43 protein-coding genes and 1 riboswitch (1 of these 44 running past the window's edge) are annotated in these 57,671 nt (G+C 33.5%); of the genes, 10 read left to right on the forward strand and 33 right to left on the reverse strand.

Going from position 1 to position 57,671, the window contains the following annotated elements; genetic code table 11:
- From ACYVEC_RS26890 to ACYVEC_RS26915, 6 genes are all read right to left on the reverse strand, one after another.
- On the reverse strand, positions 1-6,810 hold a 6,810-nt coding region (locus tag ACYVEC_RS26890), incomplete at its 3' end, for an amino acid adenylation domain-containing protein (protein ID WP_460509191.1).
- 31 nt (positions 6,811-6,841) lie between these two features.
- The gene (locus ACYVEC_RS26895; protein ID WP_460509194.1) at positions 6,842-7,552 is read right to left on the reverse strand and encodes a thioesterase II family protein; all 711 of its coding nucleotides are present in this window, start codon (positions 7,550-7,552) and stop codon (positions 6,842-6,844) included.
- Between the two features lie 22 nt (positions 7,553-7,574).
- Positions 7,575-8,252, reverse strand: coding sequence for a DUF4097 family beta strand repeat-containing protein (locus ACYVEC_RS26900; protein WP_000371059.1), 678 nt, complete (start codon positions 8,250-8,252; stop codon positions 7,575-7,577).
- 16 nt (positions 8,253-8,268) lie between these two features.
- Positions 8,269-8,967 carry an ABC transporter permease gene (locus tag ACYVEC_RS26905; RefSeq protein WP_063224243.1) on the reverse strand — a complete coding sequence of 233 codons (699 nt, stop codon included), beginning with the start codon at positions 8,965-8,967 and terminating at the stop codon, positions 8,269-8,271.
- Complete coding sequence (locus tag ACYVEC_RS26910) at positions 8,960-9,691, reverse strand: ATP-binding cassette domain-containing protein (RefSeq protein ID WP_063224244.1); 732 nt, start codon at positions 9,689-9,691, stop codon at positions 8,960-8,962. The genes ACYVEC_RS26905 and ACYVEC_RS26910 overlap by 8 nt, the downstream gene beginning before the upstream one ends.
- Entirely contained in the window at positions 9,684-10,340 is a 657-nt protein-coding gene (locus tag ACYVEC_RS26915; RefSeq protein ID WP_063224245.1) for a TetR/AcrR family transcriptional regulator, read from the reverse strand. Before ACYVEC_RS26915 ends, ACYVEC_RS26910 begins: the two co-directional genes overlap by 8 nt.
- A 172-nt stretch (positions 10,341-10,512) precedes the next feature.
- Between ACYVEC_RS26915 and ACYVEC_RS26920 the strand changes: the two genes are divergently transcribed.
- A complete protein-coding gene (locus tag ACYVEC_RS26920) occupies positions 10,513-11,010 on the forward strand; it encodes a hypothetical protein (protein WP_460509201.1) in 498 nt (165 codons plus the stop codon).
- 177 nt (positions 11,011-11,187) lie between these two features.
- Here the strand turns inward: ACYVEC_RS26920 and topB are convergent, their stop codons facing one another.
- A complete protein-coding gene (gene topB, locus ACYVEC_RS26925) occupies positions 11,188-13,332 on the reverse strand; it encodes a DNA topoisomerase III (protein WP_063224247.1) in 2,145 nt (714 codons plus the stop codon).
- Between the two features lie 333 nt (positions 13,333-13,665).
- Here topB and ACYVEC_RS26930 point away from each other — a divergent pair, with 333 nt between their 5' ends.
- Complete coding sequence (locus ACYVEC_RS26930) at positions 13,666-14,211, forward strand: hypothetical protein (RefSeq protein WP_063224248.1); 546 nt, start codon at positions 13,666-13,668, stop codon at positions 14,209-14,211.
- A gap of 181 nt (positions 14,212-14,392) precedes the next feature.
- Here the strand turns inward: ACYVEC_RS26930 and ACYVEC_RS26935 are convergent, their stop codons facing one another.
- The 3 genes from ACYVEC_RS26935 to ACYVEC_RS26945 all read right to left on the reverse strand — a co-directional run bounded on the left by ACYVEC_RS26935 (position 14,393) and on the right by ACYVEC_RS26945 (position 19,783).
- The gene (locus ACYVEC_RS26935) at positions 14,393-16,087 is read right to left on the reverse strand and encodes an SH3 domain-containing protein (protein WP_460509204.1); all 1,695 of its coding nucleotides are present in this window, start codon (positions 16,085-16,087) and stop codon (positions 14,393-14,395) included.
- Positions 16,088-16,726: 639 nt separating this feature from the next.
- Complete coding sequence (locus tag ACYVEC_RS26940) at positions 16,727-18,382, reverse strand: multicopper oxidase family protein (RefSeq protein WP_460509207.1); 1,656 nt, start codon at positions 18,380-18,382, stop codon at positions 16,727-16,729.
- 117 nt (positions 18,383-18,499) lie between these two features.
- Positions 18,500-19,783: an aminopeptidase P family protein gene (locus ACYVEC_RS26945; protein ID WP_063224251.1), complete on the reverse strand. Its 1,284-nt coding sequence runs from the start codon at positions 19,781-19,783 to the stop codon at positions 18,500-18,502.
- 222 nt (positions 19,784-20,005) lie between these two features.
- Between ACYVEC_RS26945 and ACYVEC_RS26950 the strand changes: the two genes are divergently transcribed.
- Together ACYVEC_RS26950 and ACYVEC_RS26955 are read left to right on the forward strand one after the other, a co-directional pair.
- On the forward strand, positions 20,006-20,998 hold the full coding sequence (locus tag ACYVEC_RS26950) for a F510_1955 family glycosylhydrolase (protein WP_063224252.1): 993 nt from the start codon (positions 20,006-20,008) through the stop codon (positions 20,996-20,998).
- Between the two features lie 15 nt (positions 20,999-21,013).
- Positions 21,014-21,724: an urease accessory protein UreH domain-containing protein gene (locus tag ACYVEC_RS26955; RefSeq protein ID WP_460509212.1), complete on the forward strand. Its 711-nt coding sequence runs from the start codon at positions 21,014-21,016 to the stop codon at positions 21,722-21,724.
- A gap of 85 nt (positions 21,725-21,809) precedes the next feature.
- On the opposite strand, the gene ACYVEC_RS26960 is transcribed toward ACYVEC_RS26955, so the two are convergent.
- On the reverse strand, positions 21,810-22,694 hold the full coding sequence (locus ACYVEC_RS26960; RefSeq protein ID WP_063224253.1) for a hypothetical protein: 885 nt from the start codon (positions 22,692-22,694) through the stop codon (positions 21,810-21,812).
- A gap of 245 nt (positions 22,695-22,939) precedes the next feature.
- Between ACYVEC_RS26960 and ACYVEC_RS26965 the strand changes: the two genes are divergently transcribed.
- Entirely contained in the window at positions 22,940-23,170 is a 231-nt protein-coding gene (locus tag ACYVEC_RS26965) for a DUF896 domain-containing protein (protein WP_063224254.1), read from the forward strand.
- A 47-nt stretch (positions 23,171-23,217) separates the two neighbouring features.
- Here the strand turns inward: ACYVEC_RS26965 and ACYVEC_RS26970 are convergent, their stop codons facing one another.
- The 10 genes from ACYVEC_RS26970 to ACYVEC_RS27015 all read right to left on the reverse strand — a co-directional run bounded on the left by ACYVEC_RS26970 (position 23,218) and on the right by ACYVEC_RS27015 (position 35,746).
- The gene (locus ACYVEC_RS26970; RefSeq protein ID WP_460509217.1) at positions 23,218-23,700 is read right to left on the reverse strand and encodes a CcdC family protein; all 483 of its coding nucleotides are present in this window, start codon (positions 23,698-23,700) and stop codon (positions 23,218-23,220) included.
- A 234-nt stretch (positions 23,701-23,934) separates the two neighbouring features.
- Complete coding sequence (locus ACYVEC_RS26975) at positions 23,935-24,330, reverse strand: cytidine deaminase (RefSeq protein WP_000358520.1); 396 nt, start codon at positions 24,328-24,330, stop codon at positions 23,935-23,937.
- Between the two features lie 33 nt (positions 24,331-24,363).
- Positions 24,364-25,665: a pyrimidine-nucleoside phosphorylase gene (locus tag ACYVEC_RS26980; RefSeq protein WP_063224256.1), complete on the reverse strand. Its 1,302-nt coding sequence runs from the start codon at positions 25,663-25,665 to the stop codon at positions 24,364-24,366.
- 36 nt (positions 25,666-25,701) lie between these two features.
- The gene (locus ACYVEC_RS26985; protein ID WP_063224257.1) at positions 25,702-26,883 is read right to left on the reverse strand and encodes a NupC/NupG family nucleoside CNT transporter; all 1,182 of its coding nucleotides are present in this window, start codon (positions 26,881-26,883) and stop codon (positions 25,702-25,704) included.
- A gap of 102 nt (positions 26,884-26,985) precedes the next feature.
- Positions 26,986-27,657 carry a deoxyribose-phosphate aldolase gene (gene deoC / locus ACYVEC_RS26990; protein ID WP_001017434.1) on the reverse strand — a complete coding sequence of 224 codons (672 nt, stop codon included), beginning with the start codon at positions 27,655-27,657 and terminating at the stop codon, positions 26,986-26,988.
- A gap of 303 nt (positions 27,658-27,960) precedes the next feature.
- Complete coding sequence (locus ACYVEC_RS26995) at positions 27,961-28,908, reverse strand: sugar-binding transcriptional regulator (RefSeq protein ID WP_063224258.1); 948 nt, start codon at positions 28,906-28,908, stop codon at positions 27,961-27,963.
- Positions 28,909-29,747: 839 nt separating this feature from the next.
- Positions 29,748-30,785 (reverse strand): serine hydrolase domain-containing protein, encoded by a 1,038-nt coding sequence (locus ACYVEC_RS27000; RefSeq protein WP_063224285.1) that lies wholly within the window; start codon positions 30,783-30,785, stop codon positions 29,748-29,750.
- Positions 30,786-31,432: 647 nt separating this feature from the next.
- Positions 31,433-33,223, reverse strand: a complete 1,791-nt coding sequence (locus tag ACYVEC_RS27005) for a helix-turn-helix transcriptional regulator (protein WP_063224259.1) — start codon at positions 33,221-33,223, stop codon at positions 31,433-31,435.
- 4 nt (positions 33,224-33,227) lie between these two features.
- Positions 33,228-33,818 (reverse strand): sensor domain-containing protein, encoded by a 591-nt coding sequence (locus tag ACYVEC_RS27010; RefSeq protein WP_063224260.1) that lies wholly within the window; start codon positions 33,816-33,818, stop codon positions 33,228-33,230.
- 767 nt (positions 33,819-34,585) lie between these two features.
- Positions 34,586-35,746: a serine hydrolase domain-containing protein gene (locus ACYVEC_RS27015; protein ID WP_098556137.1), complete on the reverse strand. Its 1,161-nt coding sequence runs from the start codon at positions 35,744-35,746 to the stop codon at positions 34,586-34,588.
- Between the two features lie 568 nt (positions 35,747-36,314).
- Here ACYVEC_RS27015 and ACYVEC_RS27020 point away from each other — a divergent pair.
- Positions 36,315-38,345 (forward strand): serine hydrolase, encoded by a 2,031-nt coding sequence (locus ACYVEC_RS27020; RefSeq protein WP_098556139.1) that lies wholly within the window; start codon positions 36,315-36,317, stop codon positions 38,343-38,345.
- Between the two features lie 355 nt (positions 38,346-38,700).
- Here ACYVEC_RS27020 and ACYVEC_RS27025 read toward each other — a convergent pair whose 3' ends face one another.
- The 5 genes from ACYVEC_RS27025 to ACYVEC_RS27045 all read right to left on the reverse strand — a co-directional run bounded on the left by ACYVEC_RS27025 (position 38,701) and on the right by ACYVEC_RS27045 (position 45,582).
- On the reverse strand, positions 38,701-39,327 hold the full coding sequence (locus ACYVEC_RS27025) for a LysE family translocator (protein ID WP_063224263.1): 627 nt from the start codon (positions 39,325-39,327) through the stop codon (positions 38,701-38,703).
- Between the two features lie 235 nt (positions 39,328-39,562).
- Positions 39,563-40,642: a non-hemolytic enterotoxin NHE subunit C gene (gene nheC / locus ACYVEC_RS27030; protein WP_063224264.1), complete on the reverse strand. Its 1,080-nt coding sequence runs from the start codon at positions 40,640-40,642 to the stop codon at positions 39,563-39,565.
- A gap of 107 nt (positions 40,643-40,749) precedes the next feature.
- Positions 40,750-41,958, reverse strand: a complete 1,209-nt coding sequence (nheB, locus tag ACYVEC_RS27035) for a non-hemolytic enterotoxin NHE subunit B (RefSeq protein ID WP_063224265.1) — start codon at positions 41,956-41,958, stop codon at positions 40,750-40,752.
- Positions 41,959-41,995: 37 nt separating this feature from the next.
- Positions 41,996-43,156: a non-hemolytic enterotoxin NHE subunit A gene (gene nheA, locus ACYVEC_RS27040; protein ID WP_460509231.1), complete on the reverse strand. Its 1,161-nt coding sequence runs from the start codon at positions 43,154-43,156 to the stop codon at positions 41,996-41,998.
- A 599-nt stretch (positions 43,157-43,755) separates the two neighbouring features.
- Positions 43,756-45,582, reverse strand: coding sequence for an APC family permease (locus ACYVEC_RS27045; protein WP_063224267.1), 1,827 nt, complete (start codon positions 45,580-45,582; stop codon positions 43,756-43,758).
- Positions 45,583-45,726: 144 nt separating this feature from the next.
- A riboswitch (cyclic di-AMP (ydaO/yuaA leader) is annotated at positions 45,727-45,873 on the reverse strand.
- Between the two features lie 140 nt (positions 45,874-46,013).
- On the opposite strand from ACYVEC_RS27045, the gene ACYVEC_RS27050 reads away from it, so the two are divergent.
- Positions 46,014-46,142, forward strand: coding sequence for a hypothetical protein (locus tag ACYVEC_RS27050; protein WP_000031869.1), 129 nt, complete (start codon positions 46,014-46,016; stop codon positions 46,140-46,142).
- A gap of 54 nt (positions 46,143-46,196) precedes the next feature.
- Here the strand turns inward: ACYVEC_RS27050 and panE are convergent, their stop codons facing one another.
- Positions 46,197-47,141 carry a 2-dehydropantoate 2-reductase gene (panE, locus tag ACYVEC_RS27055; protein WP_063224268.1) on the reverse strand — a complete coding sequence of 315 codons (945 nt, stop codon included), beginning with the start codon at positions 47,139-47,141 and terminating at the stop codon, positions 46,197-46,199.
- Positions 47,142-47,316: 175 nt separating this feature from the next.
- On the opposite strand from panE, the gene ACYVEC_RS27060 reads away from it, so the two are divergent.
- A complete protein-coding gene (locus tag ACYVEC_RS27060; RefSeq protein WP_460509236.1) occupies positions 47,317-48,792 on the forward strand; it encodes a hypothetical protein in 1,476 nt (491 codons plus the stop codon).
- Between the two features lie 167 nt (positions 48,793-48,959).
- Here the strand turns inward: ACYVEC_RS27060 and trhO are convergent, their stop codons facing one another.
- Positions 48,960-49,919 (reverse strand): oxygen-dependent tRNA uridine(34) hydroxylase TrhO, encoded by a 960-nt coding sequence (gene trhO / locus ACYVEC_RS27065; protein WP_063224270.1) that lies wholly within the window; start codon positions 49,917-49,919, stop codon positions 48,960-48,962.
- A 494-nt stretch (positions 49,920-50,413) separates the two neighbouring features.
- Between trhO and ACYVEC_RS27070 the strand changes: the two genes are divergently transcribed.
- Positions 50,414-51,709 carry an Nramp family divalent metal transporter gene (locus ACYVEC_RS27070; protein WP_063224271.1) on the forward strand — a complete coding sequence of 432 codons (1,296 nt, stop codon included), beginning with the start codon at positions 50,414-50,416 and terminating at the stop codon, positions 51,707-51,709.
- 58 nt (positions 51,710-51,767) lie between these two features.
- On the opposite strand, the gene ACYVEC_RS27075 is transcribed toward ACYVEC_RS27070, so the two are convergent.
- The 3 genes from ACYVEC_RS27075 to ACYVEC_RS27085 all read right to left on the reverse strand — a co-directional run bounded on the left by ACYVEC_RS27075 (position 51,768) and on the right by ACYVEC_RS27085 (position 54,466).
- Positions 51,768-52,628 (reverse strand): M23 family metallopeptidase, encoded by an 861-nt coding sequence (locus ACYVEC_RS27075; protein ID WP_098556144.1) that lies wholly within the window; start codon positions 52,626-52,628, stop codon positions 51,768-51,770.
- Between the two features lie 82 nt (positions 52,629-52,710).
- Positions 52,711-53,778 (reverse strand): sensor histidine kinase, encoded by a 1,068-nt coding sequence (locus ACYVEC_RS27080; protein WP_063224273.1) that lies wholly within the window; start codon positions 53,776-53,778, stop codon positions 52,711-52,713.
- Positions 53,768-54,466, reverse strand: a complete 699-nt coding sequence (locus ACYVEC_RS27085) for a response regulator transcription factor (protein WP_063224274.1) — start codon at positions 54,464-54,466, stop codon at positions 53,768-53,770. Before ACYVEC_RS27085 ends, ACYVEC_RS27080 begins: the two co-directional genes overlap by 11 nt.
- Before the next feature lie 142 nt (positions 54,467-54,608).
- Here ACYVEC_RS27085 and ACYVEC_RS27090 point away from each other — a divergent pair, with 142 nt between their 5' ends.
- A complete protein-coding gene (locus ACYVEC_RS27090) occupies positions 54,609-55,139 on the forward strand; it encodes a GNAT family N-acetyltransferase (RefSeq protein WP_063224275.1) in 531 nt (176 codons plus the stop codon).
- Positions 55,140-55,256: 117 nt separating this feature from the next.
- On the opposite strand, the gene ACYVEC_RS27095 is transcribed toward ACYVEC_RS27090, so the two are convergent.
- Together ACYVEC_RS27095 and ACYVEC_RS27100 are read right to left on the reverse strand one after the other, a co-directional pair.
- Complete coding sequence (locus ACYVEC_RS27095; RefSeq protein ID WP_460509276.1) at positions 55,257-56,390, reverse strand: TIGR04053 family radical SAM/SPASM domain-containing protein; 1,134 nt, start codon at positions 56,388-56,390, stop codon at positions 55,257-55,259.
- Positions 56,391-56,678: 288 nt separating this feature from the next.
- Positions 56,679-57,671, reverse strand: the final stretch of a protein-coding gene (locus ACYVEC_RS27100) for a class I SAM-dependent methyltransferase (RefSeq protein WP_460509243.1). Its footprint extends 1,053 nt past the window's final position; 993 of the gene's 2,046 nt are visible here — the last part of the coding sequence; the start codon falls outside the window, past its right edge — the gene reads right to left on this strand; its stop codon occupies positions 56,679-56,681.

Consider the following 57,671-nt stretch of genomic DNA (forward strand, 5'->3'; position numbering starts at 1 on the left):
AACTTTTTCTTTTTCTGTATCTGTTAATAATTCAATTTCACACAGTTTCTTTTGTGGGTCTTTCAAAGCATTTTTCAATAATTGGACAAATTGTTCATTCATACGAGCAATTGTTTTTTCTTTAAATAAGTCCGTACAATACTCCCAATTCAACTCATATCCATCTTCAATACCTTCAATGTTCATTGTTAAGTCAAACTTTGATACATTATTTGGTGTTGGCAATAAAACAACATCAGCTTCTCCAAATGTTATCTTTTCATTCTCATTATTTTGAAATGCAAACATGACATCAAAAATTGGATTTCGAGAAGGATCCCCTTCAACACTAAGTTGATCTACTAACTCTTCAAATGGATATTCTTGATTATCAAACGCATTTAAGCATTTTTCTCGTAATTGTGCCACCAAATCTATAAATCTTTGTGAAGATTGTATATTCCCTTTAATCGCCAAAGTATTTACAAACATACCCAGCATATCAATTGTATCCGAGTGAGTTCTGCCAGATATAGGACTTCCCACAACAATCTCTTCTTGTCTGCTATATCTACTTAGCAATAACATGAAGGTTGACAACAATACCATATATTCTGTTGCCCCTGTTTCTTTTTCTAGCTGTTTTATAGCATTCTTATATTTTAGTCCTAATTTAGTTATAATATTTTGTCCTTTAAAACTTTTCTTCTGAGTTCTTGGATTATCTGTAATTAAATCAAGTACCGGTATTTCTTCTGCGAATTCATTTAACCAATAATTCTTTTGTCCAAACAATTCCCTATTATTTTCCCATACACTATAGTCTTTATATTGAATTTCTGGAGTTGCTAAATATTTCCCTTCATAGAACTTCGATAAATCTCCCAATAGAGTCTTCTTTGAAACTCCATCACAAATAATATGATGAATATCAATTATTAAAATTGATTTATTTTCTGTAATCTGTACAACTTTTGCTCTTAATAATGGCGATTCACTTAAGTTAAATGGTTCTACAAATTCATTTAATAATTGCTGAATATCTAGTTCCTTATTTATCACTTCAAACTCTAACAAAAATTCAATACTGTCAGTTATTTTTTGAATTGGTGTTCCATTTTCCATAATAAAATGAGTTCTTAAAATATCATGACGTTGTATCAACTTTTGAAATGCCTTTTCCAACCTATTCAAATCAAGGTAACCATTCACTTCTAAAATTTGAGGGGTATTATAAATAATATTTTCCCCTTGCATTTGATCAATGATGTACAGCCTTTTTTGAGCTGAAGTCAGTTCAAAACTATGACGATCTACTTGCTTTTCAATTGGCGAATATAGTTTATATCCATCCACCTCTTTAATTTCTTCAGCTAAATTCCGAACAGTTTTTAATTCCATTACTTTACGTAATGGAATTCTCATTCCAAATTTTCGTTCTATACTATTCACTAAAACTGTCGCTTTTAATGAATGCCCACCTAATTCGAAGAAATCATTATCTATTCCAACTTGTTCTATATGCAAAATTTCTTTATACATTTCTATAATAGCTGATTCAATTTTATTTCTTGGCGCGACGTAATTTTCTGCTAATACAAATTCAGGGCATGGTAACGCCTTCTTATCCAGCTTCCCATTTCTAGTAATTGGAAGCTTATCTATCTGCATAATGTATGTTGGTACCATATAATCAGGTAACATACTTTTAAGTTTCATTTTAATTTCAGAAACATTCCATTCTGCTTTACACACTAAATAACCACACAAATATTTTTCATCATTATTTTCTTTTACAACTACAACAGCATCTTGGATTCCTGGTAGAGTTCTTATTTTCTCCTCAATCTCTCCAAGTTCAATTCTAAATCCTCTAATCTTAACTTGATCATCAGTTCTACCTAAATATTCAATATTACCATCCTCTAGCCAACAAGCTAAATCTCCAGTACGATAAATTTTCTCTCCTAGTTTATACGGATTTTCTACAAATTTTTCAGCAGTTAACATAGGATTATTTAAATAACCTCTCGATACACCTGCTCCCGCTATACATAATTCGCCTGGTACTCCAATTCCACATAAGGTATTTCCATTCATTATATAAACTTGTGTATTAGATATTGGCTTTCCAATTGGAACTTTTTCTATATTTGCCTGATTACTAAAATGATAAGAAGTTGCAGTAACTGTAGTTTCTGTAGGTCCATACAAATTACATAAGTTACCAAATCTTCCCCCCATCAATTCTCTTAATCTTTCCAATAAATCTTTTGATATTGGCTCTGCAGCTAAATATAATTTATTAATTAATTGAAATACCTCAGCTTTATCATGGTCCTCTATATATTCTAATATCATCCTCAACATTGATGGTGTGAGAGCTATCTGATTATGAGGTAAAAACTTTATAAGTTCCCCTGGATCCTTATTTTGATCCTCATTAAGTATGCTCAGTTTACATCCAGCTACTGAACAAGGGAAAATTTCCCAAGCTGAACCATCGAAGAAAAATGCTGTTTTCTGAACAATAACTGATTTTTCAGTGTAATTACCGTTCTCTATTTGCCAAAATACTTGATTGACAATATTTCTATTTTCAATCATTACTCCTTTAGGCATACCTGTAGTCCCAGACGTATAAATTACATACGCTAAATGATTCGGTTTTGATATCACCTTTAAGTTACTTTCTCTTTCTTCATTACATTCTGTAATATCAACAATCACAATATCAGATAAACCATTTAACAAGTCCTTACTACCAGGACCACCTAAAATTATTTTAATATTAGAATCTTTAATTATGAATTCCATTCTGTTTCTTGGACTCTTTGGATCAATTGGTAAATATGCTGCTCCAGATTTTAAAATTCCATATATTCCAATAACCATTTCCAGAGATCTTTCTGAAGTTATTCCCACAACAGAGTCTGGTTTCACCCCTGTTTTTCTCAACACCTCTCCTAAATAATTAGCTTTAGAATTAAGTTCTCTATAAGTAAGAGATATTTGTCCAAATTCTAATGCTATATTATCAGGCGTTCTCTCCACTTGCTCTTCGAATAACTCAATAATCGTTTTATCTTGAGAGTACGTAACCTCTGTATCATTAAATTCAATTAGTACTTTTTGTCTCTCTTCCTCACTCAACAACTCAAATTCACATAGTTCCTTTTGTGGATTTTTCAAAGTATTAGTCAATAATTGTGAAAAATGTTGGCTCATACGTTCAATCGTTTCATCTTTAAATAAATCCGTGCTATATTCCCAAATGAGCTCATACCCATCTTCACTTTCCGTCATACTAACTGTTAAATCAAATTTTGCCGTGTTATTATCCATTTCTATTGCTTGTGCTTTTTGTTTTCCAAATGTTAGCTCGGTAGATTCATTATTTTGCAACACAAACATAACATCAAAAATAGGGTTTCTTGATGCATCTCTTTCGACCCTTATATTCTCTACTAATTCTTCAAATGGATAATCTTGATTTTCAAGTGCTCTTAAACATTTTTCTTTGAGTTGTTGTATTAACTCAATATATTTCATATCAGGATGTAATTTTCCTTTAATAGCCAATGTATTTACGAACATCCCTAATATATCTTGAGTATCTACATGAGTCCTTCCAGCTACTGGACTACCTATTACAATTTCTTCTTGTCGACTATACCGGTTAAGTAACAACATAAAAGTAGACAATACAATCATATATTCCGTAGCACCTGTTTTTACTTGAACGCCTCTTACTAATTCTTTTATATGTTTGCTTAGTTTTGTAATAGCTCTTTTCCCAGAATAACTTTGATACTGCGGCCTCGGAAAATCAGTTTTCAAATTAAGTAAAGGTATTTCATCAGAAAACTCATTTAACCAATATTGCTTTTGCTCATTTAAATCTCTAGCATTCTCCCATACACTATAGTCCTTATACTGAATATTAAGTTCTAGTAATTTTTTTCCGTTATAAAAGTTAGCTAAATCATTTAATAATATTTGAGCTGATCCCTCATCATAAATAATATGATGGATATCAATTAATAGAATGCTTTCATTTTTTTCAGTTTCAATAACCATCGTTCTCATCAAAGGTGCCTTTTTTAAATCAAAAGGCTTGATAAACTTCTTATAAACATTTAATATTTCTGTACTTTTTTCCTCTATATGACTAAAATCGATTTCTACTCGATCTTCTACAACCTGAATAAATTTGTTATTTATCTGCTCAAAATGCGTTCTTAATAATTCGTGCCGTTCTGTAAGTTTAGTTAACGCATTATATAGCTGCTTAGTATTAATCTTCTCATCAAATTTAATCATTAGTGGAATATTATATGTAATATTCGGTTCTTGCATCTGATCAATTACATACAACCTTTTTTGCGCCGAACTCATTTCATAGTAATTTTTTTCAGGTTGTTTTTTAATCGGTACATGCTGTTCTCGATTTGCATCCCTCTTTACTTCTTCGCTTAGCTTTCGCACAGTACTATTTTCTAAAATTTTTCGTAGAGGAATCCGTGTCCCATACTTTTGTTCAAGCATGTTCACAAGTCTTATCGCTCTTAGAGAATGCCCTCCCAGTTCAAAGAAACTGTCATCAATTCCCACTCGATTTACCCTTAAGATTTCTTGAAATATCCCTGAAATATATCGTTCCGTTTCATCTCTTGGTGCAACATATTTCTCATAAGAAATATGTTTGGGATTTGGTAGGACATTCTTATCCAATTTCCCATTTCTTGTTACCGGCAAACTTTCCATTTGGATAATATATGTTGGAATCATATATTCTGGTAATTTTTTTTCTAATTGAACTTTTACTTTCTTCACATTCATCTTTCTGTCAGCAACTATATAACCACATAAATATTTTTCGCCATCTAGTTCTTTCAGTACAACTGCAGCATTTTGAATACCTTCAATTTCTCTTATTTTTGTTTTTATTTCCCCAAGCTCTATTCGGTATCCCCTTACTTTTACTTGATCATCAATTCTACCTAAGTATTCAATATCTCCACTTTCTAACCAACGACCTAAGTCACCTGTTCTATATACTGTATCTCCAGGTTTAAACGGATTCTCTACAAATTTTTCCGCTGTAAGCTGAGGTTTATTTAAATAACCTCTCGTTACTCCTTCACCACCAATATATATTTCACCAACCATCCCAACACCACAAAGGTGTTCGTTATTCATAATATATATTTGGGTGTTTGCGATAGGCTTTCCTATATGAATTCCTTTTTGTTTCTCATTTATCGGAACCATATGTGAAGTAGCAAATACTGTCGTTTCAGTTGGACCGTATGAATTTACAAGATTTGCGCCAACACAATAGTTTTCATTATATTTATTTGCTAGTTCTATAGGAAGCGCCTCACCTGATAACTGTATTCTTTTTAGTGAAGTCAATTTATTCACATCTGTATAAAAAAGGAATTCCTCTAATACTGATGGTACAAAGGATAATCTCGTAACATTATGCTTCTTGATTTTCTCTGCAATTTTTTGAAAATCTCTCTCATCCTCTTTAGGCAAAAGAAATAATTTTGCACCTCTTATACACCATAAGAACATTTCCCAAATCGATAAATCAAATGCATATGTTGTTTTTTGCATAATCACTTCTGTTTCTTTAAAGTCATCTTTAAGCATCCAATAAATTAAATTCATTAAATTCCTGTTTTCGACCATAACCCCTTTAGGATTCCCAGTAGTACCTGATGTATATATGACGTAAGCCAAATGATTTTGTTTTGATATATGTTCTAGATTCGTTGCTATCTCTTCCTTACAACCAATTAAGTCGATAATAGCTACATTGTTAATAATATTATTAATTACATTGTCAGCACCATGCCCTGATAACAAAATATCTGTACCACTATCTTCAAGAATATAATTTATCCTATCAATTGGTTGAGAAGGATCTATAGGTAAATAAGCACCTCCAGCTTTTAAGACTGCAAAAATCCCCAAGATCATTTCAATCGATCTATCTGTTATTATAGCTACAATCTTATCAGGTCCTACCCCCTTCTCTCTCAGTAACTTACCTAAATAGTTAGTTCTAGCGTTGAACTGTTGATAAGTTAGTTCTTGTCCTGCAAATTCTATAGCGATAGCATTAGGGGTTTTATTTACTTGCTCCTCAAACAATTCAATGATTGTTTTATTGTTTGGATATTCAGAATACGTTTCATTATATTTTATTAAAACTTGTTGTTTTTCTAATTCATGTAATATTTCTATATCTTTTAGTAAGATTGCTTGCCTTGACATAACTTGTTTACATATCATTTCTATTCTATTATGTAAAAGCTTTAGCATCATACTACTAATAGAATCTGTATCAAAATTATAAACTATCTTCAGTTTACCCTCTGTTTGCTGCAAACCAATTTCTAATTGAAAGTCCCCTTTGTTGACTGAATTTCTGTTTTTTTCCAACTGGTATAAAACTACACCTGAAAAATCATTATATCCAAAATTCCCAAAATTCAATTCAGTTAATTTTGTAGAAGATTTATCCTTTTTGCTATTAATTAAATCTATAATTGTTTGCTCCATATTTATCTCATAACTTTTATAATTAAATGAATTCTCAATATCAAAGTTACCTATGGTTACAATATCGTTCCCCATCGACTTACCAGTTTGAAAAGCCCATAATGCAGAAAAAAATTGTAGTAGTTTAACATTATTTTTATCACAAAAATTTACAATTGATTGATACACATGTTCATCAAATAAAAAAGTTTCTATTGCCTTCTCCCTAAAATTACCATCTTTTTGAAATTTGACATCCGCATTATTTTTCAGCATATTCTCCCACCTAAAATTAAATAATATTTGTTTATAAGTACTTAAGTTCCATTAATAACGTATCATTTATTTCTTTTGCCAATTCTTTTATATGAGTATTAATAAAGAAATGATTCCCCTTCATTTTTTTATAATTACAAAATCTTTCAGTATACTTTGTCCATTTAAAAATATTATCATCTACATTATCTTCCTCAGAATAAATAATTGATATGTTAGACAAACATTTTTCTTCTTTTTTAGTGTATTTATATTCTTTATATAGTTTAAAATCAACTTCAAAATTTTTCACACACAAATCTAATAGTTCTTTATCTTCTAACAAAAAATCATAACCATCTAGACTTCTTATATTTTCAACTACTCTATCAGATGACATATTAGATACTTTTAAATTATTATCTTTTTCTTCCGGAGGACCATTTGCTACAAAATAAAGATGAAGTGGCTTTCTCCCTGTACGCTTAAGTATTTCATAGTAAACTTCAAAAGCTACTAAACTTCCCATACTATAACCTAAAATAGAAAACTGATCATCATCCAAATAATCAATTATCTTACTTGCTATATCGTCTACCATATTTTTGAAACTCGCATAATAATTTTCTGAAATACGTTCTCCATGCCCTGAATATTCAATTGGGATTACATCTACTATTTTATGCATATATCCTTTTAGTTGATAATACATAGATGCTGATCCACCTGCATATGGCAGACAAAACAACTTAATTTTTTCCATACTCTCCCCCCTTTTTTCTTTGTTAATTTACAACTCTTATCTCTCCTAAATTTGCTTTTAAATTGAATTGATAAAGTTGCTCTCCTGATAATCTAGCCTTTACTGCACACTTTCTAATCCCACTTTTATTTATTTGTACATTTGCCCTGGGTGGAATCTTAATATAAGCCCCTGCTGCACCAGGTGAACAATTCAAATCCCCACCTACTTCAGCCATCTCTAGTTTAATTTTCCCTGAAATAGACTGTACATTAGTATGTCGAATTTTTCTTAATAATTGAATATCTGCCGGACGACTGCCAACCTTTAAATCTAAAGAATCACATAAGACATCTTTTACATTCAACTTTGCAGCCTTCGTTTTAGCTTCTATTTTTTCACCTCGCAGTCCCTCAAGGGTCAGTTCACCAATATCTTGATTAATAACTAGATAATCGATCATATCCTCTGGAATACCTATGTCTAAATAAACCGATTTAGGAAATCCAACCATAAGAATTGGAGTAAAGCGAACTTTTTGTTTTAAAATTAAACAATTCGATAGTTGATTTATTTCCATTCCCTTACAATGCCGTCCTAACGATCCATTTATAACTAATTTTGTTCCTTTTATTGCATGACAAAAAATAATTCCTCCTTTAATATGAATCTCTATTTTACGTCTCCCATTCAATTCAACTATTTCCTGGTAATTATCCATTAGTTTCCCTCCTCAATTAATCTATTTCCATCCGATTTACTCTCTGCATCAATTCAAGAGCAACTAAGATTCCAATAGCAGCAATTATTACTAATATAATGACACCTAACATAGGCTTATCATAGCCAGATGCCACAGTATTCCCTAAAAGTGCAATTAATCCGAAAGCAGAAATAATTGTAATTGGAACTGATTTTTTAATAAAACCTATTCTCATAGCAATAAGGGCTACCATACTTGTTATAAAAGCAGTAATTACAATCATTAACAATGTAGAAAAAATATCTTGCTGTGAAAGAGTGTCTGGAACAATAGGAGAAATTTTTTCTGTTAAACTAAAAATAATGATAGGTATAGCAGTGCAAATAATCATAGACACCGTAGTAAAACCAAGTACAATAAGTAACTTTGCAAATAAAACTTTCTTTCGATTAATAGGATAAGAAAATAACAATGTCATTTGTTTACCTTTATATTCTTCAATAATAAAGCGAGTATACATTACAGATGATATACATGAAAAAACAATCATCCCCATTAAAGTAGTAAATTTATAGATATTAGTATAGTTCTGAAATTGAACTTCATTCGTTTGTTGTGCAACAAATGCAACAAAATAGATAAAAGCAAGTAAACCAATACTAGAAATAACACTCGCCAAAATAAACGTATTTATTTTATTTTTTCTAATTTCAAGTTGTATTATATTAAACACATACTTTTCCTCCCGACATAATTTTAAAGAAATATTCTTCTAATCCTTTCGGAGATTTTGTCTTTACTTCTTCTAAAAGTGCTTCTTCTACAACCACTCCATTTACAATGACTCCAATTGAATCTACAATATGTTCAAGTTCACTAAGAATATGGCTTGAAATAAGAATGGTCATCCCGTAATTTTTAGATAAATTTTTAAATAACACCCTCATTTCTTGAATTCCAAGTGGATCTAGTCCATTTACTGGCTCATCCAAAATTAAAAGCTTAGGTTTATGAATGAACGAACGTGCTATTGCTAATCTTTGTCGCATTCCTAATGAAAATTTAGAAACTGGTTGGTCACCCGTTTGAGTAAGGCCTACCATTTCTAAGACTTCAGAAACTCCAAATCCTTCCACATTCATATATGCTAAATGAAATTTTAAATTCTCAGTTGCTGATAAATGCTCATAAAATACTGGGACTTCAATTAAAGTTCCTATATTTTTTAATATCAACTCGCGATTTTCCGTTATATCCATTCCAAAAATTTCAACCTTCCCAGATGTAGGAACCAATAATCCTGATAAAATTTTAAACACTGTTGTTTTCCCTGCACCATTGGCACCTAAGAATCCATATATGGTATTGGCTTTCACCGTCATTGCGCTGCCTTTAATCACCTCTGAACCAGCAAATGTTTTTACCAATTTATCTATTTTTACCGCAAAACTATTCATCTATATCACCATCTTCTACATTCGGATAATTCTCCATAAGTGATTCTATTAATTTGTCACTCACAATATCAACACCTAGTTGCCTCATCATATATTGCATAAAAATCAGCCGCCTAATTGTTTCTGTTTTTTTACGATTAAATAGAACTGGATTCGTCCAAATATTTATCAAAAACATAAAAACTTCTGCACATTCATTAGGATATTCAGTTTCAATTGATCCATCAGCTATCCCTTGTTCTATAATTTCTTTAAAAATTAACGCTTCATTTGTTACACCTTTTTTTATTCTTTGAATAACAAACTGTGGATTTTTAATTTGGACATTTAGAACACTATCAATCGTATGAATATTCTTGTCTGATATAAGTATCTCTAAGATTTTTATCAGCTTATCCCTACTATTTACTGAATCAACGCTGTTAGCTAATTGCTCCAACATCTCGTAAGTATAATTTAAATGTCGTTCTATGACTGCATCTAATATATCTTCTTTCGACTTAAAATGATGAAAAATAGCACCACGTGACATTCCAATAGAATCAACAATATCTTGTATACTCGTTTTATCAAATCCCTTCTCACTAAACAGCGTTGCTGACACCGTTAATATTTTTTCAATTGTTTGCTTTGAATCTTTAATTTTCATTTACACACCTCTTCTAATCTAAACATACAGGACGTCGGTATGTTTAGATTAGCATTACAATATTTGGATGTCAATAACTTAAGATATGAAACTTTTTAATTTTTTGAAAATATTTTCTTCTTCACTTGAATCAATTTCATAATGATTTCTTTTCCTCAGTTGGATGAGCAGAATGTTAAATGATATCATGGATTCATTGGGCCAAAAGTTTAAGGAACTTTACATCAACAATATAGGACTTTATTCAAGTTTATACGATAATACCTACAAGGAACTAATAGGGACAGTTGAATTAGAAGGAATAAACAACTTTGATTGGGTTTTGGGGGATTGGCAGACGCTTTTACAAGCTTATAGGCTTCTTTCGGTTTCCGGTTTTACACAATCCAATCAAGCTTGGTCCTTGAATTCATTAATTGTAATAGGCATTAACAACGGAGATCCAAATAATCTTAAACAATTCAATTTTTTAACATGTATAAATCCTTCAGACGATTTAATCAAGTATATAAGCAATCCAGCATTGATAAATGTTATTAAGCCACCAGCAGAACCGGTATTGCTATTTAAACCTTGGATTTTCTATTTCCCAAAAAATCATGACAAATTTTTAAGTATCTTCGGTGTACGTACAGGGCACGAGGAAAACTTAAGTCTTTATAGAATATAATCAAGAATAAGGAATTTTCGAAATGTCACATTAAAGTCCTTCCTTTTTAATATTAGTACACAAAATTTTGTAATTATAAAATAAAAAAGCATGACATAAAATTGTCATGCTTTTTCTTCTCTATCCATATTTCCCCAAACCTTACCTGTTACAAAAGCTTTTATTTGTTGAAATCATTTAATTCTCAAACACAAAATTAATCTTATTTTCTTTCCACTCTAACATCGCATCAAACGTTTTCTCACCTTTTTTAAAACCTTTAATTAAATCGGTCTTTTCACCTTTTAAGAGCTTTGTCATATTCTTTTGCGAAATTGTTTTACTTAATATCTTCTTCGAGATGGTGAAATCACATTGTGTCGTGTTGTAATTAGAACAACCATAAAACGTTGATTTATCAATTACATCACCATCACATTTTTTACAGCTACCAACCTTTTTACCCGTTGTAAATTTCGATCCTTTTCGCTCAATCGATTCAACATGTAATCCGGTGAAATCCCACTTCTCAGACATTTCAACCGCATCTTCAATAATTTTAGCTGATAACTTTTTCGTCTGTTCCATAAATGTAGCTGGTGAAGCCGTGCCTTCACCAATTTCCGCAAGGCGCTGCTCCCATTTTGCGGTCATTTCTGGTGAAGCTAGTATTTTGTCACCGATTGCGGTAATTAATACTTTTCCTTTATCAGTCGCATACACTTGGTTTTTCGTCACATCTATATATTTACGGTCTTTTAGCATCGTAATAATACCTGCACGAGTTGCTTCTGTACCTAAACCTTCTGTTTTCTTTAATACTTTCTCCAGCTCTTCATTCTCTAAATACTTACCAGCTGTTTTCATTAACGTAATAAGTTGTCCTTCTGTATAACGCTTCGGTGGTTGTGTTTTTCCTTCTTTCACTTTCACCTTTACAACTTTTCCTTCTTCACCTTCAGCTACAATTGGAAGAATGGTTTCGTCATCTTTATCGTCTTGGAAAATAACTTTACGCCATCCTTCTTGAATTTGCTGTTTTCCTTTTGAAATAAATTCAGCACGTTCATCTACAAGCGTTACAATCGTTGTATAGTCAAAGATTGCAACTTCATAATGAGCTGCAATAAGCCTTCTTACAATCATATCGTATATTTTCTTTTCATCACCTGATAATCTACTTGGATTTGTAACTTGCTCTGTCGGAATAATTGCGTAGTGATCTGTTACTTTCTTTTCATTCACATAACGCTTATTATTCATAATCGATTCAACTGGAGCCGGTAATAAACCTTTATATTCATCAAACTGACTTAACTTCTGTAAGATATCAGGGAATGTTGCCGCTTCACCTTGTGTAACATAGTTGGAATCTGAACGAGGATAAGAGACAATCCCTTTTTGATATAGTGCTTGCGTTATATCAAGCGTCTTTTTCGGTGAAAATTTAAATGCTTTATTTGCCGTTGCTTGTAGTGATGATAAGTTAAATAAAAGCGGAGGCTGAAACTCTTTACGCTCCGTTTTCATTTCCTTTACTACCGCCGGTTTTCCTTGGCAAAATGCCGCAATTTTATTCGCCATATCAGGGTCTTTTAAGCGGGATTCACTATCCTTCTCCCATTTCCCCTCATACTTCTTTCCTTCTATATCAAAGGTTGCGAATACTTCCCAAAACGGCTCTGACTTAAAGTTTTCAATTTCCTTTTCGCGCTTTACGATTAATGCGAGTGTCGGTGTTTGTACACGACCAGCGGAAAACACATCGTTCATTCCTTTTTTCTTTAGCAAAATACTAAAGACACGTGATGCATTCATACCAACGACCCAGTCCGCACATGACCTTGTATACGCCTCATAGTACGTATTAATTGTATCTGATTCATCAAGCAAGTTTTTAAATCCTTGGTAAATAGCTTGCTTCGTTAAAGATGAAATCCAAAGACGTTTCATCGGTTTTTGCACGTTACAAAGGTTAATAATATTTCGTACAATCAGTTCCCCTTCACGCCCAGCATCGCCCGCGTGAATAATTTCTGTTACCCCCGGATTATGTAACAGCTGTTTCACAACGTTAAATTGCTTATACTTTGACTTTGTTACTTCAAATTGAAAACGTTCAGGAATCATCGGTAACGTATTAAGTGACCATTTTTTCCACTCTGCATGATAATGCTCTGGATTACATAACTGCGTCAAATGACCAATTGCCCATGTACAGTACGCTCCATTTGGAAATAACTCATTCGCTTCTACTTCTAAATATCCATCTTTCCGGCGATATTTAAACTGTGAAACAAGAGCCAAACCTTGATCTGGTTTCTCGGCAATAATTAATTTCATTTTATAACTCCCTATCCGTATTCCAGTGTTACTTTCATTGTCTATCTGTTTAGAAGCGATGATAAAAGAACAATCTTATTTATCATTCGCGGGTTACTCCCAGTAATGGGATAACTATAATATTATACGCTTATTCTTTATTGCTTCACAATAGAAACTCATTATATAACACTTTCTTTCACATGCTCACAAATAAAAAAAGACGCAAAAAAATCAAACGTCTCTTTGCTTATATTCATGAAATTGTGCAGATAATATGCAGATATAAATAAGCATAAGTACTCTCCATATGAACATATGATGAAATGAATGATAGGACAGGGAGGTATCATAATGTTCGCTTACACATTAACCGCCTTAACACTTTGTTGTATCTCGATTCTTATTACATCATATATGTCTAAACGTAACGGTACCCTAATGGAGTATATGGTATTTATTATGTCTTTCAGTATGAGTACGGGTTTAAGTATCGGTTTTTATTTAGGTATTCTCTTTAAAGGAGAATTATTATATTCTACTTTGCTTGCGATTTTGATTAGTGGTTGTATCGGTTTTTTAGTCGGTCTACGTTTTCACCTATTTACTGCTTTAGAAGGAATGTTCTCTGGATTAATGGCAAGTATGATGGGAGCAATGATTACAGAAATGTTAAACGCTCAACAAGCTCATAGTATACTGTTTATTAGTCTTTTACTTACGATAACAATAACTATGTCATGTATGATTCAATTTTTATCAGAAAGTTTTTCTGCTGTTATTCAGCGACGTTTTCCATTATTACTCTCAATTGGTGTAGTAATTATCCTGACTATATTCGTAACGTTCCCAGAGCATATCCCGCCAACCTCTTCCACAGAAGAACAACATAAACATTAGCAACTATAATCGATCCCCTCTACTATTTCATCATAGTAGAGGGGATCGATTTCATTATTTTTATTTCTTAACAGATGAAGATAAAAAACACTTTGAATCGTTAGGCCAAAACTTCTAAATCTATGAAATTCTCTTTGCTTGAGAAGATATACAATTCCATGTTGAAATAATAAATTTTCAATTAACCAATATATATTTTTGGATCCATAGCATTGCTCTTCTGTGCATTCCATTCACCTTTATGGATTTCAAAATGTAAGTGCTGTCCTTCAGATTGTCCTGTATTCCCCATTATGCCAAGTTGTTGTCCTTGCTTTACTTTTTGACCAGCAGTAACAGAACGACTCTTTAAATGAGCATATACAGTCGTATAGGTTTGTCCGTTAATATTGTGAGAAATAAACACCACATTACCATAGCTTGTAGAATAATAAGAGCGAGTGACTACACCTTCTGCGGCGGCAACAACCGGCACTATTCCTGAAGCAGCAATATCTAATCCGTGATGCATTTGCCCACCACGTTTCTCAAATCTAGAAGTATATCTTCCTACAGCTGGTTGAATAAAGTCATTTGTTGTATTTACCTCTTGGGATTGTCGCTGCTCCTCTGCATCAGTCTCACTTGTTTTTGATAGAAATTTACTTGATACATAACCGTTTTTACCGTTGTAATTAATTTTTCCCCATCCATTTTCTTCAAATAGAACCTGCACTTTTATTCCTTTTGATAATGCACCGATTACACCATGATTTGTACTAGCGCCGCTCCTTACATTTAACACGCTTACGTTAACATAGTAGTCACCAACTGTTGCTCCAGTAGATGGATTACTGGTTTCAGGTTTTGATGGTGTACCTCCTTTAACGAATTTTACAAATTCACTACTTACATAACCAGTTCTTCCATTATGATTAATTTTCAACCAGCCATTTTCAACGCCAGTTACTTGCAATATTCGTCCGTTTAATACACCACCAATTACACTATGGTAAGTAGCAGGGCCGGTACGCACACGTAAAGAAGTAGCGTCTACAATGTATGTACCGTCAGTTTGAACCGTAACATTCTTTTGTTGTTCATTTGTTTGGTCTACATTTGCATTAGAGCCACTCTTTGAAATGTAATCTTTACTAATATAAGCCGTTTTTCCACTATAGTTAATTTTGACCCAATCTTGAATTTCACCAGTTACTTGAACAACTTGTCCTTTATGTATAGAGCCTAAAATCGTATGGGAAGTACTTGGACCTGTACGAACGCGGAGGGAGGATACGTTAACTTTGTAATCCCCACTCGCTACTTGAAATTTCCCATTGTTATTGTCGCTTCCATTTGAGCTACCGTCTATTACAAATTGACTGCTTACATAACCTACTTTTCCATTATGATTAATTTTTAACCAACCGTTTTCTTCTCCAATAACTTGTAAAACTTTCCCTTCATACACGCGCCCCATTATTGCACTAGACGTATTTGGCTGTGTGCGAACACGTAATACATTAGCAGTTACAGTTTTACTACGACTCATGCTTACATTCGTCTTCGCTGATACACTATTTTCCGAAACAAATTCACTACTTACATAGCCAGTTTTTCCTTTATGATTAATTTTCAGCCAACTGTTTTCTTCTCCAATAACTTGTAAAACTTCTCCTTCATACACGCATCCCATTATTACACTAGACGTATTTGGTTGTGTGCGGACACGTAGAGCATTTGTATTTACTGTTACTTGATTTTCATATTTTACTACATCAGTAGATTGCTCATGCTTCATGCCTTTTTGTATAACAGTATTTTTCGCTTGAGCAGTACTAATAAATACACTTCCTGTAACAGAAGCTACTGCTACACTAGCTAAAATCTTTTTCATAAGTATAAAACACCTTCCTATAAACACATTCAAGTATCATTATGTTTTTATATTAACTTCCATTTCTTTTCTTTTTAACTATTCAGCAAAAGTATCCTTTTATTATCCATATTGAATTTTTATTTATTTTCCACCATCTATATCTAGTAATAAAGAAAAGTTAAATTCATCACACTCTGAAAACCCTCTCATTCTTTCGATCAAACACTACATGTTGTAGTTTAAATTCCAAAAAAAATATCGCCAAATAATCACCTATAATTAATACTACAAAAACAAAAAAATCATAATTTAAGCCTTCTTCATTTAACTTATACTTTTGCTTAAATATTCCCTTTCTCCTTTCACACTACGAATTGTAGTACAAAATAAAAGAAAGGTCAAATATAGGTATTCAGCCTTTTAGAACTACAATATAATACATTAAATTCAGCCACTTCTAATCAAAAAACACTTTGTTTTTTAATTCTTAAATAACAAAAAACATTCTCACCTTGTAAACTCTTTCTACAGGATAACCCCCTCATATTATCTAAACTTTTATAAAAATAATATTTCCAATTCACAACATGACATATAAAAGCAGCCACCTATTGCGATAACTGCTTTACATCATTAATAAACTACATGATTTTCACATTATTCTGGTTTATTAGGAATATTAGGGTTTGGAACATAATCAGATTTATAATCTGTATATTTCACTTCCGTTACCATCCCTGCTGAAGCATGATGTAGGTCGTGACAGTGGAACATCCACTCACCCGGATTGTCTGCTACAAAGGCGACTTCATATTCTTCACCTGGTTTTAAGTTCAAAGTATCTTTTACAATTGGAGAACCTTCTATCGGTTTTCCATCTTTACTCAACACCTGAAAGAAGTGACCATGTAAATGCATCGGGTGATCATCCATTTTAGAGCGATTTACTAATTTCACTTTTACTAAGTCACCTTTTTTCACTGGAATTGGATCAATATTCGGAAATACTTTTCCGTTAATTGTATATATCATTTCATTTCCATTCATTTGCGTATTCAAGTCCATATTATATGAGGCAGTATACTGCTGCTCTAGTGTGAAACTACCTAATTTTTTCTCGCCATATTTCGTCATATCTAATTTTGGTAGTTTTTCTTTTTCATTTTCTGTGTCTTTCATCTCTTTACTATCTTCATATTCAATAATGGTTTTCATTCCTTTTGCACCTTTATCTACCGAATGATCTTCAACATACCATTTCCCAGGATTGTTAGCAGTAAATTCAACATCATAACGTTCACCCGGTGCAATTGAAATTACTTTGTCTTTTATAACTTTTGAATCATTAATTGGTTGGCCATCTGTTGCAATTACTTTTATATCATGACCGTGAACATGTATATCATGCGATAGATAGCCAGCATTAACGAGTCGAAGACGAACTTTATCTCCCTTATTCACTTTCAATGGCTCTACTAAATCACCACTTTTTCCGTTAATTGTGAATAAATCATACATACTCATTTCATGACCTTCCATCTTCATCTTTCCATGGTCCATGCCTGCCATATTGCCAGAGTCTTTTTTGTTCCCGTCCATGTCCATACCGGAATGATCCCTGCTGTTCTTATCATCATTCTTTTTCGCATTTTCATTATCCTTACTAGATTTATTACCGTCTACTTTTTCTGTTTTTCCTTTTGACATTTCTTTTAACTGTTTATTTATCTCTTCTTTATCTGTTATCCATTCATCTAACATTAATGTGTAATCTTTATCATACTTTTCATTTGTATCTTCTACAACGAAAGCACCATATAATCCTCTATCTAATTGATTTACAGAATCTTGATGTGAGTGATACCAGTACGTTCCTGGTACGTTCGCTTCAAATTCATAGGTGAAACTTTTTCCAGGTTCAACCGCATCTTGCGTCACACCTGGAATTCCATCCATGTTATTTGGAACAGGATACCCATGCCAATGAACAGATACCGGTGCAGATAGTTCATTTTTTAATGTCACTTTCACCTTTTCACCTTTTTTCACCCGAATTTCCGGACCAGGAGATGAGCCATTAAATGTCCAGACTGGAACAATAACACCGTTACTTAATTTTTGCTTTTCTTCTTTCGCTATTAAAGTAACTTCTGGTCCTTTTTCAACTTTCAATGGTTTTATAGCCGTTTCAGTCTGTGGTGTTTTTTTATCATTCATATTTTTATGATCGTTTGTTGTATTTGTGGTCGCAGAACATGCAGCAATTAAAGATATGACAGAGACTGTAACTGCTGTTAACAAAAATCTCTTCATGGAAACCCCTCCTTTTTCTTTTTCAAAATCATTATAAAAAATGATTTTCAAGAAAATATGGAGATATGCAATGAGCTAAATAAAAAGACGCCCAAAATTGAGCGCCTCTTCTAATTATTATTTCGTAACAACTTCATCTTCTTTTACATTTACATTATTTTCACTCATAAACTCTTCAATTTCTTCCACTTCTCTAATGATATCTTTTGATAAGTTTTCGTATCCGTCTTTCGTTACAAGAATATCATCTTCAATACGAATTCCAATCGATTCTTCTTCAATATAAAGACCAGGTTCAATTGTAATAACCATGCCTTCTTCTAATACTCTATCTTTGTATGTCCCTACATCATGCGTATCTAAACCAAGGAAATGGCTGACACCATGATAATAATATTTAGACAGTTCCTCATCTTCTTGTATTAAACCAACTGCTTTACACCCTTCTGCGAGTACTTTTTTAGCATGCGCATTTAATGCAGCGAACTTTAAGCCTGGCTTAATAATCTCTGTTGTTTCTTTCAATGCTTTTAATACGATATTATAAATTTGTTTTTGGCGACTAGAGAATGTTCCATTTGCCGGGAATGTATAACTAATATCAGCGTTATAGTAATCTTTTTGAGCGCCTAAATCTAGCAGTACTAAATCACCATTTTGAATTTGTGCATCATTATCTTCATAATGAAGAACTGTAGCATTTTTCCCACTTGCCAAAATTGTATTGAACGCATGATGCTTAATGCCAGATGATTTTAGTGTGAAATCAAACTGAGCTTCTAATTCATATTCCATCATGTCTGCTTTTACATGCTTTAACACATTGTAAATACCGTCTTTCGTTACAGCAATTGCTTCTTTAATAATTTCAATTTCTTCATCTGTTTTAAATACTCGCAATTCACAAATGTTCGGATATACATTACCAATTGTTACGTGTGGATATTGTTCTCTTACATGTTTAGCAAACGCTAGCGTTTTTGTCTCTGTACCATTCCACTCACGACGTTCTAAATCTAAATATAGATGTTTCACATTTTCTGTAAAAAGTATATTTGACATTGTTTTTTCAAAGCTATCTAAATATACAACTTTTTTTATACCTGAAATTTTCTCTGCTTCTTCGTTAGAAACTGTTTTACCAACCCATTTTTCCATTACTGGATCTGACTTTTCAATGAAAAGTATTTCTTCTACACTATTTCCAAACTTTTTCAACATGAAAATAACATTTGGTTCATCGATTCCTGTTACATAGTAAAAATTTCGATTCGGCACAAATTTATAATGTGCATCCGCTGACATATGAGGTGCTTGTCCAGCAAATAAAATAGTAATAGATTCATCTGGTAATGTGTTTACTAATCGTTCTCTATTTTGAGCAAAGAATGTTGATTTCATTATAATCCCCCTAGCGTTCTATGTATGCTTGTAAATCTAATTATCCAATACAATTCATTCTATTATTGTTATAATTTTTCGTCAATTAATAGTACTCATAGAGACAGGAAAATTTTCATTATTAGGGCCCCTTTTAAGCTAAATTATGCATACCACTCCACAATTTCTTGACATTTATTCCATATACTTAAAATCTCATATATAGGAAAGGAGCCTACAAATTTGAAGCATTATGTGGCAACAGGATTAGCAATTACTTCTTTATTAATCATTTCAGGATGTTCTAGCAACGCCGAAACAGCAACAGTAAAGAAAGAAACAATACAATCTCAGACAAAAAACACAGAAACAGTAAATACGATTCCGCAAAACTTCTATAAAGAGATTACATCTGGAAAAATCGAGCACATTCACGGAATTGGCTTTGTAGGAAATATGCCGGGGATTTCTATCGCAACCCACAGTGGTATAAAAGTTTATCAAAATGGAAAATGGTTAGAAACTGCTAAACAGCTACACGATTATATGGGCTTCCAGGCAACGAGAAATGGATTTTTTGCCAGCGGTCATCCTGAACCAGGTGCAAATTTAAAAAATCCTTTAGGATTAATGAAAAGTTCTGATGGCGGTAATACTCTTGAAAAGCTAGCGTTTTACGGAGAATCTGATTTTCATAACCTCGCTGTCGGATATAATACGGAAGCAATTTATTTATACAATGAGCGTCCAAATTCTAAATTACAACAAGGTTTTTATTTCAGTACGAACAACGGACAAGATTGGAAAAATAGTAAGTTAAAAGGTCTTTCAAGTACGATTCATTCCTTTTCAGTACATCCGGATCAATCTAGTGTAGTCGCAGTAAGCGCTAAAGACGGCGTATATTTATCTACGGATTCTGGAAATACATTTGAACTATTTTCTAAATCAATTGAATCGACCGCAGTTACATTAAGTAATGAAGACATTATATATGCCTCTATCAATAAGCAAAATGAGCAATCACTAACGAAAAAATCAATTGCTACAAACGAAGAAACTAGCATACAAATTCCATCTTTAGACTCTAAAGATACAATCATGTATATATCACAAAATCCTCAAAATTCAGCTGAAATCGTATTTGCTACAACGAAAGCAAGTGTGTTCCTCTCTACAGATGAAGGTAAAACGTGGAAGCAACTTACTAAAGAGGGCACATTCCAATTTAATTAGAAAGGTGAATATAACGTGTTTTCAGCAATTAGTGAATGGAGTTATCAACTCATGTCTCCTTTAATGGCTATCGCGAATACTACGAAATCAATTCCTCTTTTATTTGCGTTTTTATTAGGTATAGTAGGTACCCTTGCTCCTTGCCAATTAACAGGAAACATTAGTGCTATTACACTTTATAGCAATCAATCTTTACAAAAGGGATATCATATACTGTTATTCATTTTAGGAAAAATAATAGCTTTTACGACACTCGGACTATTAGTATGGTTTTTAGGAAAAGAGATTCAGCAAATATTGACTTTGTATTTCCCATGGTTAAGAAAAATGATGGGACCTTTATTAGTTTTAATGGGGCTCATGTTGGCAGGTATTATAAAAGGTATAAATTTCTTCTCTTTCAAATTTATACGAAAACAAAATGAAATTGGTTCATTTTTACTCGGATTCTTCTTTTCCTTAGCTTTCTGCCCAACTATGTTCGTTCTATTTTTCGGAACATTAATCCCGTTATCTTTCTCATCTAATTATGGATACTTGTTTCCAACATTCTTTTCGATAGGAACTGCTCTCCCTATCGTTATATTAATGTTTATCATCTCCTACCTTGGATTAAATGGGGCACTACTTAAAAAGAGCAGAAAAGTAGGAAAAAACATTCAGCTTATAGCAGGGGTACTACTCATTTTAGTTGGACTTTATGATATATCTTTATATTGGGTATAAATAAAAAAGGTAAGTTCCAGTGACTTGAACTTACCTTTTTTACAAATTATATTTAACTCTTCTGCATGCCCTTTTGCTTCATCTCCTACTTTTTATACAGTAGTACTGCACCAAATAAAAATACCCCCGCAACAAATGAAGCTACTGGTAACATCTTTATCGTTTCATCAGGAAATACGAGCGGCAATAATGGAAATGCATACGCTGCTGGAATACGTACACCGATGATTTTTAATAATATAAGCATCAACATCATATTTAATAACGTAACTATAATCCATGAATCAATTGTAAAATACAATACCGTTCCAACAGTTGCCGATATAGTTAGTACTACTATTTGTTTAAAAGCCATTTTTTCATTATACATCGGCTTTTGAAGTGATTCATACACAACAACTAATATTGGTGGAATCACTGCCAATTGTTCATAACCAGTTATCCAACATAAACTGATCCACACAAAATTTAGTATGAGAAATACAATCATATATTTATATTGAATATGCACTTTTCGCTCAATACCGTTGTTTAATTTAAATATAAGAACACCAAGCATTAATATAAATGTTAAAGCGAATACCGCGATAACAAATGACCATTCCGTCGCATTTGTTACTAATGGTAATAAACCTGTCGCAATAGATGGTGCTAAATTAGATTGAATTACACGTAAAAACAGCATCATAAATACAAGCGTTATGCTTACTTTCTCTAAATAGGCTATATCCATTTGATTAACCATAAAACCAATCACAGCTGTTATTGACGGTGCAATAAAGATTTTTTCTGGCTGCCTTAACCAACCTGGCTCACGATACGCCCATAAAGCAATTGCCATCGCTGCTATTTCCGGCAAAATGACTTCCGGATCATTTAATAACAAACCCGCTGTTACCATAGCTAAAATAAATAAAATAGCAATCGTATATGAGATGATTGTTTCTTTTTTTGAAATTACTGCATTCATTATTACATACTCCTTTTTGCTTATTACTTTCATAATGTAAAACAATATACAATACCTTACTAAGGTATTGTATATTGTTATCTTTTCTATTTCAAGTATTAGTAAGTTATTTACATCTTTTCTCAACCCATACCCTTACAAAAAAAGAAATTTTTATAGGCGTTGACACTTAATGAGAGATAGGTTACAATAACTATACATTAGTAAGTAGCTAATGTAATTAAATCTAACTAGAGGCGAAACAAATGAAAAACATTTTATTCCGTATTAACGAATTATCAAAAAAAGAAAAAGCATCTGGATTAACAGTTGATGAAAAACAAGAACAACAAATGTTGCGTCAAAACTATACACAAACATTTCGTGGAAGCTTAGATTCCATTTTATTAAACACAAAAATTGTTGATCAACATGGTCTTAACGTTACCCCGGCGGCATTACAAGATGCTCAAATACGTTTAAAATTAAGCAAATGAGTTCCGCGCTAAAGAATTTCAATAAAACATAAAAAAAGCTGGATTTCCTATATAGAAATTCCAGCTCTTTTTATGTTCTTTTCCAATTTAATATATGAGCGATACATCGCAATTCTCCACGATATAATCATCGCAAATGCGAGTAAGTAAAACATTCCGCTTAACTCTGCTAAATCAATCGATTGACTTAAATATGATTTCAATGCTACTCGTACAGCTAATAATCCGACTAAAATAAATATAAATGCTTTTGACGGTTTCATATATATTTGTTCATCTCTTATTTCGAACTTTGTTGTTTTAATAAGAAATATAGAGAAAATAAGCCCTGCGATAATTACCTCTACTATTTCTAACGATGTTAATCGAAACTCCGGTAAAAAATACATTATGGCGCCAGTACTCATAAAAAGTGGCGGCAATATAATTTTCTTTTTCGTTACCGGCTTTTTTGCTGCCTTCAAGCGAAGAAACATTACTCCAACAGCTATACAGACTGCTACGATACTTGATAAAAGTGCTAAACTCATACTCCCCACCCCTATCTATTTAAAAGATTTTTCGAGCAAAATCATAAACAAATAATGAAGTAAATGCTGCATTATATAATTTCTTTATTCTATTCCTCCTGCTGTAAATTTTCTATATTCGCTGCAATCATTTTACGCAAAGTATATGAACGGAATATGAACAAAATATTACACTCAATTTCTGAAAATAAAAAAGCCATTCCACAATTATAAATTGCGAAATGGCTTTTTAACTTATTTTAAATCTTCAATTGAGAAAGCACCTGGCAGTAACTGCTCAACAGTTACTTCTTTTTCATCGCCTTTTACATTCGTTAATAATACAGGCATTTTCGGATCACAGAATTCAGCAATTACTTGTCTACAAGCACCACACGGTGAAATCGGTCCGTCCGTTTCGCCTGTAATAACTAAGTAACTAAAATCGCGCTCACCTTCTGATACTGCTTTAAAGATCGCTGTTCTTTCTGCACAGTTACATAAACCGTAAGAAGCATTTTCTATATTACAACCAGTATAGATTTTACCTTCTTTCGTAACTAACGCTGCACCAACAGGAAATTTTGAATACGGAATATATGCTTTTGCTAACATCTTATTTGCTTCTTCAATATATTTTTTCTTATCCATATTATTTCCCCCTCAAAGTAAGTGTAATGATGATTAGTCAGTAATAACTGTATGAACTAATTTAGGAGCTACTGCTGTTTCAGCGATAGAAATGTTCTCATAAATTTTGGCTTTTACATCTTCTACATTTTCGCGATTTGCGTAAATCGTTACGAACGGCTCGCCTTCTTTTACTGCATCGCCCACTTTTTTACGTAACATTAACCCTACAGCTAAATCAATTTCATCTTCTTTTGTTGCACGGCCAGCACCAAGTAGCATAGCTGCGATACCGATTTCATCTGCAACAATGTTAGAAATAACACCTGAAGTTTTAGCAGGTACATCAATTACATATTTCGCTTGTGGCATTTTTTCTGGATTGTCTACAATCGAGCTATCTCCGCCTTGATTGCTTAAGAACTCTTTAAACTTCTCAGTTGCTTTTCCGTTCTTCATCACTTCAATTAACATTTCACGCGCTTCTTCTAATGTATTTGCCTTTTTCGCAAGTACAACCATCTGACTTCCTAATACGAGTACTAACTCTGTTAAATCTTCTGGCCCTTCGCCTTTTAACGTATCAATCGCTTCTTTCACTTCTAGAGCGTTACCAATTGCAAAACCAAGTGGTTGTGACATATCTGAAATAACAGCCATAGTTTGACGTCCTACATTATTTCCGATACGTACCATTGCATGTGCTAATTCTTTTGCATCTTCTTCTGTTTTCATGAATGCGCCAGCACCTGTTTTTACATCAAGTACGATTGCATCGGCACCAGCTGCAATTTTTTTACTCATAATTGAACTTGCAATTAGAGGAATAGAGTTTACTGTTCCTGTTACATCGCGTAATGCATAGATTTTTTTATCTGCAGGCGTTAAGTTACCAGTTTGTCCAATAACAGCTACTTTGTCACGGTTTACAATATCAATGAACTGCTCTTTCGTAATTTCAACGTGGAATCCTTCTACCGCTTCTAATTTATCGATTGTTCCGCCTGTATGTCCTAAACCACGACCAGACATTTTTGCTACTGGTACATCTAAAGCAGCTACTAATGGTCCCAATACTAATGTTGTTGTATCACCAACACCGCCAGTTGAATGTTTGTCTACTTTAATTCCTTGAATTGCTGATAAGTCGATCGTTTCTCCAGACTCCACCATTGCCATCGTTAAATCTGCACGCTCACGATCTGTCATATCTTTAAAGAAGATTGCCATTGCAAGTGCACTCACTTGATAATCAGGAATACTTCCGTCTGTATATCCATTAATAAAGAATTTGATTTCTTCAGTCGTTAATTCTTTACCGTCACGTTTTTTCGCAATAATATCTACCATTCTCATTACAATCACCATTCCTTTTTATATTATATGAATCTATTAAAATAATAAGCCCACGATTGTTGCTGATAAGAAACTTACTAATGTTGCACCGAAAAGTAATTTCAAACCAAATCTTGCGACTACATTCCCTTGCTTTTCATTTAAGCTCTTAACTGCTCCTGCAATAATTCCAATTGAAGAGAAGTTTGCAAATGAAACTAAGAATACAGATATAATCGCTGTCGTTCTATCTGAGAAATTAAAGTTTCCTTGTGCTAGATCTGTCATAGCGACAAATTCATTTGATACTAATTTTGTTGCCATAATATTTCCGGCATTAACAGCTTCATGCCAAGGTACACCCATAATAAATGCAAATGGCGCAAATACATAACCAAGGATTTCTTGGAATGAAATACCGATTACACCTTTAAATACTGCATTAACGAATGCGATAAGAGCAACAAAACCGACTAACATAGCTGCTACTGTAATCGCAACTTTAAATCCATCTATAATGTATTCCCCTAATACTTCAAAGAAGGTCTTCTTTTCTTCTTCTTGTACTTCTAACATATCTTCTTCTTCAGTAACTTCATAAGGGTTAATAATAGAAGCAATAATGAAGCCACCGAATAAGTTAAGCACTAAAGCGGTTACAACATATTGCGGTTTTAATAACACCATATATGATCCAACGATAGACATTGAAACAGTAGACATTGCAGATGCACATAATGTATACATTCTTTTCTCTGGCAATAATCCTAGTTGCTTCTTAACTGAAATAAACACTTCAGATTGTCCTAAAATCGCAGAAGCAACAGCGTTATATGATTCTAGTTTCCCCATTCCATTTACTTTACTTAATGCTAGACCGATAGATTTCACAATAATAGGTAGCACTTTAATGTGTTGCAAAATACCTATTAAAGCTGATATAAATACGATTGGCATTAATACACTTAAAAAGAATGAAAACTCTTTTTGATTTACTAATCCACCAAATACGAAATTCACACCGTCAGCGGCATATTTTAATAGCTCTCCAAAACCATCTGCTATTCCGCTAATTAATATATTCCCGATACTTGTATTTAATAATAGAAACCCCAAAATGAATTGTAATATAACCATCGTTATGATTGGGCGATATTTGACTTTCTTTCTATCATTACTAGCAAGCCAAGCGATACCTAAAATCAATACGAGGCCAAAAACACCGATTAAGTACTTCATAAGCCGTTTCCTCCCATTCGTATCCGCTTACATTTGTTTCAATTGTTAAAGCAATAGATACACTTTACTTTGTGTATCTATTGCTCACGACTTCATTAATGATTAGTAGTTATCTGTAGCACCTTTTGCATCATTTAATACGATTGCAACACTAGCACTAGCTCCAACGCGAGAAGCTCCAGCAGCTACCATTTTGTCTGCATCTTCACGTGTACGAACGCCACCAGATGCTTTTACACCAACGTTTGGTCCAACTGTTTTACGCATTAATGCGATATCTTCAGCAGTTGCTCCGCCAGTTGAGAATCCAGTTGAAGTTTTTACGAAATCAGCACCAGCTTTTACTGATAATTCACAAGCGCGTACTTTCTCTTCATCTGTTAATAGGCAAGTTTCAATGATTACTTTTACAAGAGCTTTTCCTTTTGCTGCTTGTACTACTTCATAAATGTCTTTTTCAACGAATTCGTTGTCCCCATCTTTTAAAGCACCAACGTTGATTACCATATCAACTTCAGTTGCACCTTTTGCGATAGCATCTTTTGTTTCAAATGCTTTTGTTTCAGTCGTGCTTGCTCCTAATGGGAAACCGATTACAGTACAAACGTCTACATCATGTCCAGCTAATTCTTCAGCAGCTAGCTTCACCCATGTAGGATTAATACAAACAGAAGCGAATTTATATTCCTTTGCTTCCTCGATTACTTTCATAACATCTTCTTTTGTAGAATTAGCTTTTAAAATTGTATGGTCAATTAACTTTGCAATATTCATTATTATCACTCCTCATATCTTTTAACAACTTCATTCTAACTCTTAGTTGAACAAATGTAAATACACTTTTGAAATTTTGTTCATTCTTTTTAAAAAGGAATTTTCTTATAGTAAAGCGCATTCTAACTAAGAAACACTTCATATATAAAATTAAAATTTTTATGTTAACAATGGTAGTATGTATCTCAATATCCATAATTATTTTTAAAAAGGAAATTTGTGTTCAAAAAAGACCTCTATAATTCATACATAACAAAATAAAAGGCTTTCTCAAAATTAACATCTTGAGAAAGCCTTTTATTTCTAACCTTTTTGATAATGTAACAGTTCTTTTGCTGTATGCTGATCAATAATTAAAACATTTGCATACCCGCCACGTAACGCACCATCAATTGCTTTTATTTTTCTATTACCACCTGCAACTAAAATAGAGCGTTTCTTTAATTTCAGTTCCTCTAACTCAATTCCAATTGTACGCTGATTAATCTCTTCGCTACTAATATTTCCATCTCCATCAAAGAAACGTGAACAAATGTCACCGACCGATTGTTTTTTGAGTAAACTTGTTTCATCCTGATCGAAATAACCTAATCTGAATAATAGTGCTTCGTCTCGCACTGTTCCTACAGTAAAAATTGCAATATTCGCTTGTTTCCCCATTTCGATAATGTGATGAATATGTCGATCCTGCTCTACTAATTCTTTTGTCACTGCATTATCAAATATAACTGGAAGAGGTAGATTTCTTGGTGTCGTTTGAAAAGCATCTGCAAATAAAGCTATCGTCTCATTCGCATATGTATTTACACTCGAATGACTAATACCACCTTTTAACTGGACAACTTCTACCCCTTTTACATGTTGCGGTACGATTTTTCTAGCGATTTCATACATCGTCATTCCCCAGCTTACACCAACGATATCACCGTTTTTAACCGTCTTTTCCATATACTCAGCTGCATATTTACTTATATACTCTGTAATCGTTGCATATTCTGGCACTGGAGAAAATACGACATGTGCCTCTAACAAGCTGTACTTTTCTTTCAATAAATTCCCAACGTTATCTAAATCCGCAAATGGATCGGCTATACTAATTTGAACAAACCCTTTTTCTTTCGCGTACTTTAATAATCTCGAAATCGTCGGTCTTGAAATATTTAATTTATTAGCAATTTCTTGCTGACTATAATCTGATTGATAATATAACCTCGCAACTTCAACGCTTAATTGTTGTTTATCTTTATCCATAGTAACTCATTACATATCCTTTCCTGCATTTCCTTTTCGTTACAAGCATTATACAGCTTTATGCAAAAAAATTCGACTACCGAATTTTATCTAACTGAACTTCTATTACACTTATTATATACAATGAAATCTTATTGTGTAGATTTACAAACTCAATATAAATACACTTGAAACATATAAATCGATTTATATGTAATTCATTCTTTTTTGCTTTTTCTGTAGTAACGATAACAAAGCCATTCAATAACAAACATTAAATATCGTTTATGGAGCTTCCTTAATGTACGGTAAAACCAAGTTTATTAACATAGAAATTCCTTAGCGTGCGAAATTTGCATTTTGATGGTGATCCATTCCCATCAACTTAAGAACAGAAACAAAGTGAACTTTCGTTTAAATAAACTAAAAAACCCTTAAAACACTTTTTCTCCTTAAAAATGAGAACGCCAAATAAACTTAGGTAGGTATTATTTTTCAAAAAAGATAAACAAGTTATCAGGCAGGTAGGCAACACCGAAGGAAGTTAATGAAAGACCTAACTTTAGCTTTTCTTAGCTTGATGTGGCGATACCACATCAAGCTAAGAAAAGCTATTACCCCCAAAACGCAAACTTTGTATTTATTATGTCCCTACGTTCTTATTAAATAAAAATGAGAATGCAGGGATACTCATTTTGTAATATTACCGCAACAATCGTATTGATTATTCCTAATATTAAAAATACCAATTTGATTCTAAGGTCATTTCCGTTTTTTGATTGGATTTTGAGAAAGTGTAAGGTAAATTCTTTTAAATAATATAAACCAAATCCAAATACTGTATTCTAAGCTCTATTTTTTTACTTTTCTAAAACAATTTCTGCTATTTCATTAGCATATTTTTTAGAGTCAAATTCATCATAGTTACTTAGTACCGCAACAGACAAAAATTTTTCTGGAAACCGCATAAAATGTGAACGATAACCTGCCCAACTTCCTGAATGTTCCAAGTATCGACAGTTAAAACCTTCAGTAACTCTCAACCCAAAAGCATAATCTTCATTGTCAATAATTGTCTCTCCAGTTGGAGAGATTTTCGGACCTATTTCGCTCATTCTTTTAACCAGTTCTTTTCCACCAACGATTCCTGTAGTTAGATTTTCTCCCCACCTTACCAGATCTTCAACTGTTGTATGAACTGCCCCATCTCCTGTATGTTCCCAAGGGCTTTCATAGATTTTATATGTTCCCTGCTCATTCTTCGAATATCCACTAGCAATTGCTACAGTAGTTGGATAGTAATCCACAATTGTTGTGGCCCTCATATTTAAAGGACCAAAAATACAATCCTTTGTAAACTGACATAGAGACTTGCCACTTACCTTCTCTATCACTTGTGATAATAAAAAATACCCTGTATTGCTATACTCAAATTTTGTGCCAACTGGGAACCTTGCGATTTGATGACCATTAAGGTGTTTTAGCGATTCTTCTACAGTTAATTTGTCAGTATATTTAATATTCTCTGCTTCAGCCAATTCCATATAATCAACTAGTCCACCAGTGTGATGAATTAGTTGTCTCAATGTTACAGGTTCAGCATATGCTCCTATAGAAGGGACAAACTTTACAATTGAATCATCTAAACTTAATCTCCCCTCTTGTTCTAACATTAATATAGAAAATGCTGTGAATTGTTTAGAAACTGAGGCTACATTAAAAACGGTTTTGGTAGTTATGGGTAGATTTTTCTCTATAGAAGCTAAGCCAACTGCACCCTTATAAGTTACTCCGCTATCTAAACTAGCAATATATGCACAGCCAGGAGCTTTTGATGAAAACTTTTTTAATAATTGTTTAATCGATGTATGCGTCTTTTCATTATATGTATTATTCACCTCAATCACATGCCCTTCCCTTTAAATGATTAGAAATATATTAACCTGTTATCTTTCTCATATTGAATCCAATTGAACTCCGTATCGGATTATGAAATCCAGCAATAGGATGGCCATCTTCAGGCTGGTTGCGTAATCCTACTTGTATACTTCAGTTTTAGATTATCTTTTGCATCATTCTAATATAATTTGAATTTTAGAATTATATTACACGTTTTACTTCAACTCAAAACTACATATTTTAATTTGACTACAATAAAGCACCCTCACACTAATTTCTTTAGTTTCTAAATTCTTCTCTTTATAGAGAACTTGAATTTAGTGAGTGCTATTATCCCCGACTTTACGGAAGTAACTCTTTCAATTCCAAAACCACTCATGGAAACGTAATAGATACTTTCGAAATGGGGTCAATAACATCTAAATCACAGATGTTATTGACCAAAATATCTATTTTACTTTTTCGATATGAAAATCCGAATACCCATTTTAAACAACTAAATTATATTAGACTATATTCACAAAAAAGCAGGGGGTTGCCAACTCTTTATTTTTCATTGTAGTTTCAAGTGTAGTATTGGGTAGTAATGCCCTGTATTATCTGTAAGTTCCCCATTGACTTCAGCTAACTAGTTCAAGTGAGAGAGTCAAGAAAGTAATCCTATATCTTTTGCCTTTTGTACTGCATCTTCTCGATTTTTAACTCCTAGCTTCTCATAAAGATTGGAGGCGTAATTTCTTACCGTTCCGTTTGACAAGTAAAGTGTCGAAGCTATTGTTTTATAACGGCTTCCTTGTGATAATAGTTCCAAAATCTCTAATTCTCGTTTCGTTAATCCATACTCTTTTCCATCTGATCGTGATTCAAATAATCCTGTTTCTTCATTTTCTTCCCACATTCTATGGAACAAGTCATGAGTAATCATCGTGCCTCCTCGATAGACTAGACGAATTGATTCAGCTAGTTCACGCGAATCTATGGATTTCAATACATATCCATCCGCACCATTTCGTATGATTTCTTTTGCCCTTTCTGTATTCTGAAAGGTTGACAGAATGAGTACACGAATGTCCGGCCATTTTTCCTTAATCACTTTAGTCGCATGAATCCCATCTAGATTTGGCATCTCTAAATCCATTAATACTACATCTGGTTTTAATCTCTCACACAATTCCAAAGCCCGTTCTCCATCTTCAGCCATTCCCACTACTTGTAAACCCTCCTGTCCATCCAAAATTGTGCGAAGACTTTCTCGGATAAAAGAATGATCGTCGACAATACACAGGCGGATTTGTTCATTAGAAAGTTGTACTTGTTTCGGTAAAACACATGAAATTAATGTCCCTTCCCCTTTTTTGGAATAAACAATGACTCTTCCTTGCAACTGACTTACACGCTCTTTCATTGCAGTTAATCCAAAACCATCCTTCCATTCTTCTACCCCACAGCCATTATCCTGTACATCCAATCTTATCTGTTGTGGTTCAAAATGAAGTGACACAATGATTTCTGTGGAATACCCATGGCGAACAGCATTTGTTAGTGATTCCTGCAAGCTCCGATATAGTGTCATTTTTGATTGTTTAGAGACCATATACTCTTCCCCTATTATTTGAGTACGTACATTTACTTTTGCATGTTTCTTAAATTCGTCTGTCAATTGTTGTAATGTGACAGCTAAGGGAAGCGATTCTTGTGACAAATCTAATTGATGTAAATACAGTCTTACTTCTTCCATACTGTTACGGGCCAATTGTAATAATGAATCGAGCTGTTGCTCTCCTTCTTTAGACTTTAATTCCATACGTAATGTTTCCATCCCCATAATAATTGAAGTATAGGAATGTCCCATCGTATCGTGTAAGTCTTTTGAAAGCCTATCACGTTCCTCGAGTAATGTAATCCGCTCAACTTGGGATACATATTGTTCCAATACATGTTTCTGGTTCCGAATAATTTCACTTTGACGGTAATTAATAGCCAGTAAACGAAAGAAAGAGCCCATAGCAAAAGCTAAACTGAGTTGTAGGATGATTGCCCATAAATCTGTTACTTTGGAAAATATCGCAATGAGCAATGGGAACAAAATAATTGTGATAGGACCCGACCAGCGGTAAGATTTATGAGCACTATTTGCCGCAATCATAAAAGTTGGCATTAAAAAAGTAAGATACGCTGACGGAAATAATAAAGTTAAATAGAAACACACTCCGCCAAATAATATTATTTCAGTAAACAAATAATAGCGATAACTAAACATTAAACAAATCCAAGGTACTGAGAATGAAACTATTTCCCAAAGAATAATGATCCAAAATGGTACTGTCAAATGATCTTGTTGTTGGATAGTCGTTGATATCAATGATAGCCAAATAATAAAACGTATACAAAGTAAGGCCCAATCATACCAAAACCATAGTTTCAAAGTCTTAAACAAATTATCACTCCTTTATAGCTTTAAACATGGAACGCGTGTACATTCCAATAATTTGAACTAAGCAGTTTCCAATAAAATTATGTATCACGATGAGAATGAAACCAACAATCATGACAAAAATTGCTGTCTCCCATGAATCCACAGCTATACCCAATAAGTATATATTAAAATATCGAAAAAGTAAGGGTGTAACGATACATACTAGTGGCATTACATACAGTAAAACAGCACATATAAGACTCATTATTCCGACCAAAAATTTCTGCATGAGCCAAAAAATAGCCCTCCAGTTGCTATTATTGAGGATTGTATCTCTCGCTTTAATCCATTTATCTCCCTCCTCTTTTTTTCTTGGTTCGAATAACTCTATCGATATATCTGTATAAATCTTTGTCTGAATACGTTCATACTGAACAAACGTGTGAGTTGTTTGTAGCACCCATGCTAATAAGGGAATACCCAAAAAGATAATCGTCATTACTAATGCAAATGTAACGCTGATCAGATAGAAACAAAAGTAAAAAAAACCGGATACAAAGGTAAATAACAAGAAATAAAAATCTTGCAAAGTTTTTTGAGCTAATGCTTTCGTCATTAATATCTCTCCTCCTCTTTCATTGCTAATGCGTTAAAAGCCACTTTTTTATTCTAAGTATTTTTCTGTCAAATACGGTAGTGTCAAAATGTCATGGTTTGTATGACATAACTATCAATACAGCCTTATTCTACTCAACTTTTGTTATCCTTTATAAATATGACAAAAAGTTCACTATCGAATATGATTCGCCACTTGCTATACTCTGTTCATACGCTAATTCTTTATGCTAAAGATAAGATTGTGCTCCCGATTTTATCTTTTTTCTTTGCAAATTTTTTGATATAAAATAGGAATCCTTATAATAAGGATTCCTGAAAGAAACGACGTGTCATAATCAATTCCTTGATTTCATGCATCATACGTATAAATTCCTTGGTTCCACATTTCATCTACTAAATAATACGTAGTAATAGATTTTAAGAGATTAAAATTTTTTGTATTTCCAAATAAATCTATACCTACCCTTGTTATTCCAGTAACATATCTTAGGTGCTTGCTGCATATAAAATTATTATGCTTTTGGATTTCACCTCCCTACTTCAATAAAATAATCATGGTTACCTAGTTGTGGAGGATAAAAAACCTTGATTAACTTCTTGTTTCTTTACAGTGAATGATTCTTAAACACTTATTGTACTTAGTTTATATTTGTCCTTATTTTCATCATTTTATCGAAATACTAGAACGTCAGTTTTTGTTAAAAATGATATAGTCAGCTGTTCAAAAATAAACTATGCCAAAATTTATCCGGTTTTCCTTTTTACCTACTTGCTAAATTCAGCAAGTAGAATATTTTTAAAAGGATCAGGACTATTAACTATGCGGTTGTTTAAGTTGATTGCCAATGTATGCTTTCCTCCAAGTGTGCCTCCAGCAAGAGTAATAAAACCTGGAGCGGCACCTGCATGTCCCCATATCGAGACACCATTTGGAAGTTTAGTTTCATAGATTCCAAGACCATAACCATCAACTCCCGCCATTCCTGTAGGAACTGTAGTAAGCATTTGTTTTAGTTGCTGTTCCTTTAGTAATTTTCCACTAAGCAAGTAAGAGAAAAATTTGTTTAAGTCATCAGCAGTAGAAATCATATCTCCATCAGAGTTACCTGGGTAAGAATACGTAACGTCTTTGGGCTCACTTGCTTCATCTAGTTGGAAATATCCACGGGCATGGTTGGTACCTGGGATAACAGTTGAATTACCAGGTAGAAATGTATTCGACAATTCGAGTGGTTCAACAATCCGATTTTCAACCTCTTCCGCATAGCTGTTTCCAGTTACTTTTTCAATAAGGATACCCAGTATTACGTATCCTGTGTTTGAATAAGACCAGCTCTTACCTGGGGCAAAGTCTGGCGGAAGAGACAGTCCAATCTTTACTAATTCTTCAGCCGTATACAATTTTTTTGTATCCATAATATCATAGTCTTTTGACTTTAAGTATTCAGCAATCCCACTTGTATGATTCAATATCTGCCGAATCGTAATCTGGTTACCATCATATCCGTTTCCTTGAATGAAACCAGGCAACCATTTTTCGATGGAGTCATCTAGATTCAAGCGATTTTCTCCAGCTAATTGAAGTAGAACTGTTGCAATGAATGTCTTCGTCACACTGCCAATACGAAAGCGATAATCTGCTTTCATTGGTTTCTTCGTTCTCAGATCCGCTACCCCAGCGGCATAACTCCACGTTTTTCCACCCTTATAAATTGTAGCGAGTACTCCAGGGTATCCAAGTTGTAGTGTATCTCGCATTGCTTGCTTAACAGAAGTACGATTTTGTTGGGTACTTATTTGTAACGAACTAGATACATTTTGAGTGGGCTCTGCTTTTACAATTGAGGTTGGCGTTGTATATAATAGAGAACTTCCAGTCATTAAAAGACCTAAACCTGTAGATGTAATCTGACAATGCTTTTTCATAAAAATATTCCTCTCCTCTATTCATATTTTATTAGTAATTATTTGCTGTTTTATACTAGTCACACAGCTTTCATCTTTACCAAAGACAAATGGACAAGAGTTGATTTGCAAGTATCTTACTCAGTATTATTTTCACGAACGCTATTGAATCCTAACAAACAGTAAATCCCTCTTTTTCCACATGTATGTTAATCCTAAAAATTACTTCTTTTCCTTAAAACAATCTCGTTACTAGTTTATTTTTCATAAATATGTCATACCTGTTTCCCTTTTCATGCCTCTTTACCTTTTTATCATACGCAATGAAAATCTCCCCTCCTCATTTATTAATAACTGCTCTTTGATACTAAGTGTTTTTCTGTCATACACAGTAGTGTCAAAATGTCATGATTTTTATGACATAACTATTAATACAGCTTTATCGACTCAATTTTTGTTCTTCTTTATAAATATTACAAAAACTCACTTCCTACTATGACTTGCCTCTTGCTACACTCTGTTCATACGCTAACGGGTGCTAACTCGTTTCGCTAACAAAAAAACAAATCAATTAAAGGAGCGTACAAAAATGAAACAAGCAATTAACAAACTGGGGATTGTTGCAGTTCTTCTTTCTTCTTCAACAATGATTTCTGCGTGTTCCCAACAATTATTAGAAGCTGAAAAATCAAAACCATTAGCATCCTCGACTAATATTCAAATGATGGAAGGACCTAATAATAAAAAAGAAATAGAATCTTTTGCTGACCCGTTATTTGAAGAAAAAATGAAGAAGTATAATGTGAACGGTTCTAGTTTTGTCGTCGTTCATGATGGAAAAGTCGTTGTCAATAAAGGATATGGATATGCCAATAAAGAAAAGAAAATCCCCGTCACTAAGGACACGGTCTTTCAAATCGCTTCAGTCTCAAAAACTTTTACTGCTTTGGCTGTGATGCAGCAAGTCGATAAAGGAAAGCTTAAACTAGATCAAGACGTACAAAAATATCTTGGTGGATTAAAAATCCCTAATCAAACAGGGAAACCTCTCACCCTGTTTGATATGCTCACTTATACTAGCGGGGTAGATTTTCCGGACCTCACAAATATAACTGGACCCGAATACGTTCATAATAGTATACCAATGAAAGAATTTTTCTCTAAACATATGCCAACGGTGATACGGCCACCAGGGGAAGCTTATACGTATGACAACGTCTCATTTGCGCTCGCAGGGTTTGCAGTAGAGAATGCTACTAACACCCCTTTCTCGAAATATATGGAAAAAAATATTTTCAAACCATTAGATATGAAATCCACGAGTATGAGCTTTACGCCTGACCTTCTCGAAAGAATGGCTACACATTATGGTCCCACTGGTGATCCGATTCCAACAAGTGGGAGCGGTTTAAGGGATACACCACAAGGAAGCATTTTATCTACAGCGGAAGACATGTCAAAATACATGATTATGCAACTACAGAAAGGAACGTTTAAAGACAAAGAAATTGTAAGTAAAAAAAGCATAGATATGATGCATGCCTATCAAGTTTTTGATGATAAGACAATCCCTGTTGCGACAATTGGATTTGAAACACCTTTTAATAAATTTGCTAACGGTCAACACGTTGTAATGAAAGGTGGAAGTATGCCTGGACATCAATCACTGCTGATTTTAGTGCCTGAACAAAAAACAGCATTCTTCATGTCTTACAATAATGATTCAATGATGAGTATAGACATATATGAAGCTCTCATGGATCACTACTTCCCTGCTAAGAAGAATGAAGTAAAAACAAGTTATCTTCCGTTAGAAGAAAAAGAAGCTCATAAATACTTGGGCTTATTCCAAAATACGCGTTTCTCTGCAATTCGCACTCATTTTACTTATGAAAATGGGAATTTGGTCATGGAGGGTGGAACAACTGGAAAACAAGTTCTGAAAATGATTCATCCGTTGTTATTTGAAGATTCGGAAGGCAACAAAGTTGCTTTCAAAAAGAATTCAGCAGGAGAAATCACATATTTTCACTACACCTCTCCTAAAAGCTTTGATTTTGTAGCAGATGCTCAGAAAATTAACAACAAACTACCTTTTGATGACGTGCCACCAAAGAGTAAATATAGAAGTCACATTGATAATCTTCATGCTCTAAATATTATGGATGCTAAGACAGATAATCTATTTAATCCGATGGACACCATGACACAAGGAGAATTTGCGGATATGCTGTTACTTGCTCACGGATGGAACGGTTTTCCAGACGAATCCAAGGAGGCAAGGGAAAAAATGATGAATGGAATTCCAGAGTATAACCATGCTACTCCGATTACCCGACAGGTCGCAGCAACCATGATTCAAAACGTAAAGCAAATTCAAGATTTGAAAATGATTCAAACTGATAAAACTATTAAAGTTAAATTACTTGATGCCGCAGATGATTGGGCAGTCCAATCTATTCAAGCACTTGCCTCCCAAGGAATTCTAGACCCTGATACTTCCATCAATGCTGATGGGTCCTTTATGTTCCGTCCGAAAGATCTGTTACTGCGTCAAGAAGCAAGTGCCTTGCTGGATTTATCTTTTGATTATTATGCACTGCCTATCAAACGACAGTAGATATTCATCCTAAATTGAATCAAAATAATTGGATGATGGTATCTCATCAGCATCAGGTAAAGAATAACAAGAAATTCAACTTTATAAGAGCTTTCTGGAAACGGTAACGATTTGAAACATAACCTGACACACTTGAAGTTTTTGCATTTAAAGAAGGAACCTATCATGAAGTATGATAGGTTCCTTCTTTGTTATATAAATAATTTTAACTTTGATATAAGAGGTTAATAATGCCAATTATCCGAAAAAAAGATCAACTTCCCTACCTTAAAACCATTATAAAATTGTGAAATAGTAGCTTTAGAACAAATGAAACGAGAAATAACCGCCATTATTTCTCGTTTCATTTACATATTTATTTTTGGAAAAACAATCTAACTCCAAATACTAATAGTACTGCGCCCGTAATACCCTCTATTGTACGGTTCACTCGTTCTTTTCTTAAAAAAGTTCTTAATTGACGTATGAGTGAGATATAAAGTAAATACCATATTGCTGTCAAAGCCGTAAATGTGACTCCTAACAAAAGAAATTGAAGGAAATGATTTTGATTACTCACAATAAATTGGGGTAAAAAACTAAGGAAAAACACAGCCGTTTTTGGGTTTAAAATTGCCGTAGTAAATCCTTGTCTAAAGCTTTTAAGCGTTCCACTATCCTTAGCGTTCATTTCCACTGAAACTGACAAATCTTCTTTTTTAGAAAAAGCACTTTTAATTGACTTTACAGCTAAGTAAATTAAATAAAAAGCCCCAGCATATTTTATAAATATAAATAACATAGAAAATTTCATTAGGATGGCAGAGAGTCCTAGCGTCGCCATTATTGTATGAATCATCATTCCAGACATCGTTCCTAAGACCGTCTTTATTCCACCATTTTTACCATACGATATAGTATTTTTTGTAACTAGTGCAAAACCAGGACCAGGCATTATTATAATTAGCATTGCTGTAAGGATAAATAATAAATAGTTTTCCATGTTCTAGTATTTCCTTTCCAATTTTTAGTTTTGCTTACAGTATAGCTTTTTTCATTAAAACATTACATATAAAAAGCTTGATCAGAAGTATATCTAGGTTATTAATATCAATTTGGCTAAATATTCCCCCAAAGCCACATTGATAAAACACAGGGCAAACTTATATATCAAATTATAAGCTCAACTCTCACAAAAAACAGGATAAAAAAAATAAACAGCAGAACTAGTCCACTGTTTATTTCACCACGCCTTCATATAATTTTTCTGTATAATCTTTTACATCTTTCCAGCTATCTTTCGCTGTATTCAAATCTTCTTTTATAAACGTAAATTCTTCAGGGCTGATTCCTTTTACGTTTTGTAGTAAATTATTATATTTTGCACCTACTGTATACCATTGATTTGATATATTTTGCAGTGCTGTAATCGCTGCATCAATTGTTTCTGTCATGTTTGTTGTTTTATTTTTTACATCAGTCAAAATTACGACTTCTGCTTGTGCTCCCGAAATTCTATCTTTTAAATTAGCTATTTCTCTTTCTGCATTTGCGATATCTTTTTTCGCAATCGCAATCATCGGTCCGCCAGCAAGACATGTTATTAATGCTACGCATAGTACACCACCAGCAATGACCATATCATTACTCTTTTTGATTGAATCGTTATATGTATTAATTTGTTGCTCTAGAGCTGGAATACCGGCATTCGTACTTGCCAAAATCGATGTTAATTGATTTGTATCCTCTTTAAAACTATTTGTGTCTTTCGCCATTCTACCGCGAAAGGCTTTCAAATTCCCTAATAATACATCTACCTCATTTTGATTCTTTACAATATCCGCATACAATTTTTCTAAATCCGCTTTTAACTTTACGCTATCTTTTTGATCAATCGCAATTAGCATACTATTATAATACGCTTGAAAAGTATTATTGTAATTAATAATATTTTGATCTGTTTTCATAATTTGCGGCTTCATATGATCTAACCAATACGCCGCGTTAATTTTTGCGTCTCTTTGGTGCTGAATCATATTCCCTTTAAACTCACTATTAATGGAACTTATTTTACTCAAATCAGTCTCTTGCTGATTTTGAATTAATTTTGCATATGAATCCATTGCAAATATGCTCGATGTCGTTTGCGCCATAACATCTCGGAATCCAGCTGGCCCTAGCGAATAATTTCCCGCACTTTCTTGCAATGTTTTTACGTTTTGTTCTGCTGCAAAAGGATGTAACGGAAATACATTACTCGTTGCTACTCCAGCAATCATTAACGTTAAAAGACATTTTTTATAAAATCGTTTCTGCATACTTTTCACCTATTTTCTTTATAAGGGTATAAAAAGCTCCTGCTCACAACTGAACAGGAGCTTCAAATCACTCATCAACACTTAACGCTCTAACGATTTGTATCCGATTATGCTTTTTTCGTATCTACTACTTTAATATCTTCAGCATAAATCTTTTCTGCATAGTCTTTAATGTTTTTCCAGCTATCTTTCGCGATATTCAAATCTTCTTTAATGAAAACAAGGTCGTTTGGACTAATTGAATCTACATTTTGAAGTAAAGAATTGTATTTTGATCCCATTGTATACCATTGATTTGATATATTTTGCAATGCTGTAATTGCAGTATCAATTGTATTTGTTAAATACTCAGTTTGTGTTTTAATGTTCGTTAACCCAGCTACTTCTAATTGAGCAGTTGTAACTTGTCCTGTTATTTTTTGAATTTCAGCTTGTGCATTATCAAGTTCTTTCTTCGCTAATACGATACCAGCTGTACCACCGCCTACAGCTGCTGCACCACCTGCAATTAATGCGACTCCTAGCGGCGTTCCTGCACCTGTAGCAATAACTACTGCACCACCGATAATTGCAATCGGCCCTAGAGCTGTCGCAACTGATGAACCGATAATAATTGCATTATATTTACTAATCGCTTCATTGTACGTTGTGATTTGATTTTGCAGAAGCGGAATTCCAGCATCTTGACTAGCTAATATAGATGTAATTTGATTCGCATCTCCCTTGAAGTTTTGCGTATCCGATGTCATTTTATTTCTGAATTTCTTCAAGTCTTCTACTAACTGATCTACTTGCGCTTTATTTTCATTAATACTACTTGATAATCTAGTTAAACCTTTCGTAAGAGTTGCTTTATCCTTTGCATCTACCGCAGTAACTAAAGTATCATAATAGTTTTGGAATTTCGTATTGTAGTTAATGATATTTTGATTCGTTGAAATAAGCTGTGGCTTTAATACATCTAACCATTGCTTCGCATTTCCTCTAGCTGTATCCTGGTGCTGAATCACTTTCCCTTTTAAAGCCGCATCAACAGACGATACATTACCAAAGTTAACATTCCCTTGTTTAATAATTGTTAAAGCGTACAGATCCATTACTAAAGCGTTTGAACCTGTTCTTTCCATTGCATCTTTTAAGCCTTCTGGTCCTAATGAGTATTCTTCATAGTCATTATATGCTTTAGCTACCGCATAAACTGGGGCTTGTTTCACTGTACTTTCAGCTGCATATGTATGGGCTGGCATGATGTTTCCTGCTGCAAATACTGCCATAAGTGCTGATAGAGCCATTACTTTATAAGGTTTTTTTGTCATTTTTCTTCTCTCCCTATATCGTTACTTATTTTTCTGCTTAATGTACTTCAACGTTTGTAACGTAATCTTCAAATTGGTTCGTTTGTTTATTCATTTCATCACTTACTTTTTTAATTTGATTGAAATGTTTTTGAAGTAAACTACTGTCAGTATACGTGCCCTCTTCAACATTCTTTTGAATTTGGATCATATTACTATTTAAAACTTTCCAATCCGTTAATAACGTTTCTAAAGTTGAGATTTGGCGATCAATTAGTTCTGTAAAGCTACTTACTTGATCTTCAACGAATGTAATTTGTGTTGCCTCTGCTTCAGTTTGTGATAACTTTTGAATAAGTGGTAATAGCTCTTTTTGCTTTTGCTGAATGCGAAGAGCTGCTTCTCTCGTTTGGCTATCTGCAGCATTTACAATTTCATTACTTAAAGTACCGATAGAAACGAAATCAATTGTTTTCGTTTGTGCAGTTTGATTTGTAATTGTAAATACTTGTTTACCAATATTAATAGAACCTTTAATAATTTCTTGAGGTCTATTCAAAATAGTCGTTAATTCCGCTTGAATTTCCCCTTGAATTCTTTTAATATCTTCTCTTAATTTCACAATATCTCCACTTGATCCTTGCAGTGTTTTTATTGCTTCATCAGCTTTAATTGATAAGTTGCTACTATCTTTGTCTAATACCGTTTTAAATCGATTTAACTCTAATAAATCTTGCTCCATACTCTCTTGGATGCTTTGTACTTGCAATTGTAATTTTCCATATGCACTTGTAAAATCTGCTTTTGACTGTTCATCTTCATTTATATTTCCTGCTAGTTCATAGAGCTTACTATAATAACTATTAAATCTAGTACTATATCTCATCATCTCTTGATTTAAGTCAATTAGCTTCGGATTATATTCATCAATCCACTCTCTTACATTTTCCTTTGCAAACTTTTGATGATTCGTCAAACTACTCATCGCATTCACCTTAATATCTGGCTGTTGTAAAATAACTAGTCCATATGCTTGTATAAGTGGTGACTGTGATCCTAACATTCTAATTGAATTGGATAATGTATTTGGAGCAATTACATTTTGTGCATATACTGTTTTCACTTCTGTTTGCCCCCCCTTAGCGTAAGCGCTTACGGGAATGAAGCAACTCGTAGATACTGCTGTAACCAATAACCCTGTAATTAAAGTCTTTTTCACTTTAACTCCTCCTATGTATTAGCAACTATTACTATCGCATTTTATTATTCTATTTTCTTGCACATAGTTTGAGATGGTTAAAATAGAGAACGTTCTCACCGCGATTCACGTACGAACCATCTCTCCTAATTTTTATTGCCACAGTACTTATTGTTATAAAATATTTCATAACTTTTCACATACGCTTAGTATGAATAACACTGCATAAATTTTCTATTGGATCTCATTTTCCACATTGATACAGTGAATATACTACATAAAAATATTATTCATTTTAAACTAAATAACGTACGTAAATATGAAATTCCGTTTTGTTTTCATATAAGTTTTGTACTGTAAGGTCATTTAAACACAGCTATTTATCTATCGTAAAGAAGTATTTTCATTCCCTTTATTTTCAAGATTTCATGTCCTTATTCCAAAATATAATCCGCTTCACTTTTTCAATTGAAATATCCATATATCACAACAAAAACCTCTACTTACTCACAGACATAAAAATTATATTAATATATCTTTCTGGCTCGTATGCAATTATGCATAGCGTATACACAAAAAGGATAGCTTCACTTTCGTAAAGCTATCCTTATAAAAACTTCTTACTTTTTCAAATGATATGGAACTGTCGTAATAACAACATTTCTTTTATAGAGTAAATAAGCACGAATGAGTAAACTAGATTGATTATGAAGAATGTTATGCCAACCTTTTTTCGGAATAAACTGTGGTATAACGACCGTAACTCGGTAATTTGATTCACTCGCTTTATACTGTACTGTATCAATAAACTTTGTTAGTGGCTGAATAATACTTCTATAATGAGAATGTAATGTAACAAGCCTTACTTCAGGTTGCCACTTCTTCCATTTCTCTTCAAATTTCTTTTCCTCTTCTCTGTCAAAAGCAACATATACCGCGATTACTTGATCTGCAGAAAGAGACTTCGCATAGTTCAATGAATTTTCTACTACATGTGTCATACCAGCTACAGGAACGACAATTACATTTCCTTCAATCGGAATAATCCGTTCACAAGTTTTTAAACTTAGTTGGTCTCCTACCGCATCGTAATGCTTCTTAATTCGGTGGAACAAGAAGATAATGGCAGGTAAGAAAATAAGGATTGACCAAACTTGTGCAAATTTAGTTAAAAAGAACATGCTCATTACGATAAAACTAATAACTGCACCAATTAAATTAACCGTTAATCTCAAAGCCCATCCTTCAGGTTTTTCACGAAGCCATTTTAATACCATTCCAGTTTGAGAAAGTGTAAATGGAATAAATACACCTACTGCATATAACGGAATTAAATGTTCTGTTTGCCCTTGGAAAGCTACAATTAAAATAATCGATGCAATTCCAAGTATAATAATACCGTTTGAGTAACCTAGGCGGTCTCCTCTAATCGTAAACATTCTCGGTATAAACTTATCTTTTGCAAGGTTAACTGCTAATAGCGGAAATGCAGAATATCCTGTGTTAGCAGCAAGGATTAATATTAAAGCTGTTGTACCTTGTATGAAATAGTACATGAAATTACGTCCAAATGTTTGTTCAGCAATTTGAGAAACAACTGTTACTTCTTTACTTGGAGTAATTCCGTAATAATAAGCTAAGAAAACAATCCCTGAAAATAACACTGCAAGTAATGCTCCCATTGCAAGCAATGTTTTCGCTGCATTGTTAGGTGCAGGATCCTTAAAGTTTGGAATTGCGTTAGAGATCGCCTCTACACCTGTTAAAGCCGAACTCCCCGATGCAAATGCTCGTAACAGTAAAAACAAACTAATTCCTGCAACCGGCGTTCCAATTGGCGTGTGTAAAGTCGGTGAAACGTGTCCCGTTAAAATATTATATATCCCTACACCAATTAATATAAATAGTGCTAAAACGAATAAATAAACAGGATATGCTAAAACGGAAGCTGATTCCGTTACCCCTCTTAAATTTAAAATAGTAATAAATATAACAAATATAATCGCAATGATTACATTATGTGCATGTAAACTAGGAAAAGCAGATGTTAGCGCATCTGTACCAGCAGACACACTTACCGCAACCGTTAAAATATAATCGACTAATAAAGATCCTCCAGCAATTAAGCCTGGATTCATCCCTAAATTTTCTTTTGATACAACATATGCGCCCCCGCCATGCGGATAAGCAAAAATAATTTGTCGATAAGATAAAATAAGGGCTGTCAATAATACTAATACCCCAACAGCTATCGGAATAGAATACCAATAAGCGATTGCTCCAAGACCTGCTAAAGCAATTAATATTTGCTCTGGACCGTAAGCAACCGATGATAAAGCGTCAGAAGACAAAATTGCTAACGCCTTCGTTTTATTGAGCTTTTGTTCTCCAAGCTCAGTTGATTTTAACGGTCTTCCAATTAAAAATCTTTTAATAGATGAAACCACTGCTGTCCACTCTCCATTAATTTTGTACGAACTTTTCTGCTAGTTACAGCGGATAAACTATTTCTTTAGAAAACAAAAAATGTCTACAAGCCATAACGAAATAGACTTGTAGACATTATATTTTTTGTCGCACAAGCTCCACCTTCCTTCTCAATATAACGCTTACGAGGTTAGCTGTCGGATTCGGGCCTATGAGTAGCCCTACCTTTTTCAAGGATTCACCCCATTGGATTAAGTATTAATCCATAAGAACGGGTCCCCCGCACCATGCGGTTTCAGCGATTTAGAAAATTGAAACTGTGGATTATAATACTCCTTTATTTTCAAAATGTAAACAAAAATTTTGAAAAAGAAAAAATTTAAAATGATTGCGCATAATCCGCCGATAAATATACATAATGAATACTAAAAAATTGATAAAGGAGACCCATATGTCTAAAGAAAAGAAGCCTATTTTTTCCGATTCCTATTTAGATGCGTTAGCAAATGAAATTAATCAATTATACGGTAAACGTGAACAGGAAATAAATTTGACAGATAGAACGAAAAGAAATAAATAATTTGTCATAAAAAAGAAAGCAATACACTTATATATTGCTTTCTTTTTTATTTTTTCATACATCCAATTTTATTGCTGATCTGTTAAAGGTCATTTCTTCATACACTTTCAAATTTTGATATACTGCTTCTAATAATGGTACTTCTATAGAAAATTGTTCTGCTACATCTAGTAAATATCCTTGTAAGTGCTTTCCTTCTATAGACGAACCTTTTTCCATATCCCGCTGCATCGATGACTTCATATCATATGAAATTTTATCAATTGTTTTCATATGTTCCTTGGCAATCTCATCCTTAACTGGTGCCCCAATATATCTCATAATTTGCACACATTCTTCAAATAAGCTTCGGATAAAATCACGTCCACCTTCACTTTCACGGATTGGTCCTATTGGTGCACGCATTAATGTTGTCACACCTGACATTACAGTAATAAATAAATATTTATGCCACATATCTTGCGTAATATTTTCACTTAAAACAAAACTAGATTTCGTATCTGCAAATGCTTTAGAAATATGCTTTATTCTCTCTGGATCTTGAGACTTAATTTCTCCAAATACAAGTCTGTTAGCAGCGCTAGTTTGTACAATTTCTCCTTGATCGTTTAACGTCGTCTCGATAAAGCATAAACCCCCAATTACTTTTTCCTCGCCGAATTCTTTTTGTAATTGTGATAAATGAGCGATACCATTTAACAATGGAATGATTACAGTATTTTCACCTACAAACGGCTTCAAATCTTGAATTGCCTCGTTTAAGTGATACGCTTTTGTTGAAAATAAAATGACATCAAATGGAGAAGTTCTATCTTCTTTCGTTATTAATTTCGGTTGGAAGGAAAAATCCCCATTCACACTTCGGATTACAAGTCCTCTTTCCTCTAATTGTTTTTTCCGTTTACTACGAACAAGAAACGTAACATCTTCTCCCTTTTCAACTAATCGGCCACCAAAAAAGCCTCCGACGCCACCAGCTCCTAGTACTAAAATACGCATACAACATCCCCCTTTTCAAAATATAATTTTATACCTTTTAGTATACATAACATTATACATGTCCCCTACTAAATAAGCTGAATTTTCATTCTTTACATAGTATAAAACAGTGGTTATTTTCAAATGAATTTGGGCATGTTGTTTTTATAGCACATATGGAAAGGAAACAATGTAAATGGAGGCAATACAAACAATCGAGGAAAAAGATGTAACAACAGCTATATTTCAATTTATATTCCCGTTTTCTTTTAAAACTGGATATGAACAAAATATGTTCCCTTTCTTACAGAAAAATGATTTTCGCCCTTTTCGACTCGATCATCTTGAAAATGAAAATACATACTACGGAAAATTTCAAGTTTCACATCAAAATATGGAAGCATACTATCTTTCATTTACAAATAAAATTCTATTTCCTCACTCAGCGCATCAAAAAGGATTACAGCGCTATTCTAAAGACCTTAATTTAAATGGACATTTAATAACAAATCTTATTTCTGTTCCATTCAAGATTCATTCTATTGACATAACACTTTGTCCTTATGAGCTTGGCTTCTTAACCATTCGGACAGAAGTAGAAACAGCTCCAAAAATGTCATTATCAGAAGCAATCGAATTTGCCGCCCGCTTCCGTGTACTTGAAACTAAAAATGATACAAACGAAACGATTTATATTGAGTGTAATGGAAAAAGATATTCCCAAGTGGAAAGGTTCATTTTCTGTTATTTATTTCATGGCGTAACAGACTTCTTTGAGAAGAAGAGATTAAGAAGCTCTTACTTTCAAACCTTTCCATTCTTTGAAGACCAAAGAATGTATGTACAAACTTTATTATCTATAAAAGAAGAAATGGAACTTAATGAAGTGGATGTTTATCGTACTTCTAGTCTTTCCGGGTTAACAAGTGATGGTAAGGCATATGTGAGTGCAAATAATCTTCCTTATATTCATGATTATTTAAAAAAACACGCTTACCAGAGATGGGCACCCAATCGCTATTTCATAATGGAAGAACATATATTCACATGTGTAACAAATGAGGGAGAACGCGAAATAACTAAACTTGCCAGTCAAATGTACGGGGAATTTTATTACGCTTTGTTATTAAATCTATTTCATAAAATCGTTTTATTAAAAATGGCAAACGCTTATGCTGAACTAAACATTGAACAAGATACAAATGAAATAGAGAAATTAATTTATTCAATCAATTCATTTACAGCGAATTACTTTTCTTTAGAGCTAGTATCCCAATCACAGAGTGAAGATATTTTCTTTCGCTTAAGAAAACTTTTTAACATCGAAATTTTATACTCGAACGCAAAACAAAATCTTGATAGTTTGTTTAAATATCAAGAAAATGTCGCTTCAAAAAAAGATAGCCTTTTGTTATTAATTTTAACCCTCTACTCTGTAGTAGGCCAAATGTTAGGGTTTACTATGATTGATCTTTTAAGAAACACCGATTCAAACAAAATATCTTCGCCCCTTGAATTTTTCGCTCTTTTAATAGCAATTAGCGGTATAGTCATTTCACTTATTTTAGGTGCACAAGGGTTATATCAATGGGGGGTACAGCATAGAAGAAGAAAAGCATGGGTCAAACAAACAGTGTTGTCTGCTGTGAAAGAGAAAGATGATGAGAATTAAAAAAGTTTATTTTCAAATTATCCATCTGTAGCGCGCTTCAGTACATGAAATTTTTATCAGCGATTTTTCGAATATATCGACTTACCGACAAAAACTGACAAAAAGAAGAAGTTACTCCAAAATGAACTTTGGAGTAACTTCTTCTCGTTTTGCTATACTCATTCGACTTACTTCCCTGCTTCGATTTGTTCTAACGCAGCAGCTACTTGTTCTTCAGTTAATTCATGTTGTATTACGTAGCGGTTACGTGGGCTTACACGGCATTCATGAGAACATGCACGTAAATATTTCGCTTCGTTTTCTTCAGAACATAAAATTTTCTTGTTACATTCTGGATTTGAACAGTTTACATAGCGCTCACAAGGTTCACCTGTAAAGTGGTCTTTACCAACAATAACATGTTCTTTTTGGTTTACTGGTACAGCGATACGCTCATCGAACACGTAACATTGTCCATCCCAAAGCTCACCTTGTACTTCTGGGTCTTTTCCGTATGTTACAATTCCGCCATGAAGCTGACTTACATCTTCATAGCCTTCTCGAACTAACCAACCAGAAAACTTCTCACAACGAATTCCACCTGTACAGTACGTTAAAATCTTTTTACCTTCAAGTGTTTCTTTGTTTTCTCTAATCCAGTCTGGTAATTCACGGAATGATTCGATATCTGGTTTGATCGCACCTTTGAAGTGTCCTAAATCAAACTCATAATCATTTCGTGCATCAATGATAACTGTATCTTCTTGTTTCATTGCTTCATAAAAATCTTTTGGCTCTAAATACTTCCCAGTTATTTCGTGTGGGTTAATGTCATCTTCTAGACGAAGTGTAACTAACTCTGGACGAGGACGTACGTGCATTTTCTTGAATGCGTGCCCTTCTTCTTCATCTATTTTAAATACGATACCGTCAAAACGTGGATCGTTGTTCATTGCTTCCATGTATTTCTCTGTTTGCTCTACAGTACCAGAACAAGTTCCGTTAATTCCTTCTTTAGCTACAAGGATTCTTCCTTTTAATTCAAGTGAATTACAAAATGCTAAATGCTCTGCCGCAAATTCTTCAGGATTTTCAATTGTTGTGTACATGTAATATAGTAATACTCTGTATGGTTTTGTAGTTGCCAATGTATTTCTACCACCTATCTAATTTTTAAAATCATGTATAAGTTAACGTTTATATCAAAGCATATATAATAAGAAAATGTATCCAAAGTTTTATGCATCCCATTTTCTTCTCTTTATACTATTTTCTATCAGTTAACAAAAATAAAAAACAAGATTACATACCAAAACACTGTGGTTATGTTGTAATCCCAATATATTATATATCATACAAATCCATTTCCATCAATTAATATGCTGTATTATAGGCTTTATGTTCACATAAATTTCAAAAATAGCCCTTTAATTTATTATCTTCCCCCTTACACATCAACCATAAACTTCCAAAAAATTTTCGTATCTTCACACCATCGATTGCACAAAGTCATATAATTTGCATTAAGGAAACATTTATGTTCAAATGAAAATACACATATTATATTTAAATGTATTGAAATAATAAGTAAGAATAAATACAATAATTTCATCAAGTTAACATTTTAAAGGGGAAAACTACTATGAATAAAGATATATCAAAAGATGAACAAGTCCCTTCTCAAAGTACAACTGTTCAATCAGCGCATTTAGCATTAAGCGGGCAAACGAAAGGCTTAAAAAGACTATTACCATTCTTAGGTCCTGCTTTCATCGCTTCAGTTGCTTATATTGATCCTGGCAATTTCGCCACAAATATTGCTGCTGGATCACAATATGGATATTTATTACTCTGGGTAATACTCGCTTCTAATTTAATGGCTGTATTAATCCAAACTTTATCCGCTAAATTAGGAATTGCTACAGGTAGAAACCTTCCTGAAATTGCTCGAGAAAACTTCCCGAAACCTGTTTCCATCGGTTTATGGATTCAAGGGGAGCTCGTTATTATGGCGACTGATTTAGCTGAATTTATTGGAGCGGCACTCGGATTGTACTTATTATTCGGGATTCCAATGTTACCAGCCGCTTTAATTACAGCCGCTGGATCATTTATTATTCTTGAATTTCAACGCAGAGGTTTCCGTCCATTAGAAGCTATTATAACAGGAATGATTTTTATCGTTGTTATCGCTTTTGGTGTACAAGTTTTCTATGCAAAACCGGAATTAAGTCCTTTACTTTCAGGACTATTCATTCCAAAATTCCAAGGCGTGGATAGTATCTTATTAGCAGCTGGTATTTTAGGCGCGACAGTTATGCCACATGCAATATATTTACATTCCGCCTTAACGCAGCGCCGCGTAGTCGGAACAAATGATGAACAAAAGAAAAAGATTTTCCGCTTTGAGTTTATTGATATTATTATCGCAATGGTTATCGCTGGAGCAATTAATGCAAGTATGTTAATTGTTGCTGCCGCACTATTCTTTAAAAACGGCTTGCATGTTGAAGATCTTGATGTTGCTTTTAATCAATTTAGCAACTTAGTTGGACCTGCATCCGCTGCTTTATTTGGAATCGGACTTTTATCAGCTGGTTTATCTAGCTCTTCAGTCGGTACAATGTCTGGTGACATTATCATGCAAGGATTCATTCGAATGCATATTCCGTTATACTTACGCCGATTTATTACAATGATTCCACCATTAGTTATTATCGCTTTAGGTGTAAATCCAACTTACGCTCTAGTCATGAGCCAAGTCGTCTTATCATTCGGTATTGCTTTTGCATTAGTACCACTTATTATGTTTACAAGTAGTAAAAAAATTATGGGTGCACTCGTTAATCACCGCATAACTACCTTTATCGCTTGGATCATTGCTGCACTTGTTATTGTTTTAAATATTTTCTTACTGTATCAAACATTTGTGGATTAATAAAAAGGGTATTCCAATTTCAATTTGGAATACCCTTTTTGTTTGAATTACTTTCCTTCTACTTACCACTCATGTATGTCCCTCTTTCTGGCATCATCGCACCTTTTTCAGTTTGAAAATACAGTGGCAATCCTTCCGCAAAAAACATACTTACCTTTGATGGATCCTGCCTTTGATGATGAATATGTAAATGTGGCTCACTTGAACTTCCTGAGTTACCAACTTGAGCAAGAACCTCTCCTTCATTTACATGTTGTCCTTCCTTCACTTTAATTGACCCTTCCTTTAAATGGGCAAGAATCAAAAATGTCCCTGTTTCATCTACTCGTAAATATATGTGATTCCCCGCCATCGACTGAAAATTATCCGATCCAGGAACTAAATCGTGGTCATTATTATTAATAGATACAACCGTCCCAGAAGCTGGTGCCATTACTTTCGCTCCGAATATTCCATAATCCTCTAACTTATTACTTTTTACTTCAGCAGGTGGAATGAGAATATCATATGCCCATCGTTCATTCGGCTTTATAACGTGATAGTTCGTTTCTAACCGATCACCACCCCAGCCTACTAGTGCTCGTTCATTTAAAGGAAAACGAACGACTATTTTAGGGTTCATAGACTGTACATCAGCTGGGTAAGCAAGTCCGCCTATGTTAGCGAACCATCCTAAGGGCCAAGCTCCAATTATAGAAAAAAGCACAATGAAGAGTAGCCTTCTATCTATTCGCTTTCTGAAAATACCTTTCCACACAAATAGTAATACTGATGCTATTAAAATAAAAATTGATACTAGGCTAAACGCTTGTATACTCCACCAAAAAACGACTGATATAACACCATCAGCTAAATAAATTACACTCCAACTTATAATTAAAAAAGCAACTACAATTACTAATACATATTTCTTCCACATGTTGTATCCCTACTCTCATATCTTTGTTCTACATGATACGAAGTGAAAATTACGGCATATAAAAGAAATACTTACGACTTTCTTACATTTCTTTATACTGTGGTAAAACGATAGTGAAAACTGTTTCTTTATCGTTACTACGTACAGTGATATCTCCTTTATGAAGTTCTGCTATACTTCTCGCAATTGCAAGTCCCATTCCTTTTCCGCCAGTATGAGAACTACGTGATTTTTCACCCCGATAAAACTTCTCAAAAACGTAAGGAAGGTTCGCATTCGGAATACATTGTCCAAAGTTTTTAATTTCTATTTCAACATTCATATCTCTTTTAGAAACTTGAATAAGAATCTCCTTTCCATCTTTCCCATACATAATACTATTACTAATTACATTTTCGAATAACCTCACCATAAGCGCTACATCCATTTCCACATGTAACTCCTTATCACCCTTAATACAAAAGCTCATATCAGCATCATCTAGTTGTGGCACAAAATCAATCATAATTTGTTCAATAAAAGCTTTCATATTTGCTACACTTTTATGTAATTCAATCTCTCTATAATTTATTTGACAATATTCTAATAAATCATCTACTTGATTTTTTAATTCATAACTCTTTCGCTTTAATATACTTACATACTGTTCACATTCTTCTCTATTTGAATGAAGCTGATTTCCTAACAGGTCCACGTAACCGATTAGAGATGTTACAGGAGTTCGTAAATCATGAGAAATATTACTAATCATTTCATTTTTCATTTCCTGTGATTTTTTTTCATTCTCGATAGCCTCTTTTAAACTTTTCACCATTCTATTAACATTCGTCGCTAATTCACCAATCTCGTCATGTTTTGAAATAGGTATATGTATTTCAAAATTACCATTACTTATTTCCTCCACATTCCTATTAATTTCAGATAATCTTTTCATCATTGTTTTTGTCATACATGCAAAATATGTCGTAGTAAAAATCAAAAAAACTATAAAATATAAAAATGAATACTTTTCCTCTAACGCAGTAACATGACTATATATATTTCCAATTAAAATTTGAAACGCTATTATACTTACAGTTGCTAACAAGATACTACATAAGAATGCGATAAAAAACTTAGCTCTAATGCCTTGTAATGTTTTAATCTTCAATTTTATATCCGACTCCCCAAACATTTTGAATAAACTTCGGTTCTTTTGGATCCTCTTCAATTTTATTTCTTAATCTTGCGATATGAACCATTACTGTATTATTGCTTTCATAGGCCCTTTCTTTCCAAACGCTCTCATATATTTCTTCAATAGTAAATACACGATTCTTTGCAGCTGCCATTAAGAATAAAATATCATATTCAGTTTTTGTAAGATTGATTGTTTCTCCATATAACATTACTGTTCTCGACACTTCATCTATTTCTAAACCTCTAATGTTTATTTTCTTTTCTATTACTTGGACAGCATTTTGATTGAAATATGTATATCTTCTTAATTGAGCTTTCACCCTCGCTATAAATTCAATTGTACTGAACGGCTTCACAATATAATCATCTGCTCCAGTACTAAATCCTATTACCTTATCCACGTCCGATGATTTTGCACTTAAAAACATAATTGGTAAACTATGTTTCTCTCTAATCCTTCTACACAATTCTATTCCATCCATTTGTGGCATCATAATATCCAAAATAGCAAGTTGAATTCTGTTATTATTTATTATTTCTAAAGCCTCTTCTCCGTTATAAGCACTAAAAACTTTAAAACCTTCTTGCATTAAATTCACATGAACAAATCGAACAATATCTTTATTATCATCTACAATTAAAATTGAGTATGTCTCCATATGTAAACCTCTTTTTGTAATTTATTCCACAATCAATTTTATCATATATCAAAACCATACTTCCCTCTTGAATAATCTTTATTTTCAGACTAAATTATATAATAACAACACATTCTAGTTTCAGAAGAAATGGAGTGAAAGTATGTTTCCTATATTGAAAACCGACCGACTCATTTTACGAGAACTTACCGAAGAAGATGCACCGAGTATACTACAATGCTTTTCTAATACTGATGTACTGCGCTACTATGGCCAAAAACCATTACAGGATGTTGATCAAGTGAAACAAGTCATTCATAACTTTAAGTTGAGTTACCATGCAAGGAGCGGTATAAAGTGGGGAATCGAATTAAAAGATAAGAAAGAACTCATTGGAACAATCGGATTTCATGATTGGTCTTCCGAGCATAAACGAGCTAATTTAAGTTATGCCTTTTTCCCTGAATACTGGGGAAAAGGATATGCGACTGAAGCTGTTTCTGAGGTTATATCATACGGTTTCCATACCATTCATTTAAAGCGTATCGGGGCCATTGTATTTCTTGAAAATGAGGCTTCCAATAAAGTTCTATTAAAATTAGGTTTTGAAAAAGAAGGAGTTCTAAAAAATTATATGTATCAAGATGATATCCCCTATGACACAAATTATTATTCTTTATTAAAATCGGTTTAATAGAATTCATGTGTAAAAAACTTGCTTCAGAACAACAGATATAGGTAGTAAATTTTTAATGAAGGATGCGAAGTACTATACATTATAAGACATTAAAAAAGGGATATGAGCAAGCTCTTACTCATGTCCCTTTTTTACGTTCTTTTTCTGTTTTCGCAATGCTTTTGGAATGTATACGCAGAAAGGTTCGCTTTCCATGTAATCCCCCGTCATTGCATATGCTCTAGAACGAGATTCCCCACAAACATATCGAAACTCACAAACACCACACTTCCCCTTATACTTGTCAGGATTACGAATATTTTGAAAAACAGGGGAGTTTCGATAGATTTCAGCTAGCGATGTTGTTCTGATATTCCCGGTTTTAATCGGCAATAACCCACTTGGATATACATCTCCAATATGAGAAATAAATACAAAACCGTTTCCATCATTCACCCCTTTTGGAGCACGCCCAAGCCCATCAACTCGCCCAGTCGTCCCATTCATCAATACATCCTGATATTGAATGACCTGATTTTCCTTTTTATGTTCTTTCATTTTTTCTTGAATCACAACACGTCTATAGTGCTGACCAGCTGTTGTTTTAATATCAAAAGAAACCTTTTTACTAAGCTGATATAGCCAATGGAATACCCTTTCATGTTGGGCTGGTGAAATCATATCTTTTTCCTTACCTCGCCCTGTTGGAACTAAGAAAAATATACTCCAAAGTACACATTCTAATTCTTCTATTAACATTGCCATCTCTTCAAGTACATCCACATTATAATTAGAAACAACAGTATTAATTTGAATAGGAATTTTTAATTCATGCAAATAACGAATCGCATTCATCGTTAATTGAAATGAGCCTTCTGTCCCTCTAAAATGATCGTGTATTTCAGCTGTTGTTCCATCTAAACTAAATGCCCATCTAGCAAGTCCTACTTCTTTTGCTTTTTGAATCGTTTCTTTCGTAACGTTCGGAGTAGCACTTGGCGTCATAGATACTCGAACACCTTTTTTCACTGCATATTCCGCAATATCATATACATCTGGACGCATTAATGGATCTCCACCAGTAAATACAAGCATTGGATTTTCCATTTCATATATATCATCGATTAGTTTTTTTCCTTCTCCGAATGTTAGCTCTAGAGGATGACGATGATACTGTGCTTCTGCACGACAATGCAGACATTTTAATTGACATGCTCTTATCAACTCCCATATTACAATAAATGGATTTTTATTAAAATCACGATTCATCAAGATTAACCCTCCCATCAATTGATATTCTAATTGTAAAGTTATATATGTATTTATGGTGTGAGATGCATCACATATCATACTCTTCCTACCCTGTTGTTGATCTAATGTCTCTACCTTCCTCTTCAACAATTACAGAATCTCTTTTTTCAATATAAATACCCCTTTAGACTAAATTATCTAAAGGGGTAAAACTACACAACTTTTTATAAACATCGCGGCTTTCTTCAACACATCAAATTTAAATTAAGTTTTTTAAAATTGTATTTTTAAAGGTTTTCAACAGCATTACCTCTTTTCTAAAACCATAAAGAACGTACTATCTGGTAACGCAACCGCATTCCCAGACTCATCTGTAAAATCGATTTTCTCGCTAAGATGATTTGTATATCCATCCTGCAAATAGTTCATAGCTTGAACAATGTTTACTCTATCTCCAAAAATCCCCTTTACGAAATCCTTATAGTCGTTTGGCGTAAAGATTCCAAACTGCTCCTGCACTTCATGAACGAAGGAGTCCTCGCCCCAAGTATACGTATATAAAAACTCCATTGCATCATTAACAGACATTTTGACTGTATTGTCTGCAAGTACCTCATAATGGATTATACGCCCCTTAAATTCTTGGACATACTGCTCTAAGAACTTCATTCCGCCTGCATCTTTAAAACGAATCACCCGCATTAACCTTTTATCTTCGGTCATGATGCCATCACGAATGATAATACGACCTCCTGGCTTTAACACCTCATAGGCACTCTGCAGCCCTTTTTTAATTACTTCATGATTGAATTTCTTACCTTCATACTCGATATAAGAGAACAGCTCATGAAGGATAGAAGAATATACAATCGTATCAACCGATTCTTTTTCAAACGAGCTGCGTAAGTTGATTGCATCCCCTTTAATGACGTCCCAAGAACGCCCCTCGTTCTGCTTCTTCTTTTTCAACGTATCAATCACGTTTTCGGAAATATCGATACCGTAGATTCGTTTATCCTCGTTCTCTTCTTCGATCATGTCTAACATGACACCACCACCGGCTCCGACATCTACAATCGTATCTCCCTTTATATAATCAAGAATAATTCGTTTATCATCAGCTGAGCTATTCATATGCTCCAGATACACTTCTTCGTTATGGAATCTATCATATGCATCCTTACGTAACCCGAAGAAATCAAACAGCAGCACATTTGCCCGAGCATGCATCATATCTATCTTTTCTGCCTCTACACAGAAGGTAATTAAAGCCTCACCTACAGCAGAAAACTGAAACGA

Source organism: Bacillus sp. MN7755 (genome assembly GCF_054771475.1).

Excerpts from the sequence above, each read along its gene's own strand:
- ACYVEC_RS26975 (WP_000358520.1), bottom strand. The coding sequence starts at position 24,330 with ATGGATAAGAAAAAATATATTGAAGAAGCAAATAAGATGTTAGCAAAA.
- ACYVEC_RS26970 (WP_460509217.1), bottom strand. The coding sequence starts at position 23,700 with ATGAGTTTAGCACTTTTATCAAGTATCGTAGCAGTCTGTATAGCTGTT.
- ACYVEC_RS26965 (WP_063224254.1), top strand. The coding sequence starts at position 22,940 with ATGAAAAACATTTTATTCCGTATTAACGAATTATCAAAAAAAGAAAAA.
- ACYVEC_RS26900 (WP_000371059.1), bottom strand. The coding sequence starts at position 8,252 with ATGGATAATTACCAGGAAATAGTTGAATTGAATGGGAGACGTAAAATA.
- ACYVEC_RS26940 (WP_460509207.1), bottom strand. The coding sequence starts at position 18,382 with ATGAAGAGATTTTTGTTAACAGCAGTTACAGTCTCTGTCATATCTTTA.
- ACYVEC_RS26910 (WP_063224244.1), bottom strand. The coding sequence starts at position 9,691 with ATGAATAGTTTTGCGGTAAAAATAGATAAATTGGTAAAAACATTTGCT.
- ACYVEC_RS26960 (WP_063224253.1), bottom strand. The coding sequence starts at position 22,694 with ATGAATGCAGTAATTTCAAAAAAAGAAACAATCATCTCATATACGATT.
- nheB (WP_063224265.1), bottom strand. The coding sequence starts at position 41,958 with ATGACAAAAAAACCTTATAAAGTAATGGCTCTATCAGCACTTATGGCA.
- nheC (WP_063224264.1), bottom strand. The coding sequence starts at position 40,642 with ATGCAGAAACGATTTTATAAAAAATGTCTTTTAACGTTAATGATTGCT.
- ACYVEC_RS26915 (WP_063224245.1), bottom strand. The coding sequence starts at position 10,340 with ATGAAAATTAAAGATTCAAAGCAAACAATTGAAAAAATATTAACGGTG.
- ACYVEC_RS27085 (WP_063224274.1), bottom strand. The coding sequence starts at position 54,466 with ATGGAGACATACTCAATTTTAATTGTAGATGATAATAAAGATATTGTT.
- ACYVEC_RS27025 (WP_063224263.1), bottom strand. The coding sequence starts at position 39,327 with ATGGAAAACTATTTATTATTTATCCTTACAGCAATGCTAATTATAATA.
- ACYVEC_RS27020 (WP_098556139.1), top strand. The coding sequence starts at position 36,315 with ATGAAACAAGCAATTAACAAACTGGGGATTGTTGCAGTTCTTCTTTCT.
- ACYVEC_RS26980 (WP_063224256.1), bottom strand. The coding sequence starts at position 25,665 with ATGAGAATGGTAGATATTATTGCGAAAAAACGTGACGGTAAAGAATTA.
- ACYVEC_RS26945 (WP_063224251.1), bottom strand. The coding sequence starts at position 19,783 with ATGAAATCAACATTCTTTGCTCAAAATAGAGAACGATTAGTAAACACA.
- ACYVEC_RS27075 (WP_098556144.1), bottom strand. The coding sequence starts at position 52,628 with ATGTGGAAGAAATATGTATTAGTAATTGTAGTTGCTTTTTTAATTATA.
- topB (WP_063224247.1), bottom strand. The coding sequence starts at position 13,332 with ATGAAATTAATTATTGCCGAGAAACCAGATCAAGGTTTGGCTCTTGTT.
- ACYVEC_RS27050 (WP_000031869.1), top strand. The coding sequence starts at position 46,014 with ATGTCTAAAGAAAAGAAGCCTATTTTTTCCGATTCCTATTTAGATGCG.
- ACYVEC_RS26895 (WP_460509194.1), bottom strand. The coding sequence starts at position 7,552 with ATGGAAAAAATTAAGTTGTTTTGTCTGCCATATGCAGGTGGATCAGCA.
- ACYVEC_RS27015 (WP_098556137.1), bottom strand. The coding sequence starts at position 35,746 with ATGAAAAAGCATTGTCAGATTACATCTACAGGTTTAGGTCTTTTAATG.
- ACYVEC_RS27095 (WP_460509276.1), bottom strand. The coding sequence starts at position 56,390 with ATGAATCGTGATTTTAATAAAAATCCATTTATTGTAATATGGGAGTTG.
- ACYVEC_RS26935 (WP_460509204.1), bottom strand. The coding sequence starts at position 16,087 with ATGAAAAAGATTTTAGCTAGTGTAGCAGTAGCTTCTGTTACAGGAAGT.
- panE (WP_063224268.1), bottom strand. The coding sequence starts at position 47,141 with ATGCGTATTTTAGTACTAGGAGCTGGTGGCGTCGGAGGCTTTTTTGGT.
- ACYVEC_RS27090 (WP_063224275.1), top strand. The coding sequence starts at position 54,609 with ATGTTTCCTATATTGAAAACCGACCGACTCATTTTACGAGAACTTACC.
- ACYVEC_RS27060 (WP_460509236.1), top strand. The coding sequence starts at position 47,317 with ATGGAGGCAATACAAACAATCGAGGAAAAAGATGTAACAACAGCTATA.
- ACYVEC_RS27070 (WP_063224271.1), top strand. The coding sequence starts at position 50,414 with ATGAATAAAGATATATCAAAAGATGAACAAGTCCCTTCTCAAAGTACA.
- deoC (WP_001017434.1), bottom strand. The coding sequence starts at position 27,657 with ATGAATATTGCAAAGTTAATTGACCATACAATTTTAAAAGCTAATTCT.
- ACYVEC_RS26985 (WP_063224257.1), bottom strand. The coding sequence starts at position 26,883 with ATGAAGTACTTAATCGGTGTTTTTGGCCTCGTATTGATTTTAGGTATC.
- ACYVEC_RS27010 (WP_063224260.1), bottom strand. The coding sequence starts at position 33,818 with ATGACGAAAGCATTAGCTCAAAAAACTTTGCAAGATTTTTATTTCTTG.
- ACYVEC_RS26920 (WP_460509201.1), top strand. The coding sequence starts at position 10,513 with ATGTTAAATGATATCATGGATTCATTGGGCCAAAAGTTTAAGGAACTT.
- ACYVEC_RS26995 (WP_063224258.1), bottom strand. The coding sequence starts at position 28,908 with ATGGATAAAGATAAACAACAATTAAGCGTTGAAGTTGCGAGGTTATAT.
- ACYVEC_RS26930 (WP_063224248.1), top strand. The coding sequence starts at position 13,666 with ATGTTCGCTTACACATTAACCGCCTTAACACTTTGTTGTATCTCGATT.